Annotated in this window: 40 protein-coding genes; 24 read left to right on the plus strand and 16 right to left on the minus strand. The window is 71.3% G+C overall.

What is annotated here, in order from left to right; genetic code table 11:
* Positions 1 to 45 precede the first annotated feature (45 nt).
* From ACH4XV_RS19725 to ACH4XV_RS19735, 3 genes are all read left to right on the plus strand, one after another.
* Positions 46 to 624, plus strand: coding sequence for a DoxX family protein (locus tag ACH4XV_RS19725; RefSeq protein WP_395791424.1), 579 nt, complete (start codon positions 46 to 48; stop codon positions 622 to 624).
* 135 nt (positions 625 to 759) lie between these two features.
* Complete coding sequence (locus ACH4XV_RS19730) at positions 760 to 1437, plus strand: uracil-DNA glycosylase (RefSeq protein WP_395791426.1); 678 nt, start codon at positions 760 to 762, stop codon at positions 1435 to 1437.
* A gap of 185 nt (positions 1438 to 1622) precedes the next feature.
* Positions 1623 to 2285 (plus strand): hemerythrin domain-containing protein, encoded by a 663-nt coding sequence (locus ACH4XV_RS19735; RefSeq protein WP_395791428.1) that lies wholly within the window; start codon positions 1623 to 1625, stop codon positions 2283 to 2285.
* 27 nt (positions 2286 to 2312) lie between these two features.
* On the opposite strand, the gene ACH4XV_RS19740 is transcribed toward ACH4XV_RS19735, so the two are convergent.
* The 3 genes from ACH4XV_RS19740 to ACH4XV_RS19750 all read right to left on the minus strand — a co-directional run bounded on the left by ACH4XV_RS19740 (position 2313) and on the right by ACH4XV_RS19750 (position 5582).
* On the minus strand, positions 2313 to 3275 hold the full coding sequence (locus ACH4XV_RS19740; RefSeq protein ID WP_395791430.1) for a TIR domain-containing protein: 963 nt from the start codon (positions 3273 to 3275) through the stop codon (positions 2313 to 2315).
* A gap of 70 nt (positions 3276 to 3345) precedes the next feature.
* Positions 3346 to 4416, minus strand: coding sequence for a hypothetical protein (locus tag ACH4XV_RS19745; RefSeq protein WP_395791432.1), 1071 nt, complete (start codon positions 4414 to 4416; stop codon positions 3346 to 3348).
* A 110-nt stretch (positions 4417 to 4526) separates the two neighbouring features.
* Entirely contained in the window at positions 4527 to 5582 is a 1056-nt protein-coding gene (locus tag ACH4XV_RS19750) for a TIR domain-containing protein (RefSeq protein WP_395791434.1), read from the minus strand.
* A gap of 298 nt (positions 5583 to 5880) precedes the next feature.
* On the opposite strand from ACH4XV_RS19750, the gene fxsA reads away from it, so the two are divergent.
* The 9 genes from fxsA to ACH4XV_RS19795 all read left to right on the plus strand — a co-directional run bounded on the left by fxsA (position 5881) and on the right by ACH4XV_RS19795 (position 16874).
* Positions 5881 to 6147, plus strand: coding sequence for an FxSxx-COOH cyclophane-containing RiPP peptide (gene fxsA, locus ACH4XV_RS19755; protein ID WP_395791436.1), 267 nt, complete (start codon positions 5881 to 5883; stop codon positions 6145 to 6147).
* Between the two features lie 14 nt (positions 6148 to 6161).
* Positions 6162 to 7319, plus strand: a complete 1158-nt coding sequence (locus ACH4XV_RS19760) for an FxsB family cyclophane-forming radical SAM/SPASM peptide maturase (RefSeq protein WP_395791438.1) — start codon at positions 6162 to 6164, stop codon at positions 7317 to 7319.
* Complete coding sequence (locus ACH4XV_RS19765; protein ID WP_395791440.1) at positions 7316 to 8677, plus strand: HEXXH motif domain-containing protein; 1362 nt, start codon at positions 7316 to 7318, stop codon at positions 8675 to 8677. Before ACH4XV_RS19760 ends, ACH4XV_RS19765 begins: the two co-directional genes overlap by 4 nt.
* Positions 8678 to 8807: 130 nt before the next feature.
* Positions 8808 to 9566, plus strand: a complete 759-nt coding sequence (locus tag ACH4XV_RS19770) for a hypothetical protein (protein WP_395791442.1) — start codon at positions 8808 to 8810, stop codon at positions 9564 to 9566.
* Between the two features lie 4 nt (positions 9567 to 9570).
* Positions 9571 to 13461 (plus strand): FxSxx-COOH system tetratricopeptide repeat protein, encoded by a 3891-nt coding sequence (fxsT, locus tag ACH4XV_RS19775; RefSeq protein ID WP_395791444.1) that lies wholly within the window; start codon positions 9571 to 9573, stop codon positions 13459 to 13461.
* A gap of 332 nt (positions 13462 to 13793) precedes the next feature.
* A complete protein-coding gene (locus ACH4XV_RS19780; protein WP_379996634.1) occupies positions 13794 to 13988 on the plus strand; it encodes a DUF2304 domain-containing protein in 195 nt (64 codons plus the stop codon).
* Between the two features lie 117 nt (positions 13989 to 14105).
* Entirely contained in the window at positions 14106 to 14999 is an 894-nt protein-coding gene (locus ACH4XV_RS19785) for a universal stress protein (RefSeq protein WP_395791446.1), read from the plus strand.
* A gap of 91 nt (positions 15000 to 15090) precedes the next feature.
* Positions 15091 to 15705: a TetR/AcrR family transcriptional regulator gene (locus ACH4XV_RS19790; protein ID WP_395791448.1), complete on the plus strand. Its 615-nt coding sequence runs from the start codon at positions 15091 to 15093 to the stop codon at positions 15703 to 15705.
* Positions 15702 to 16874: an NADH:flavin oxidoreductase gene (locus tag ACH4XV_RS19795; RefSeq protein WP_395791450.1), complete on the plus strand. Its 1173-nt coding sequence runs from the start codon at positions 15702 to 15704 to the stop codon at positions 16872 to 16874. Before ACH4XV_RS19790 ends, ACH4XV_RS19795 begins: the two co-directional genes overlap by 4 nt.
* A 157-nt stretch (positions 16875 to 17031) precedes the next feature.
* Here the strand turns inward: ACH4XV_RS19795 and ACH4XV_RS19800 are convergent, their stop codons facing one another.
* The gene (locus ACH4XV_RS19800) at positions 17032 to 17490 is read right to left on the minus strand and encodes a MaoC family dehydratase (RefSeq protein WP_395791452.1); all 459 of its coding nucleotides are present in this window, start codon (positions 17488 to 17490) and stop codon (positions 17032 to 17034) included.
* 95 nt (positions 17491 to 17585) lie between these two features.
* Complete coding sequence (locus ACH4XV_RS19805) at positions 17586 to 19877, minus strand: beta-propeller domain-containing protein (RefSeq protein ID WP_395791454.1); 2292 nt, start codon at positions 19875 to 19877, stop codon at positions 17586 to 17588.
* A 269-nt stretch (positions 19878 to 20146) separates the two neighbouring features.
* Between ACH4XV_RS19805 and ACH4XV_RS19810 the strand changes: the two genes are divergently transcribed.
* The gene (locus ACH4XV_RS19810) at positions 20147 to 20731 is read left to right on the plus strand and encodes a DUF1707 and DUF4870 domain-containing protein (RefSeq protein WP_395791456.1); all 585 of its coding nucleotides are present in this window, start codon (positions 20147 to 20149) and stop codon (positions 20729 to 20731) included.
* Positions 20732 to 20776: 45 nt separating this feature from the next.
* Here ACH4XV_RS19810 and ACH4XV_RS19815 read toward each other — a convergent pair whose 3' ends face one another.
* Together ACH4XV_RS19815 and ACH4XV_RS19820 are read right to left on the minus strand one after the other, a co-directional pair.
* Positions 20777 to 21355, minus strand: a complete 579-nt coding sequence (locus ACH4XV_RS19815; RefSeq protein ID WP_395791458.1) for a hypothetical protein — start codon at positions 21353 to 21355, stop codon at positions 20777 to 20779.
* Between the two features lie 148 nt (positions 21356 to 21503).
* Entirely contained in the window at positions 21504 to 22349 is an 846-nt protein-coding gene (locus ACH4XV_RS19820) for a glycoside hydrolase family 3 C-terminal domain-containing protein (protein ID WP_395791460.1), read from the minus strand.
* Between the two features lie 233 nt (positions 22350 to 22582).
* On the opposite strand from ACH4XV_RS19820, the gene ACH4XV_RS19825 reads away from it, so the two are divergent.
* On the plus strand, positions 22583 to 23197 hold the full coding sequence (locus ACH4XV_RS19825) for a TVP38/TMEM64 family protein (protein ID WP_395791462.1): 615 nt from the start codon (positions 22583 to 22585) through the stop codon (positions 23195 to 23197).
* A gap of 84 nt (positions 23198 to 23281) precedes the next feature.
* A complete protein-coding gene (locus ACH4XV_RS19830) occupies positions 23282 to 24511 on the plus strand; it encodes a DUF418 domain-containing protein (RefSeq protein WP_395791464.1) in 1230 nt (409 codons plus the stop codon).
* On the opposite strand, the gene ACH4XV_RS19835 is transcribed toward ACH4XV_RS19830, so the two are convergent.
* Positions 24504 to 25868: a VWA domain-containing protein gene (locus tag ACH4XV_RS19835; RefSeq protein ID WP_395791466.1), complete on the minus strand. Its 1365-nt coding sequence runs from the start codon at positions 25866 to 25868 to the stop codon at positions 24504 to 24506. The genes ACH4XV_RS19830 and ACH4XV_RS19835 overlap by 8 nt on opposite strands.
* Before the next feature lie 1065 nt (positions 25869 to 26933).
* Between ACH4XV_RS19835 and ACH4XV_RS19840 the strand changes: the two genes are divergently transcribed.
* Complete coding sequence (locus ACH4XV_RS19840) at positions 26934 to 27137, plus strand: cold-shock protein (protein ID WP_078974744.1); 204 nt, start codon at positions 26934 to 26936, stop codon at positions 27135 to 27137.
* A gap of 90 nt (positions 27138 to 27227) precedes the next feature.
* On the opposite strand, the gene ACH4XV_RS19845 is transcribed toward ACH4XV_RS19840, so the two are convergent.
* Positions 27228 to 28982 carry an MFS transporter gene (locus ACH4XV_RS19845; RefSeq protein WP_395791468.1) on the minus strand — a complete coding sequence of 585 codons (1755 nt, stop codon included), beginning with the start codon at positions 28980 to 28982 and terminating at the stop codon, positions 27228 to 27230.
* 462 nt (positions 28983 to 29444) lie between these two features.
* Between ACH4XV_RS19845 and ACH4XV_RS19850 the strand changes: the two genes are divergently transcribed.
* Positions 29445 to 30179 carry a hypothetical protein gene (locus ACH4XV_RS19850; RefSeq protein ID WP_395791470.1) on the plus strand — a complete coding sequence of 245 codons (735 nt, stop codon included), beginning with the start codon at positions 29445 to 29447 and terminating at the stop codon, positions 30177 to 30179.
* Positions 30180 to 30246: 67 nt separating this feature from the next.
* Here the strand turns inward: ACH4XV_RS19850 and ACH4XV_RS19855 are convergent, their stop codons facing one another.
* On the minus strand, positions 30247 to 32520 hold the full coding sequence (locus tag ACH4XV_RS19855; RefSeq protein ID WP_395791472.1) for a hypothetical protein: 2274 nt from the start codon (positions 32518 to 32520) through the stop codon (positions 30247 to 30249).
* Positions 32521 to 32773: 253 nt separating this feature from the next.
* Between ACH4XV_RS19855 and ACH4XV_RS19860 the strand changes: the two genes are divergently transcribed.
* A complete protein-coding gene (locus ACH4XV_RS19860; protein WP_395791474.1) occupies positions 32774 to 33472 on the plus strand; it encodes a TetR/AcrR family transcriptional regulator in 699 nt (232 codons plus the stop codon).
* 3 nt (positions 33473 to 33475) lie between these two features.
* A complete protein-coding gene (locus ACH4XV_RS19865) occupies positions 33476 to 34069 on the plus strand; it encodes a TetR/AcrR family transcriptional regulator C-terminal domain-containing protein (RefSeq protein WP_395791476.1) in 594 nt (197 codons plus the stop codon).
* A gap of 49 nt (positions 34070 to 34118) precedes the next feature.
* Here the strand turns inward: ACH4XV_RS19865 and ACH4XV_RS19870 are convergent, their stop codons facing one another.
* Positions 34119 to 34481, minus strand: a complete 363-nt coding sequence (locus ACH4XV_RS19870) for a YbjQ family protein (RefSeq protein ID WP_395791478.1) — start codon at positions 34479 to 34481, stop codon at positions 34119 to 34121.
* Between the two features lie 230 nt (positions 34482 to 34711).
* Between ACH4XV_RS19870 and ACH4XV_RS19875 the strand changes: the two genes are divergently transcribed.
* Positions 34712 to 35035, plus strand: coding sequence for a hypothetical protein (locus ACH4XV_RS19875; protein ID WP_395791480.1), 324 nt, complete (start codon positions 34712 to 34714; stop codon positions 35033 to 35035).
* Positions 35036 to 35124: 89 nt separating this feature from the next.
* Positions 35125 to 35871, plus strand: coding sequence for a hypothetical protein (locus ACH4XV_RS19880; RefSeq protein ID WP_078974739.1), 747 nt, complete (start codon positions 35125 to 35127; stop codon positions 35869 to 35871).
* A gap of 403 nt (positions 35872 to 36274) precedes the next feature.
* On the opposite strand, the gene ACH4XV_RS19885 is transcribed toward ACH4XV_RS19880, so the two are convergent.
* Entirely contained in the window at positions 36275 to 37015 is a 741-nt protein-coding gene (locus tag ACH4XV_RS19885) for a maleylpyruvate isomerase family mycothiol-dependent enzyme (RefSeq protein ID WP_395791482.1), read from the minus strand.
* Positions 37016 to 37130: 115 nt separating this feature from the next.
* Here ACH4XV_RS19885 and ACH4XV_RS19890 point away from each other — a divergent pair, with 115 nt between their 5' ends.
* On the plus strand, positions 37131 to 37616 hold the full coding sequence (locus tag ACH4XV_RS19890; protein WP_395791484.1) for a hypothetical protein: 486 nt from the start codon (positions 37131 to 37133) through the stop codon (positions 37614 to 37616).
* A 43-nt stretch (positions 37617 to 37659) separates the two neighbouring features.
* On the opposite strand, the gene ACH4XV_RS19895 is transcribed toward ACH4XV_RS19890, so the two are convergent.
* Entirely contained in the window at positions 37660 to 38895 is a 1236-nt protein-coding gene (locus ACH4XV_RS19895; RefSeq protein WP_395791486.1) for an FAD-dependent oxidoreductase, read from the minus strand.
* 93 nt (positions 38896 to 38988) lie between these two features.
* On the opposite strand from ACH4XV_RS19895, the gene ACH4XV_RS19900 reads away from it, so the two are divergent.
* Positions 38989 to 39576, plus strand: a complete 588-nt coding sequence (locus ACH4XV_RS19900; RefSeq protein WP_395791488.1) for a TetR/AcrR family transcriptional regulator — start codon at positions 38989 to 38991, stop codon at positions 39574 to 39576.
* A gap of 56 nt (positions 39577 to 39632) precedes the next feature.
* Complete coding sequence (locus ACH4XV_RS19905) at positions 39633 to 40229, plus strand: pentapeptide repeat-containing protein (RefSeq protein ID WP_395791490.1); 597 nt, start codon at positions 39633 to 39635, stop codon at positions 40227 to 40229.
* A gap of 44 nt (positions 40230 to 40273) precedes the next feature.
* On the opposite strand, the gene ACH4XV_RS19910 is transcribed toward ACH4XV_RS19905, so the two are convergent.
* The 3 genes from ACH4XV_RS19910 to ACH4XV_RS19920 form a co-directional block, all read right to left on the minus strand.
* A complete protein-coding gene (locus ACH4XV_RS19910; RefSeq protein ID WP_395791492.1) occupies positions 40274 to 41065 on the minus strand; it encodes a hypothetical protein in 792 nt (263 codons plus the stop codon).
* Positions 41066 to 41111: 46 nt separating this feature from the next.
* Positions 41112 to 42200, minus strand: coding sequence for a hypothetical protein (locus ACH4XV_RS19915; protein WP_395791494.1), 1089 nt, complete (start codon positions 42198 to 42200; stop codon positions 41112 to 41114).
* Positions 42201 to 42417: 217 nt separating this feature from the next.
* Positions 42418 to 42978, minus strand: coding sequence for a restriction endonuclease (locus ACH4XV_RS19920; RefSeq protein ID WP_395791496.1), 561 nt, complete (start codon positions 42976 to 42978; stop codon positions 42418 to 42420).
* Between the last annotated feature and the right edge of the window lie 352 nt (positions 42979 to 43330).

Below are 43330 nucleotides of genomic sequence, written 5' to 3' on the forward strand. Positions count from 1 at the left end.
GTTGCCTGTTGAGATGTGACGATGTGTCAGCTGATGAGGTGGGCGATGTTCGGCAGGAAGAAGAAGGCCCCGGTGGCGGCCGAGGGCCGGGACGTGGCGGCGTTGGTGCTTCGGGCCACGCTCGGCCCGATGTTGTTCGCGCACGGCTACAACAAGGTCGCCGGCCCCGGCGGCCTCGCGGGCACCACCGGCTGGTTCGAGTCGCTCGGTCTCCAGCCCGCCGAGGTGCACGCGCGCCTCGCGGCCGGGACCGAGATGGCGGCCGGCGTCGGCATCGTGCTCGGCGTGGCCAACCCGCTGCCGTCGGCGGCCACGGTGGGGCTGATGAGTGTCGCCGCCGCGACCGACCACAAGGGCAAGGGCTTTTTCGTGTTCAAGGGCGGCTGGGAGTACACCGCCGTGGTCGGCGGCGCCGCGGTCGCGTTGGCCGCGCTCGGCAACGGCAAGTACTCGGTCGACGCCCTGGTCGGCCGCCGGCGATCCGGCCTGCGTCCGGCGCTGTTCGCCGCCGGCGTCGGGGTGGCGAACGCCGCGCTGTTGCTGAAGCTCTGCTACAAGCCGGCGCCGAAGGCGACCGAGGCACCGGAGCCGGAGGCCAAGCCGGACGAGACGGTCGACGCGTAACACTTCGGACCGCCTCGATCACCTCGGCCCGCCCCGAACCCCTCGAGGCGGGCCGAGGTGTCCGCGCGAGCGGCTACGTTGGGGTCCTCGTTGATCCATGGGCGTCTCGAACGCCTTCGTGTGGAGGTTCTTGCTGTGCAGACGTTGCCCGAGTCCTGGCAGCCCGTGCTCGCGGAGGAGCTGGCGAAGCCCTACTACGCCGAGCTGACCGCGTACGTGGACGCGGAACGCAAGGAACACCAGATCTTCCCGCCGGAGGACGAGGTGTTCGCGGCGCTGGAGGCGACGCCGTACCAGGACGTGCGGGTGCTGGTGGTCGGGCAGGACCCGTACCACGACGACAACCAGGCGCACGGCATGTCCTTCTCGGTCCGGCCCGAGGTGCGCATCCCGCCGTCGCTGCGCAACATCTACAAGGAGATGAACGCCGACATCGGCCTGCCGATCCCCGACAACGGCTACCTGATGCCGTGGGCGCGGCAGGGTGTGCTGCTGCTCAACACGGTGCTCACCGTGCGAGCGCACGAGGCCGCCTCGCACAAGGGCAAGGGCTGGGAGAAGTTCACCGACGCGGTGATCAAGGCCGTCAACGACCGGGACGAGCCGGTGGTGTTCGTGCTGTGGGGCGGGCACGCGAAGAAGAAGATCTCGCTGATCGACACCACCAAGCACGCGATAGTGCAGGGCGCGCACCCCTCGCCGCTGTCCGCGAAACTCTTCCACGGCAGCAAGCCGTTCTCGCAGATCGACGCCGCGCTCGCGGCCATGGGGCACAAGCCGATCGACTGGACGATCCCGAACGTGAAGAAGTAGCCGAAGCGGGGGCGCAAGAAAAGCGACATCCGACGTTCCGGTTCGGTATCGGCTCGGCCGCTATCGGACCGGAAACGGACGCCATTCGGGAATGGCCGGAAATCTCCTTGCATCGGTGCGGAATACGTGCCGCGTGCCCTTACGGTGTGGGGTTCCCCCATCCCGTGCCTCCCGAGGCGGCCCCCGTGTCCACATCCACAGTTCGGCCCGTCACTCCCACCTCCACTCCCGCCCCCACCCTCGACCTGACTCCCGGCTATGTCGCGCACCGCGGCCTGCGTGAGGAGTTGGCCGCCCTGACCGAGGTGACCCGACACCTCGATCCGGTCGACATCCTGCGCGTGCGCGCGGTCGAGGAACATCTCGCGCTGGTGCTGCGCTTCCTGCGCGCGCACCATCGCGAGGAACACATCGTCCTGTACCCGTCGGTGCGCGCCGGTTCGCCCCGGGCCGCCCGTACCGTGACCGCCTTCCAGGTCGACCACTCGACCCTGGAGGAGGCGATGCGCGTGGTCGCCGACCGAAGCGTGCCGCTGCGGGATCGTTCACCCGCGATCGGGCGGCTGTGCGAACTGGTCGCCCGGCACAGCCTGGCCGAGGAGCACGAACTGTTCCCGCTGATGCGGCGGCACGTGCGCGGCACGCCCGACGGGCGCATGCCGACCCGGACCGTGCGGGTCTGGGGCCGCGACCTCCCGGCCTTCGTGGCCTTCCACCTGCACCACGCCACCGGCGCCGAGCGGCGGCGGGTGCTGCGCTGGATCCCGCCGGGGACGGCGCTGCTGTGGCGGGCCGGCTGGCGGCGCTCCTACGAGCGGCGTCGGCGCGCCGCTTACGGCGGCTCCTGACGACCGGACGAGGCCGACGGCGCCCGGCTAGGTCCGGTCCCGAGCCGGGTCCGTCGTGTCGCTCGGCGCGGTCAGCTCGGCCAGGATTTCGCGGACCCGCTCGATCTCCGGGCCGGTCGGCTGTACGTCGCCGAGCGCGCGGACCAACGCGTCCAGCGCGCGGGCCGGTTCGGGCTCGGCGAGCGTGGACAGGTCGTGGATCAGCCGCAGCAGCATGATCCGCGGCGCGGCGATCTGCTCGCGGGGCAACGGGCGTTCGAAGTAGTCCTCGGCCAGATCCAGCCACAGGTTCCACAGGTCGGTCCGGGCGATCCGGGGCACCGCCATGATCGCGTCGGTCAGCGCGCGGGTGTGCCCGGCGGTGACGGTACGGCGGATCACCGGCGCGGCGGGCAGGCGCGGCGCGGGCACCGGGCGGACGACCGGCGCGGGCGCCGGGTCGGCCGGGTCGGCCGAGTCCGCCCGGTCCGCCGGCGCCGTCCCGCCCGACCCCGAGCCATCCGCCCCCGCCCCGTCCCCCCGCGGCCCCGGGAACGGCGGTGGCTCCGTCGGCCGGGTCGGCCCGGTGATCGCCGCCATCAGCTCCGTCTGCGCGTCCGCCTCGGACTTGCCGTACAACGTCCGGCGCAACAACGGCCGCAGCACGGACGGGATCTGCTCGCGCGGGACCTCGTGCACCACCAGCGGGATCAGCCGCCGGCCGCTGCCGCGCAGCGCGTCGGACATCGCGGTCCACTCGATCGTGGTCCAGCGCTCCGGGACGAAGTAGGCCGGGGAGAACAGCGCGATCATGTGCCCGGCGTTGTCCAGCGCGCGGCTGACCAGCGTGGTCAGGTTCTCGCCGGTGGCCCAGTCCCAGGCGTCGAGTTCGACGTCCAGACCGGCTCGGACCAGCTGCCCCGCGACCCACTTCGCCCAATCCGTGTCCGAGCCGGCGTGACTGATGAAGTAACGCACCGTCTCGCCCCCGTACTCCCCGTCATTCGCCATACGCATCAGCATGGCGCACCCGCCGGCCGGAATCGCCCCCGTCGCCGGATGTACCCCTCGTGTCGGCCGCTCACCCGGGCAGGTTGTCGATCGCCCGGCAGACCTCCTCCACGCCCTGGGTGTTGGGCAGCACGTCGTGCAGCGCTCGGCACAGGCACTGCAGCGAGTGGATCGGTTCCGGGCCGTTGACCAGGGTCCGCAACATGTGCAGCAGCATCGAGCGCGCGTCGGTCATGTGCCGGTGCAGCAACTGGTGTTCGAGGTAGTCCTCGGACAGATCCAGCCAGATCGACCAGGTGTCCGGCGCGCGCAGTCCGCGCACCGCGAGGAACAGGTCGGCGAGGTAGACGACCTGGTTCTGCGGGATGGTCCGGGACAGCTTGGCCATGTTGCCGAAGCGCAGCAGTTCGAGGGTGACCTCCGGAGACACCAGCCCCGTCGCGAACAGCTCCGCGATCCGGGCGATCGCGGCGGGTCGGTCGCCGACGAACGCGGCGATCGCCTCGGCGGTGACCAGCTCCAGCTCGAAGCCCCGGTGCGCGTCGAGGAGCATCAGGACGGACGACTGCCGGTCCAGCGGCGGCAGATCCACCGTGCTGCCCAGGTGCCGGGCCAGCGGATCGGTACTGGTGATCAGCACGTGGCCGGGCCCGGTTGGGATCATCTCGCCGATCAGACCGGGCCGATCCACCTCGTCGAAGATCAGCAACCAGCCCTCGCGCGAGCGCAGTTCGTGCTTGGGGCCGATGGTCTGGCCGACCCGCCCGCCGAGGTTGCCCAGTTGTTCGAGCACGCGGTGCAGGAAGGCGACGCCGCTCTCGGTGGGGCGGGCGGCGCAGTCGAACCACCACACCACGTCGTACAGGTGGCGGTGCCGGTAGGCGTATTCGCGGGCCAGGTGCGTGGTGCCCAGGCCGGGCAGGTCGTCCTGGGGACGCAGCACCACCCGATGTTCGACCTGCATCAGCGCGCGCAGGTCCGCGAGGGTGTTGTCGCGGCCGTAGAACCGCCCCCTGGTGCCCGGCACGTGCCACACCGGCGGATTGTCGGTGGGCGAGCGCGGCGGGGGCGGCGGCGCGGCCCTGGGCGGCGGCGGGGTGATCACCGGTGGCGGGGCGATCACGGGCGGAGGCGCGTTCACGGGCAGCGGTACGTTCGCGGACCCGGGCCCAGGCGAAGGCGCAGGCGCGTTCGTGGGCGGCCGGTCCGGCCTGGGCGGGCGCGGCGGCGGGGATATCGGGTCCGACACGGTCAGGAGAACCCCGTATTCCGCGCGGGCAGCGGCGCGAACCGGTGCACCGCGGCCACGAGCAGATCGCGTTGGCCGACCGCGTCCGCCTCGGTCAGGTCGACCGGCGGCACGCCGCGGAACATCGACGGCACCTGGGTGTGACCGATGACTATGGGCAGCAGCCGACCGCCCGCGTACCCGTCGCCCAGCGCCTCCTCCCATTCGTCCATCGCCAACCGGCGCGCCTCGAAGTAGTGCTCGGAGAACAGCGCGAGCACGTGCTCGCCCATCCCGCGCGCGCGGGCCATCGCCTTGCCGAAGCTCTCGCCCGCGCTCCAGTCCCAGCGGCTCAGCGAGACCCGGTAGTCCTCGAACGTGAGCACCTCGCTGACCCAGTCGGCCCAGGCCAGGTCGTTGCCGACGTAGCTGATCACCAGGTCGGTGCGGGCCGGCGGGACCGGCTCCAGGATCGGCAACCGCCGCGGCACCTCGGGCATCGTGCGCGAGGCGCCGTCGTGGCTGCCGAACATCGGTTCCACCTCGTCCGCCTCGGCCGCGTTCAGCGGCGCCAGGCGATGGCGCAGCGCCGCGGCCACCCGATCGGCCACGGTGCGCACCGCGCGAACGTAGCCGAGATCGCGGATACCGCCGAGCCGCAACATGTCGAACACGCTCGGCCCGCGACCGGGCGCGGGGATCCCGACCGGCCACTCGATCGGGCCGACCGCGGGCGGCACGGGTTGTTCGATCGTGGTCCACGGTACGGCGATCAGGTTCGGCGCCGAGACCCCCACGATCGACTCGTGTCGACGCAACCGGTCGGTGAACACCGCCCAGTCGCGCCCGCAGTCCAGGTCCTCGAAGTAGTCGTCGGAACACAGCGCGACCATCGCGCGCGCCTGGGCGGGCGGATCGCCGTCGGGCATCTGGATCGGACCGAAGGTCGGTTGCAGCCGGATCGCCGCCCGCACCCGGTCCATCCCGCGCCGCAGTTCCGCCTCGACGTCGTCGTGGAAGCGGGCAGCCCATTTGGGATCACGGTCGGCGACGTGACTCGTGAAGAAGTCGTAGTCCACCAAGCGACCCCCGGATCGTGCACCGGACAAAAGGACGGCCCAGCGACACCCGCGACCGCGCCGCGGGTCTGGCAAGTGCCGCCCCCATGCCGGTCGTTCGCGTGTACGACTCTGCCCACACAGAGCATCGCGCAGATCGACCCGGCCCGGCTAGTATAGGAAGGCTTGTGTAATCGTGGCGATACGTTCCGCACTCGAATGTACGGTTTCACTCGGACGGCACGCCCGAACGCTACCGGGCCGGACGGGCGAGACGAACCCGGCATCCGGCGACGCGGGAGGAACGGGGGTCCTGCGGATGCAACGAGAGCGCGGTGACGTGGAGTCGGCGCTGCCCGACCTCGACGGGCTCTGTCTCGACGACCTGGATCACCTGCCGGCCTCGGTGCTGGCCTCGGCGCTGCGCCGCCTGGTCCACGAGTCCGAGGAGCCCTCGGAGGCGGTGGTCGCGGGGTTCACGAGCGTGGTGGATCCGGTTCTCGTCGAGGCGGAGTTCGATCCCCGGGGCGGAAACGACCGTGCCGGGGGTCCCCGGGCGGACGGGAGCGGCACCGTTCGGGCCTGACCGTGGGAGGTCCGATGCACGAAGCGATTCCGTTTCGGCAATTCGTGGTCAAGATCGCGGCACGATGCGACCTCGCGTGCGATCACTGTTATGTGTACGAACTCCGGGACCAGAGCTGGCGCGAGCGCCCCCGAGTGCCGACCGACGCGACCGTCGGCGCGCTCGGCGCCTGGTTGCGCGCACACGCCGAGCGGGCCGGCCTGCGAGTGCTCGACATCGTGCTGCACGGCGGCGAACCGCTGCTCGCGGGACCGGACCGGATCGACCGGATCGCGCGCGAGCTGCGCGCCGCGCTCGCGGGTGTGGCCGAGTTGCGGATCACCATGCAGACCAACGGGGTTCGCCTGGACGAACGCTGCGCCGAGGTGTTGCTCGCGCACCGGATCCGGGTCGGCGTCTCACTGGACGGCGACGCGCTCGCGCACGACCGGCACCGTCGCCACGCGGACGGGCGCGGCAGCCACGCCGAGGCGGTCCGGGGCATCGCGCTGTTGCGCCGGCCGCGCTACCGGCCCTTGTACGGCGGCCTGTTGTGCACGATCGACCTGGGCAACGACCCGGTGGCCACCTACGAGGAACTGCTCTCGCACGCCCCGCCGATGCTCGACCTGCTGCTGCCGCACGCCACCTGGGAGTTCCCGCCGCCGGGCGCACGCGAGGGCGAAACCCCGTACGCGGACTGGCTGATCGCGGTCTTCGACCGCTGGTACGGGGCGTCGGTGCGGGAGACGCGGGTGCGGATCCTGGAGGACCTGGTGGATCTGACCCTGGGCCGGGACGTACAGAGCGAGGTCCTGGGCCTGGGCCCGCCGGGCTCGGTGGTGGTGGAGACCGACGGCACGTTCGAACGCGAGGACTCGCTCAAGTCCGCCTACGACGGTGCGGCGGCCACCGGGCTCGACGTGTTCCGGCACGACCCGGCGACCGTGCTGGCCGCCCCCGCGTACGCCCGCGCGGCGGTCGGCGTGGCCGGGTTGAGCGCGACGTGCCGGCGCTGTCCGGTGGTGCGCACCTGCGGGGGCGGCCTGCGGGCGCACCGCTACCGCCCGGACAACGGCTTCGACAATCCGTCCGTGTACTGCGCCGACCTGCGCGCGCTGATCGACCACGTCGGCGCCCGCGTGCGCGCCGATGTCCGTGCCCTGGTGGCCGATTCGAGGAGTCGCGGATGATCGGGACACATCGGCTCACCGGCCCGGCCTTCGATCGACTCGCCGCCGGACAGGGGGACTTCGCGGCCGTGTCCGCGCTCGCCCGGGCGCAGGAGAGCCGCCGGCTGCTCCAGGTGTACGCGGTGGTCGCCACCGCCCGCGAGCGGCTGCCGAGCGCGCGCACCGCGCACCTCATCGACGCCCACGACCTGCTCGCACACGTGCAGCGCACCGCGCCGGACGCGGCGCGCACCGTGCTGATGCACCCGTACACCGGCGCGTGGGCGATGCGCAGCCTGCTGCGCCTGGGCCGGACCGACCTCGACCCGGCCGCCCCCGATCTCGACGAACTCCTGCGCCACCTGGGCTCGATCGCGGCGGCGGCGGCACTGCGCGGGGACCCCGAACACGGTCCGCCCGGCCGGGTCGAGCTGGGCGCGGTCGGCGGCTGGGTGTACCTGCCCACGCTGGGGCGGGTGCGGGTGGCGGCGGACGCGGGTCGGATCGCGCTGACCGGGCGCCAGTGGTCGGTCGGCAGCCGGCTGGTCTCGCGCCGACAGGCCAACCGCAGGTGCTCCGCCACCGCCGCCGGGCTGAGCGCGACACTTGCGATCGAGGACGTCGACCCCTATCGCGACGTGCATCGCTGGCAGCCGAGCGCACGTCTGACGGCTCGCCAAGTATCCTTGCTGCAACGGAATTTCGCCTCCGCCTGGGATCAGCTGGCACACTCTCACCGGGCCTACGCGGCCGGGCTGCCGGCGGCGTTGTCCACGTTGGTCCCGGTGGTGGGCGAGCCCGGCGTCAGCCTCAGTTCGTCGTCGCGGTACGCGTTCGGGGGTCTCGCGCTCACCCCCGAGGTGGGCCCGACCACCCTGGCCGTCACGCTCGTCCACGAGTTCCAGCACAACAAGCTCGGCGCGATACAGGACATCACGAACCTCTCGACACGTTCGACCGCCCGCTACCGGGCGCCCTGGCGGTTGGACCCCCGACCGGTGGGCGCGCTCTTGCAGGGCGCCTACGCGCATCTGGGGATCGCGGATTTCTGGCGGGTTCGCCGGCACGCCGTCACGGGAGAGGAGCAGGATCGGGCACAGGCCGAGTTCGCCGTACACCGCGAGCACGTCACCGAGGCGATCGCGACGTTGCGCGAATGCGGTGAACTGACGCCGGACGGCGCACGTGTGGTGGATGCCATGGCGGGCACGGTGCAGTCGTGGTGGCGCGAGGACATACCGGCCGAGGCGGCGCGCCGTGCGGCCGAACGGGTGCGCTCGGGGTATCGGGCCTGGGTCGCGCGCAACGGCGACCGGGGCCGGCGCGGTACCCGCGAGCAGGTCGTGGACGCGGGCGGAACGACACGAAACGAAAGATGAACATGAGATTACCTGATGTAACGAGGAGTAACGTCGCGTGATGGACTCGGGTAGCCTGGGAACAACGAGTGACCGCGGGGGAGGGCAAGCCCACGCGCGTCGCGACGAAGTGCCGACAACAGGGGTCGAGATGACACCAGTCTTCTTCACGAGTCGGTCGTGCGGCGATGAGCGGGCCTATGTCGAGCGTTTCCACGCCGATCTCGAACAGGCGGTCGCCGCCCGGCTGTCCCAGGGGGGCGGCGCACGCGGTGTGCTGCCCTCGTGTAGCGGTTCCGGTGTGGGCGCCACGCCCGAGGCCCTGGCCTGCTCGGTTCCCGCCGCCGTCGTGCTGGCGTCGCCCGACTACCTCGCCGATCCGCGCGCCATGCGCGAATGGGCCGTACTGGCCGAACGGGTGCGCGGTCACCGGGCGCACACCGGTCGACAGGTATACGCGGTGGTCACCGTGCGTTGGCGGGCCACCGATTCCCCGCTCGACGGGCAGCCGAGGCCCGACTTCGGCGGCGAGAACGACTACGGCCCCATCTACGCCCGCCAGGGGTTGTTCGACCTGATGCGCCTGGAGGGGCACTCGGCCGACTATCGGCATCTGGTCGCCGAACTGGCGCGCGTGCTGGTCGCGGCCGAACGTGCCCCGCTGCGCCCGCTGCCGGCGGCCGAGGCGCGCGAGTTGTTCCCGACCGTGCGCGTCGAACCCAGCCCGAGCCCGCCTCCCGCGCGCATCGCGTTCGGGGCCTCCGCGCCGTTCGCCACCGCCTTCCGGGGGCTGCCCGCCCGCGCTCGCGCCGGCTTGGGCTCGGCCGCCCGACCCCGCTGGATCACGGCCCGACACAACCCTCGCCGCCCACTGTTGTGGGGACCCGGTGGCGACGTTGAGGAGTACTGAAGCGATGAGCGACAACCCAGCGGGCCCACCGGGAACCGTCGTCACGTTCTACTCGTACAAGGGCGGCACCGGCCGCACGATGGCGCTGGCCAACGTGGCCTGGATCCTGGCTTCGCGGGGCAAGCGTGTGCTCGTGGTGGACTGGGACCTGGAATCCCCCGGCCTGCACCGCTACTTCCACCCCTACCTGATCGACAAGCGGCTCGAGGACACGCGCGGCGTGCTCGACATGATCCGCGCCTTCGCCAAGGTGGTCGGCTCCGAGGCCAGCACCGACGCGATGATCGAGGCGAGCCGGATCGCGGAGAGCCGGGTGGACGGCTGCGCGGTCAAGGTCGACCGCGACTTCCCCGACGGCGGGCTGATCCGCTTCCTCGGCCCGGGCCGGCAGAACCACGAATACGCGGCGACCCTCGCCGGCTTCAACTGGGCCGACTTCTGCGAGAGTCCGCACGGCATCGGCTTCCTGGACGCGCTGCGCGAGGACATGCGCGCGTCCTACGACTACGCCCTGATCGACAGCCGTACCGGCCTCAACGACATCGCCGGCATCTGTACCACCCTGCTGCCCGACACCGTGGTGGACGGCTTCACCCTCAACGAGCAGGCCATCGACGGCGGCGTCAACGTGGCCCGCTCGATCGCCCGGCAGGCCGAGCGCCCGCTGCGCATCCTGCCCGTGCCGATGCGCGTCGAGGACGACGAGAAGGACAAGCTCGAAGCCGGCCGCGACCACGCGCGCGAGCGCTTCGCCGAATTCCTCGCGGAATACTCCGAGGCGGAGCGCACCAAGTACTGGGGCGAGGTGGAGATCCCGTACAAGGCGTTCTACGCCTACGAGGAGACCCTGGCCACCCTGGGCGACCGCCCGCTCCAGGAGGGCAGCCTGCTCGCCGCGTACGAGCGGCTGACCGGTGTGCTCACCGAAGGCGCGATCACCCGACTCGACCCCGTCGAGGAGGGCGAGCGCCGCCGCGAACTGCGCCGCTTCGAGCGCATCCGGTACACCGCCCCGGTCACCGTGCGCATCCTCTACAGCGCCCGCGACCGCATGTGGGTCGACTGGGTACGCGCCCAACTGATCGCCGCCGGTACCCAGGTGGTCGGCACGGGGGGCTGCGACACGCCGCTGGAGCGGTTGGAGGACGTGGACAGCGTCGTGGTGCTGTCCTCGCCCGACTCGCTGCCCAGCCGGGCATGGACCGCGATGCGCACCGCGCTGCGCCGGCTCGCCTCGGCGGATCGGGTGGCCGTGGTGACGCTGCAGGTGGACGACGGGCTCGACCTCGACCCGGGCGTGGGCGACACGGTCTCCCTCTCCGCGCTGTCCGAGGAGCACGCGCGCACCGCGCTGCTGGCCGCGTTCGGCCGCACCCCCTCGGAGGCGCCGCCAGCGGAGGGCCCCCGCTTCCCCGGCACCAAGCCCAGGGTGTCCCAACTGCTGCCCCGGCACTCGGCCTTCACCGGACGCGACGACATCCTCGAACGCCTGCGCGACCAGTTGGCCAAGGGCGCCACCGCGGTGCTGCCCCAAGCTCTGCACGGCCTGGGCGGCGTGGGCAAGACCCAGGTCGCGCTGGAGTACGCCCACCGCTTCGCCGCCGACTACGACATCATCTGGTGGGTGTCCGCCGAGCAGGCACAGGGCGTCGCCGCGCAACTCGCCCGACTGGGCGTCCGGCTCGACCTGTCCACCGGGGAGAACGTGGGCGACGCGGCGGCCACGGTGCTCCAGAGCCTGCAACAGGGCGAGCCCTACGACCGCTGGCTGGTGATCTACGACAACGCCGACGAGCCCGCCTCGCTGGCCAACCTGATGCCGCAGGGCAGCGTCAACGGCCACGTCCTGGTCACCTCGCGCAACGACCTGTGGGCGCGCACCGCCCGCCCGCTCGAAGTACCCGTGTTCCGCCGCGACGAGAGCGTCGCGCTGCTCCAGCGCCGGGTGCCGGCGCTGACCGAGGCCGACGCGCAGAAGGTCGCCACCGCGCTGGGCGACCTGCCGCTGGCGGTCGAACAGGCGGGCGCCTGGCTGGCCGAGTCGGCGATGCCGGTCGAGGACTACCTGGAGCGGGTGAACACGCGGGTCACCGCGATTCTGGAGGAGGGTCAGCCGCCGGACTACCCGACCACCGCCGCCGCGACGTGGACCGTCTCCCTGGACGAGCTGAAGGAGCGGCAGCCGGCCGCGGTGCGCCTGCTGGAGCTGTGCGCCTACCTGTCGCCCGACTCCATCTCGATGCGGCTGCTGCGCTCGCGCGAGGTGCTCCAGGAACTGATCCGGGTGGACAGCTCGCTCGGCGACACGCTGTTGTTGTCCCGGATCTTCCAGCAGCTCGGCCGATACGCGCTGGCCCGGGTGGACCGAGGCGCGGACACCATCCAGGTGCACCGCCTGGTCCAGGCCGTGCTGCGGGACCAGATGCCGGCCGAGGACAACATCGCCCGGCGCGCCCGAACCCTGGAGATCCTGGCCGCGAACGCCCCCGGCGACGTGGACGATCCGGCGAACCGGGAGGCGTACGAGGAGCTGTACAAGCACCTCGTGCCCTCGCGCGCCCTGGAGAGCGACTCCGAGGGCGTGCGCCGCTGGATCGTCGAGCAGGTCCGCTTCGCATGGCGCTCCGACGACTGGGAATTCGCCCAGTACATCGCCGAGGTCGCGCTGGACCGGTGGCGCGCGCGATTCAGTCGGCACGACCCGCTGACGCTGCGGATGTGCACCCAACTGGCGAACGTGTACCGGTCCCAGGGCAAGTACCGCAAGGCGTACGACCTGGACCGGGCCACCCTGGAGGCGCAGCGCGCGGCACTGGGACCGGACCACCCGCACACCCTGATCACCGGGCGCGGCTACGGCGGCGACCTGCGTTCGCTCGGCCGCTTCGAGACCGCCCTCGAATCGGACCGGGACAACTACCGGCGATTCAGCGAGGTGTTCGGCGAGGACACCAACGACGCCCTGCTCGCGGCCAACAACCTCGGCGTCTCGCTGCGCCTGACCGGTCGCCTGGAGGAGGCGCGCGAGGTGCACCAGACCGCCTACGACTGGCGGCGGCGAATCCAGGGCGAGGACCACCCGCACACGTGCTTCCTGGCCAACCAGGTCGGTCAGGACCTGCGTGAGCTGGGTGACTACGCGGGCTCGCGGGCGGTCTTGCAGCGCACGCTGGCCATCGAGGAGGCCAACGGTCGGGTCCGGGACGCGCTGCGCACCTCCAAGAACCTCGCGGTGACGATCCGGCAGACGGGGGACGCCCGCTACGCCCGGTCGCTGGACAGCGACACGCTGGAGAAGTACCGCGCCTTCCTGAGCCCGACCCACCCCGACATGCTGGCCTGCGCGCTCAACCTCGCGGCCGACCACAGTGCGATGGGCAACAACGAGCAGGCCCTCGAACTGGCCCAGGACACCTATCAGGGCTATCGCGAGCAGTTCGGCGGGCAACACCCGTTCACGTTCGGATGCGGCAGCAACCTGTCGAGCTACCTGCGGGCGGTCGACCGGCTCGAAGAGGCGCTGGCGCTGGGGCGCAGGTGCGTCGAGGGGCTGCGCGAAGCGTTGGGCGAGGAGCACCCGTTCACCCTCGCGGCCGCGGTGAACCACGCGAACAACCTCTATCGGGCGGGCGAGGTCGACGAGTGCGCCGAACTCGACCGGGTCACCTGCGAGCGATACGAGGAGCTGCTGGGCGCGGATCACCCGCACACCCTGGTCGCGGCCTGCAACCGGGTGCACAGTCTGGGTGAGATCGGCCGTCGGGAGGAGTCCCGCGAGTGGTTCACCCGCACCGAGCGTGCGTGTCGGCGCAAGCTCGGCGACGACCACCCGATCACCCGGGGGCTGCGCGAGCACCGCCGACTGGAGACCGACATCGAGGTGCCGCCGACCTGATCGGCGCAGCTCCCACGGTCACACTCCGGGCCGGTCCGACCTCGTGTCGGGCCGGCCCGGCCGTGTTCGGGGGCGGTTCGGGGGCGGTTCGCAGGGCCGCGACACGCCGGGACCGGCCGGGGACACGCCGTCGGGCTGCGCGACTCGCCGCGACTCGATGAGCAGAAGTGTGACACTTTGCACTTTTGTCGACACTTTCTGTTAGTTTTTGTCCCGGTGACACATGCACGCACGTTCCGCCGTTCCCACCGGCACTCTTCGCGCTGTCCCGAAATCGGCGCGGCCGTTCCGTCCCCTGCGCTCCCGAGCGCGCCTTCCGAGGAGTCACCCCCATGGCCTTGTCCATCTCCACCGTCCTCCTGCTGGGCGTCATCGTCTTCATCTTCATCCGCAAGGGCGGCATGCGAATCCCGCACGCGATCGTGTGCGCGCTGCTCGGGTTCTATCTGGCGAGCACCTCGATCGCGCCGAGCATCCACAGCAGCGGCAAGAGCGTCGCGAATCTGCTGAGCAATCTGAACTTCTGATCGCGGCGGTCACCCGAACCGGCCCGGCGGCAGCTCCGCCGGGCCGGTCTTCGCCGTTTCGGCGGCGGGATCCCGGGCGGCGGCGGAACCTCGGGTGATGGACGGAGGAGGGCGGGCATGGCGGACACGGGCGCGGTCGGGCCACCCCTGGTGGTCGTGGGCATCGACGGTTCGGAGCACGGTGATCGGGCGCTGGCCCGGGCCGCGGAGGAAGCCGCTCGCGCGGGCGCGCTGTTGCGGGTGGTGCACGCGATCCGGGTGCCGATGGCCACGCCCGGGTTCGAGCCGGTGGAGCCGAACGAGGAGACCCGGCGTGCCGCCGAGGAGTTGGTCCGCGATGCCGCGGCGGCGGCGCTGCGCCGTTGTCCGAACCTGGCCGTCGATGCCCGGGTGGGCTACGGCCTGCCGGGCGACGCGCTGCTCGCGGCGGCCGAGGGAGCGATGTTGCTGGTCGCCGGATCGCGGGGGCGCGGCGGGTTCGTCGGGCTCCTGCTCGGCTCGGTGTCGCGGCATCTGGCGGCGCGTACCGAGTGTCCGCTGCTGATCGTGCGCGGTGAGCACGGGGCGGCGGCCGACGGGGCCGGGGCGGGCGGCGCGGATGTACTGCTCGGGGTCCAGGGCGACGGCGACGGCCGGGCGGTGTCGGCCGCGTTCGAGGCGGCCCGGGATCGGGGGCTGCCGGTGCACGCGGTGCACGCGTGGAGTTGGCCCGGGTACGCGGGCCTGGCCGGGCCGAGCGAGGCGGACATGCGCGCGGTCGCCGAGGTGCACGCGACGGCGCTCGAGCAGGCGTTGGCGGCGGCGCGCGAGCGGTTCCCCGACGTCGAGGTGCGCGCGGACTCGGTCATGGCGGACGCCGCGGCCACGCTCGTCGAGGCGTCGGCCGGCAGCGCGCTGGCCGTGGTCGGCGTGCGGCGCCGGCGCGGCCCGCTGCGGCACTGGGTCGGCCACGTCGCGACGACCACGATCGAACACGCGCGGTGCCCGGTCCTGGTGGTGCCCCAGCGCTGACCACCGGTCTGCTTCGGCGCTCGGGCCGCCGTTCCATCATCGATTCAATCAGTGATTGAAAATGCCGGCGGTTCGTGGTTTGGTGCCTGCCGTGACCGCACAATCCCGGGCCCGGCTGCTCGACGAGGCCGAACGGCTCTTCCTCGCGCAGGGCTACGACAGGGTCTCCGTGCGGGCGGTCAACGCCGCCGCGGGGATGAATCCGGCCGCCGTGCACTACCACTTCGGCTCCAAGCGGGACCTGGTGGTCGCGCTGCTGCAACAGCGCCTGGGCCCGCTGTGGGCCGAACCGCTGGCCGAGCTGGACCGGGCCCGGGCGGCCGGGTGGACACCCACCGTCGCCGAGGTGGTCACGGTGATCGTCGAACCGTTCGACCGGCTGGCCCGCGAGCCGAGCGGGCCGATGTTGCTGCAACTGCTCGCCCGGACCGTGCTGTCCGGGCGGGAACTGCCCTGGGACGACCCGTGGTTCCGGCACCGGCCCTGGCGCGAGCTGCTGGCCGCCGCCCGTTCGGACCTGGGCGAGCGGGAGATCGCGGACCGCTGGCGGCTCGCCTTCGACCTGCTGCTCCAGCTCTACGGCCAACCCGTGGCCGACGCGTTCGTGCCCCCGCCCGCCGCCGCGACCGTCGCCGCCTTCGTCACCGCCGGCCTGGACGCGCCGCGCCCGGCCGATCCGTCCCCTCCCGAACGAGGTGCCCCGTGATACCCGACGTCCTCGCCCCCGCCAAGCTCGGCCCGCTCACGCTGCGCAACCGGATCGTCAAGGCCGCCACGTTCGAGGGCGCCACCCCGGACGCGCTGGTCACCGACGACCTGATCGAGTACCACCGCCGCCCCGCCGCCGGCGGCATCGGGATGACCACCGTCGCCTACTGCGCGGTCGCCCCCGAGGGCCGCACCGACCGGCACCAGATCTGGATGCGGCCCGAGGCGGTGCCGGGGCTGCGCCGGCTCACCGACGCGGTGCACGCCGAGGGCGCGGCGGTCTCCGCCCAGATCGGCCACGCCGGCCCGGTGGCCAACGCCGCCTCCAACGGCCGACCGGCCCTGTCCGCGGGGCGGATGTTCAACCCGCTGGGCATGCGCACCACGCTGGCCGCCGGCGAGCGGGACATCGCCCGGATCACCCGCGCGCACGCCGAGGCCGCGCTGTTCGCGATCGAGGCCGGGTTCGACGCGGTGGAGATCCACCTGGGCCACAACTACTTCGCCAGCGCCTTCCTCAGCCCCAAGCTCAACCACCGCAAGGACGCGTACGGCGGCTCGCTCGCCAACCGGGCCAAGGTCGCGCGCGGGGTGTGTCGCGCGGTGCGCGACGCGGTGGGCGACCGGATCGCGGTGACCGCCAAGCTCAACATGGAGGACGGCGTCCCGGGCGGGATCTGGCTGGACGAGAGCATCCAGACCGCGCGCTGGTTGGAGGAGGACGGCTCGCTGGACGCGCTGGAGCTGACCGCGGGCAGTTCGCTGCTCAACCCGATGTACCTCTTCCGCGGCGACGCCCCGGTGCCGGAGTTCGCCGCGACCTTCCCGCAGCCGCAGCGTACGGGGGTCAAGCTGATCGGCAGGCGCATCCTGCGGTCGTACCCCTACGAGGAGGCCTATCTGCTGGCCTCCGCCCGGCAGTTCCGGGCCGAGCTGAAGCTGCCGCTGATCCTGCTCGGCGGCATCACCAACCGGGACACGATGGACCTGGCGATGGCCGAGGGCTTCGAGTTCGTGGCGATGGGCCGCGCGGTGCTGCGCGAGCCGGACCTGGTCAACCGCATCGCGGCCGAGCCGAAGACCCGGTCGTTGTGCGTGCACTGCAACAAATGTATGCCGACGATCTACAGCCGCACCCGCTGCGTGCTGATCGAGCCGGAGGCGTAAGCGAAGGTGTGGCCGAGTCACGGCCGCGCCTCCACTTCCGTGCTCGGCGACGGGGCACACGTCGCCGAGCACGGCAGCGGAACGGCCGAACGGGTCGCGCACGCGCGCCCGTCCGGCGTTCGGGGACACCGACCGCGGTCGGTGTCGCGGCGGTCGGTCAGAGCAGGTAGCGGGTGACCGAGTCGATCACGCAGGCGGGCTTGGCCGATCCCTCGATCTCGACGGTGATCCGGTTGACCACCTGGACGCCCCCGGCGATGTCCGCGACCGCCACGATCTCCGCGCCGCCGCGGACCCGCGAGCCGACCGGGACCGGGGCCGGAAAGCGCACCTTCTCCATGCCGTAGTTCACCCCCATCGAGATGTTGCGCACCTCGAGGATCTGCGGCAGGAAGAGGTTGGACAGCGCCAGGGTCAGGTAGCCGTGTGCGATCGGCGCGCCGAACGGGCCCTCCTTCGCCTTCTCCACGTCGACGTGGATCCACTGGTGGTCCCCGGTCGCGTCGGCGAACAGGTTGATCCGCTCCTGGGTGATCTCCAGCCAGTCGCTGTGGCCCAGGTGTTTGCCCACCGCGTCCTTGATCTGCCGGAGGTCGGTGAAGACGGTGACCGCCATGGGTGCTCCGATCGTTTCTGATGGTCTGTCAGATCAGCTGCTCCGGGTATACCAGACCGCCTCCGACGAGGCGTTTCGGGGACGCCCGGCGGCGCTCAGCCGATCGGGATCCAGGCCACTTGGCGCACGTCGGCGAGCCGGTCGACGGAGATGCCCGCGGCCGAGACGGTCCACAACTCGTCGCCCACCACCAGCGAGCGCAGGATCCTGGAGTCGGGGTGGGTGACCCGGCCCACCTCGACGATCCGGGTGCCGTCGACACGCAACACCAGCGCGTAGGAGCTGCGCATGCCCGGATACTTCTCGCCGGGGGCGATCTGCGTGCGGTCGGGCATCGAGTAGGTGCCCGTCACCGGCACCACCACGGTGCCGTCCTTGGGCCAGTACAGGAACGCGTGCGCGTCCTGCTCCGCCTGCGAGCTGCCGCTGGGGATCGTGTACTGCGCGACCCGGGTCGGATCGGCCAGGGTGTGTACGTCGAACAGGGACACCTGGGTGCCCAGGCGCATGCCGCCGTCGGTGGCGTCCTGGCCGACGCCGATCAGCCGGCCATCGGCGATCGGGTGCAGGTAGGCCGAGTATCCGTTGATCTTCAGTTCGCCGACGGTGCGGGGATTGCGCGGGTCGCTCAGGTCGATCGTGTACAGCGGGTCGGTCTGTCGGAAGGTCACCACGTAGGCGATCGGTCCGGCGAAGCGCACGCCCATGATGCGCTCGGTGCGGCCGAGTCCGCCCACCCGGCCGATCTGGGTCAGCTTGTCGCCGTTGCGGGCCAGGACGGTGACCGCCGATTCGCTGCTGGAACGCGGGGCGATCGGGGGCTGTGCGGTCGGCGGCCGGGCGCTCGGCATGCTCGGCGGGGTCGGTCGGGTGTCGGTGCCGTCGCTCGGCGCGATGGCGGAACCGGACGAGCCGTTGGGGGCGCTGCCGGGCACCGAGTCGGCCGGCGCCGCGCTGCCCTGGGCGGCGCTCGGCGCGATGGTGCCGGGCTTGAAGGTGCCCGGCGCGCCCGGCACGGAACCGCCCGGTGCGGTGGTGCTTCGGGTGGTGCCGCCGGGCGGGATGTTGCCGGGGCCGCTCTGCGGGATCGTCGGGTCGCCCGGACTCAGGGTCGTCGCCACCCGCAGATTGCCGCCGAGTTCGGACATCGCGTACTGGTTGACCATCGTGCCGGAGACCACGCCGGTGGCGACCGGCTTCGGGGTGCCCTTGCCGGAGATGTCGAGCTGGTTGATCGCGGTGGTCGTGGTCGGCGGGCCGCCGCCGACCACCTTCGCGTCCTTCGAGACGTCGCGCCGGGAGGTGGTGGTCGCCAGGTAGAGGTTGGACTCCGAGGCGTACACGTTGTTCACGTCGGCGGCCACCGTCACCGGGTCGCCCTTGTCCAGGTCGCGGGTCAGGTCGAAGGACAACACGCTCAGCGTCGCGGCGCCGGTGTGTCCCGGCTCGCCCGCTCGGCTCGCCGGGCGGCTGACCCGGTCGCAGCCGACCAGGTTGCCGGATTCGGTGCGGCCGTTCGCGGCGAGGGTGAACTGCGGCAGCCAGTCCCCGACGGTCGAGCGGCGGATCCGGTCGACGGCCTTGTCCCTGTCCGAGATCCGGTACGTCGACGTGTTCAGGCGCGGGCGTGAGCGAACCACGATGCGCGCGGTGCTGCCCACCTGGCGAGCGTCTGCGTAGGCGCCGTCCACGGTCAGGTCGCCCAGGGTCCGCGGCGCGCCGGTGAGGTCGACCAGGACGAAGCGCGCCTGCATGTTCGTCCCCGGCAGCCCCGGATCGCCGGGGATCGGCGCCATCTTGCCGGAACCGCCCTTGCCCTTCGGCAGGCTCGGGCCGCCGTCCAGGATCAGCAGGGCCCGATCGCCGGACAACAACATCTCGGTCGCGCGCGCCCCCGGCACGGCCAGCGAGCCGGTGACCCTGTGGGTGGCGGTGTCGACCACGGTCAACCGCCCGTTTGCCACGGTCAGTACCCGGCGCCCGTCGCTCTTGACCAGGTCGGGCTCGTCGACGCCGACCTCCTGGGTGTTCGTGGTCGAGTGCTCCGGTGTGGTGGGCGCGGCGGGCGCGGCCAGATCCGCCGACTTGCCCTCCGCCGCGTTGGGCGCGGCGGCCGGTGCGCCGGCGACCGGCTCGCCGGCGATGGGCACCGACCGGGTCTCCTCGGGCATGTTCCGCAGCGCCGCCGCGCGGAAGTCGTCGACCAGCGCGCCACACGAGTCGAACGTGCTCAGCCGCGCCGACTCGGCGTTCGAGACGGTCGTGCGCTCCGGGTCCGGCTTGGAGCCGCCGCCGGAGGAGGTGCAGCCGCCGACGACGAGTCCCGCCGCCAGTACGAATATCGGCAGGGCCGCGGCCCCGCGCGTGGAACCGTCGTGGATTCGCATGGCCCTGTGACGGAGCGGCTCGCGGAACGGTTCCCTCGGCCCCGAAGGGAGTCGGAAACCGGCCCGGACGGGCACGCCGCCGGCCGCGGATCGGCCACCGCGAGGCGGATCCGGGTCATCCTTGCGGCTGTTGTCTCGGGGTCGGGCCAAGGGTTATCCCTGATGGACCACACTCCGTTCACGGCGCATGCTGTACGGAGCCGTGTGCACAGCGAGAGGAGCCGCGCATGCACCCGAATTCCGGTCCTCATCCACCCCATTGGTATGGCATGCCCCCACACATGCGGGTGGGCGACGCGGATCGTGAGCGCACGATCGAGCACTTGAAGTTCGCGTTCGGCGAAGGCCGGTTGACCGCCGACGAGTTCGAGGAACGGGTGGCCTCCGCGCTGGCCGGGAAGACCCGGGCGGACCTGGAGACGCTGCTCGAGGACCTGCTGATGCCGATGCCGGCTCCGCCGCCGCTCGTGCCGCGCCCGATGCCCGGGCCGCCGCCGTGGTGGCTCAACCGGCCGGCGTTCGCGCGCATGCAGCCGGGGCGTGAGCGGGGGTGGAGCGCGGCGGCGCACTGGAGCGGGTTCTGCGCTCCGGTACTGGGTCCGTTCCTGATCCGCCGGAGTGTGGGCAGGCAGTCGCCGTTCGTGCGGGACAACGCGAGCGCGGCGCTCAACTTCCAACTGACCTGTCTGCTCTCGTTCGTGCTCACCCCGCTCCTGTCCCTGCTCGGCGACGTGGGCGGTGTGCTGATCGGCGCCATGTACTCGGCCATCGCGGTCTGCGCGATCATCGGCGGGGCGCGGGCGGCGGGCGGCGATGTGATGCGCTACCCGATCAGCCTGCGGGTGGTGAAGTGACGCGGCCGGTCGGCGGTGGGCGGGGGGTCGGATAGAGGGGGTCGGTCAGGCCCCCGCCGGGTTCGCCCGGCGCGCGGGTCGGCTGCTGCGGCCGAGTCGGCCCGGCCTGGTCCACAGCAGGAGTTCGCCACCCGGCGGGGAGACCACACCCCCGTGCGCGGGGTCGCCCGCGAACCACACGTCACCGCCGTCGCACTTGTGCAGGTGCCACCAGCGGTGCGACATGGACACCACGGTCAGCGCGTACTGCGTGCCGTCGCCGGCGCGGTCGCCGATCACCAGCGGCGGCCCCCACGCGCCGTCCCCGTCGGCCGGATCGCGGAAGCGGCAGGAGCAGGCGACCCAGGGATGCCGGGCCAGCGTGCGCCGCATGCGCCGGGCCAGGACGAGCGCGCCGATTCCGATCACCAGGGCCGTCGCGCCGACCACGAGCGGGACCATGCCCCAGCCGCCCAGGGCCGCGCCGTCGCCCCCGTCGCTGCCGGCGGACAGAATCACGAACCACGCCCCGGTGCACGCCAGACCCACGACCGTCACCGCCACGGCGCGAAGCCGGTACCGCCGCAGTGCCCGGGCGGTCGCGTGCAGGGAGAGCGCCACACACTCCCGCCGCTCGCTACCCATGGCAGCACCCTAAGCAGGCGCGGGCGGCAATGGTGAACCGGTGCGTGTCGGGCGTTTCCGGTACGGGGCGATCGGGGCCGGCGGGGGCCGGCCGACGGGGTGGGTCGGCCGGCCCCCACGGGCGTCGGCCCGGCTCGGCGCGGACGGGTCAGTAGCGCAGCCCGTGCCCGAACACGAAGACCGGGTCCTTACCGTCCCGGGGTACGTCCGAGCGCTGCGCGCGTACGTCGGCCATCGAGCGCGGCAGCTCGAACGGCAGGTTGCCCTCGGGCCGTACCCGACCGAACAGCGCGTTGAGCAGCGGACCGTCGGCGCAGCCGTAGTTCGCCACCAGCGCGGCGGCGGACTCGGCGATGTCCGGGAGCACCGCCGGGCGCTCCAGATACACGTCCACGATCGTCGGTACCGTCGCGCACAGCTCCAGGATCGCGGCCGGCTCGACCGCGTCGAACTCCAGCGAACCCGCGTGGAAGAACTGTTCGAAACCGCCCTCGCGCGGTTCGAACGGGGTCTTGACCCGGAGGATCGCCACGTCGGCCTCCTCGGGCGTGGCCACGACCGTGCCGTAGCCGGCCGCCACCTCGGCGTCCAGGCCCCGGACGTACACGCGCGAACCCTCGGCCAACGGCAGGGTCGGCTCGCCGCGTCGGGAGTCGCGCTCGGGCGCGTCGTTCTTCAGTACGGTGACCGACCTGCTCTGCGCGCGCAGCCCGGCGGCGATGCCGGCGGGCGCGCCGACGGACGCGGCGGCGCCGGCCGGGTCGACGAAGGGGTGGTCGAACAGGCCGAGTACGAACTTCTCCCGCAGCAGGCGCCGCGCCGACACGTCGAGCCGCTCCTCGGTGAGCCGGCCCGCCTCGACCAACGCGACGATCTGCTCGGGGATGTGCTCGCCGCCGAACTGGTCGCAGCCCGCCTCCAGGACGCGCAGCACCCGGTCGGGGACGGACAGCTCCTCCACGCCCCAGGCCCGGGCGGGCATGGCCTGGCCCATGATGGGGAGGTCGTGGACTCCGGCGCCCGCCGCGGTTCACCCGGGGGTCACGAAGGCTCCGTACAATGGGCCGAATGCGCGCCGGGGGCATCGGCGTGCCTCGGCGCAGCCACCGGGGATGCGCGGTGGGTCGCCCGATCCGTCGGGTTCCGGCGCGGTCGGCGCGGTCGGCGCTTCGGCGAATTCACATCATGGGCACGAGGGGCGGACGCAGGTTGGACACCGTGCGGGGCTTGCTCGACGCGCTCCGGGATTTCCTCGACCACGGCGCGTGGACGCAGTGGCCGCTGCCGGCCTCGGTGGCGGTGTTCGTCCTGGTCTGCGCGGTGGGCGTCACCGCGCTGGTGCCGAAGTCGTTGTTCGCCCCGGTGGCGGGTGCCCTGTTCGGCGCGATCGGCGGCACGGTGGTCACCCTGATCGGGGCCACGCTCGGCGCGTTGATCAGCCTGTACCTCGGCCGCCGGCTCGGCCGGGAACGGATCGGCGGCTGGCTGCACAAGCGCGAGGCGCTGGCCGTCCTCGATCGCAAACTCTCCCGCAACGGGCTGGTGCCGATCACGGTCCTGCGGATGATCCCGGTCCTGCCCTCCTCCGTGGTCAGCTACGGCGCGGCGGCCACCCGGATCAGCACGAGTCACTTCACCATCGGGACGGCGCTCGGCATGTTGCCGATGACGCTGGTCCAGTGCGCCGCCGGGGCCTCGGTCCGACACGGCCTGTCCACGCCGGTGGTGGTCAGCGTGTTCGTCGGCTGCGTCCTGCTGGCGCTGGGCATGGTCGCGGTGCGGCGCCGGGGCGACGAGCCATCGGCGACGGTGGCGCCGCCGGCAGCGGACGGGGCCGAGTAGGCGGGTCGGTCCGCGGGGACGGGCGATGGCGTCGGGGCGCCGCGTACCCACGCGTGGGTCGGATCCGAAGCCTAGGGTGGGCGCATGTGGGCGAAGACGGGGGAGCGGCGGGCCGCGCGGAGAGCGGACCGGATAGTCGGTGTGGACGTCGCGCGCGCTCTCGCGGTCCTGGGCATGTTCGCCTCGCACGTCGGGCCCGACCCCTACGACGGGGGCGTGGACACGCTGATCCAGGGCGTCACCGGCCGCGCCTCCGCGCTGTTCGCGTTCCTGGCCGGCGTCTCGCTGGTGCTGATGAGCGGCCGGGCGCCGCTGCGCGGCTGGGATCGGGGCAACGCCGCCGTGGTCACCCGGGTGCTGATCCGGGCGGTGCTGCTGCTCCCGCTCGGGATGTGGCTGGCCGACCTGGACACCGGTGTACTGGTCATCCTGGCCTTCTACGGCCTCTACTTCATGCTTGCCTGGCCCGCGCTGTGGCTGAGCACGCGCACCCTCGTGTGGATCGCCGCGGGGTGGGCGCTGCTCGGGCCGATCGCCTCGTTCGTGCTGCGCCGGGCCGGCGACACCGGCGATGTTCGTTATGCCGCGCCCGGGTTCGCCGATTGGTGGCAGGGTCCGGGCCACATGTTCGAGACGTTGTTCCTGACCGGCAGCTATCCGGCGATCACCTGGATGCCGTTCGTGCTCGCCGGGATGGCGGTCGGGCGGCTGCGGCTGGGCGAAAGGCGGGTACAGCGCGCGCTGGTCGGGATCGGGACCGCACTGGCGGTGCTCGGCTACGGCGGATCCTGGGTCGTGGTCCGACTGTTCACGGGCGATCGGCTGGCGCGGATCGCCGAGCCGGACCGCGTGTCGGACGTGATCCACGGCCGGGTCGGCTCGGTGCCGGTGTCCGATCCCGCGTGGCTCACCGTCGCCGAGGGCCACACCGGTACGCCGTTCGAGATCGTCGGCGCGATCGGCGTCGCCCTCGGACTGCTCGGCCTCGCCCTGCTCGCCTGCCGCCCCTGGCTCGGCCGGATCGTGCTCGACCCGCTGATCTCGGTCGGCTCGATGGCGCTCACCGTGTACACCGCCCACCTGATCGTGATCGACCGCTGGTTCCCGCTCGCGTCCGGGGAGACCTGGCGGCGGCTGATCGGCTTCTTCGTGGTCACGATGCTGCTGTGCTGGGCCTGGCGGCACACGCTGCGCAAGGGGCCGATGGAGGCCGCGCTGCATCTGCTCTCCGCGCTCCCCGCACGGTGGGTGCGGGGAGCCGCGGGGGGTGGGTCGCCTCGCCCGGTCGCGGCCTCGGACGCGCCGGTCAGATGAGCAGGCCCTGCGCCCTGGCGCGGCTCAGCCAGGTCGGATACTCGTTGGTCATCAGCTCGTAGAGCTGCCCGTCGGGGACGTTGGCCGGGTCCTGGACCGAGAAGAAGTCGGCGTTGTCGACGTAGCGGCCGGTCAGGTCGTCCAGCTCCTCCAGGAACGAGAAGCCGCCCGGCCGACCCAGCCCCATGAACTGCCAGAAGATCGGCTCGAAGCTGGAGTAGGTGATCTGCTCGCGCGTCGCCTCGCGCGAGGTGGTCTGGCCGTCGGTGATGAACATGACGTATACGGGCAGGTCGTTGGCCAGCGGCTGGTACCGGGGCGCGCTGCTGCCGAAGTAGTGCTCGCGGACCAGGCGCATCGCGCCGGCGTAGTCGGTCGAGCCCTCCAGGCCGGGGCTGCGCCGGATCCGCTCGGCCCAGCCGTTGTACTGGCCGAGTCCGAGCTGCCCGGCCACGTGTCCCTTTGAGCCGAACAGGAACACGTCCACGGCCGCGTTGTCGTCGAAGCGCAGACCGAGCGAGAGCACGCGCTCGGCGAGCGCCTGGACCTTGCCCTTCTTGAACAGCGACTGCATCGAGTAGGAGATGTCCAGGCAGAGCGCGACGCGCGCGGTGTGCTCGCCGAGTCCGCGCTTCTCCAGGCTCACCGCGGCCTGCTTGGTCAGGTTGAGCAGTTGCGGGTGGCCCTCGTCGGCCAGCCGCTTCTCCATGTCGATCAGGGTCCGCTTCTTGAGGCTGATCGCGGGGGCGGCGGGCGGGGGAGCGGTGGGCCGCGGCGGGGGTACGGGGGCGCCGGGGGCGGGCGGGGCGCTTTGTGGGCCGGCCGCGTCGTCGGCGGCGACCTCGATGCCGAAGTCGGTGGCGAGACCGGACAACCCGGACGCGTACCCCTGGCCCACCGCGCGGAACTTCCAGGCGCCGTTGCGCAGGTAGAACTCGCCGAACAGGAAAGCCGTCTCGGTGGACGCCTCGTCGATGTCGAACTCGGCGATCGGCCCGCCCTGCGCCGTCACCACGTGCAACGCGAGCCCGGGCACCTGGCCGAAGCTGCCGCCGTCGGCGGACGCGCCGATCACCACGCGCTCGACGTCCGCCGGGATGGCCGCGAGGTCGACCCGGATGGTGTCCGTGACGACGCCCCCGGCGGTCGGCTGCTTCCCCTCGTGCCGTACCGCGCCGGTGGCGTCGGAGGGCTGGTTGTAGAAGACGAAATCGGCTTCCGTGCGCACCTTGCCGGCGGCGTTCAGGAGCAGCGCCGAGGCGTCCACGTCGGGGGCTCCCGCCGCGCGCCAGGTCAGGACCGCACGCAACTCGGCGGTTGGTACCGGAGTGTTCCCACCTTTGCTTATCTTCGCCATGCGCCCATCTTGCCCGCGCCACGGACCTCCCGTACGAGCCCGCCCACCAAAGCCCACGGGCCCACCCACCCCCACGCACCCCAACGAGTGCGACGAGAGCGGGAGCGCGCGGGGGGCGGGACGAGGGCGGGAGCGCGGGGCGGGACGAGGGCGGGAGCGCGGGCGGGGCGGGACGAGGGCGGGGTGGGACGAAGGTGGGCGGGGCGAGGACGGGGTGGGACGAAGGTGAGGCGGGACGAGGGCGGGAGCGCGGGCGGGGCGAAAGTGAGGCGGGACGAAGGCGCGAGCGCGGGGGCGGATCGGCACGGTCGAGCGGGATGGCGGAGGGCTGCCCCGCTCGGTCTGCGCGGTGTGGCGCCCCTGCCCACGCGGCCGCACCTGCGTGTGCCGCGCACCCGCCCGCCGGGTTGTGCCTGCGCGCGCCGTGCCCCCACCCGCTTGGCCGTGCCCGCCGTGCCCGCCGTGCCACAGATTGCCCACGCCGGCTTGCCTCTGCCGCATCGCGCCTGGCCGTGATCGGCCTGCTCTCCGTGCTTCGGCTCCGTGTCGCCCCCGCCACGCGCCCCACCCGGCCGCCGCCGTTGCGCGCCGCTGCTCGTTCGACCCCGTCCCGCCGGTCCCGCCCCCTGCGGGCCCTGGCGGGCAGCGGCGTCCGCTGGATCGGCATTGGCTTGCATCCCGGGCTTCGGCTCGCTGCGACCCGCCTTCCACGCCGCTCGCCGCGCCGGTCCCGGTCCGGCTCTGCGCTTCGCGCCTGGGGCCGAGCTTTGGGTGGGCTGGGCTGCTGGGGTGTGATCACAAGCTGGTGTGGGGGTGGGCAAGGTGTGGCTTGGAGTGGTCTTGGGTGGGCGGGTTGTGGTGGGACTCGATCTCGGTCTCGTTCTGTGTTAGTCTGAAGCCTGTTGCAGTTGTGGTTCGCATCATCTTCTGAGTGCGCCTGTAGAGCTGTTCACTACGGGCGCATTTTGCATTTCGGTAGCTTCCGAAATGAGGGCGAAAAACGCGGCGACGCCCGGATTCACGAAGTGTGGATTCGTTCATCGGCCCACATGTAGGGAGAAAAATATGGCTACCGGAACCGTGAAGTGGTTCAACTCGGAAAAGGGCTTCGGCTTCATCGCGCAGGACGGTGGCGGCGACGACGTCTTCGCTCACTTCTCCGCGATCCAGGGCAACGGCTACCGTGAGCTCATCGAGGGCGAAGCCGTCGAATTCGACGTCGTGCAGGGCCAGAAGGGCCTCCAGGCGGAGAACATCAACCGCCTCTGATCTTCACTGATCGGCACGACCGAGGGCCGGCCGCCGCACTTCGAGTGCGGCGTGCCGGCCCTCGGCATTTCGGGCGGGTCCAACGTGTGATCAGGTCCGCTGCCGCGCCACCCCCGCCACCCCCGCTGCGGCGAGCGCGGCCAATTCCTCCTCCACCCGCCGTGCGTGCGCCGCCTCGTCCTCCCGCGCCTTGCGCGGACTCCAGCGCCCGGCCATCACGAGCACGCTCGGGACGAACAGCGCCTGGCACGCAAGCGTCAGCCACCACCAGCGCATCCACTCGTCGCTCGTCCGGTCCTTGGCCTTTTGCACCTCCTCGCCGTGGTCGATCAGTACGGCGAGCGACCGCTGCTTCTGCTCGACCAGGTTCAGCTTGGCGAGGTCGCCCCCGGCCAGCTGCAACGCTTTGACCTGCAGCTCGATCGGGATCGCCGCGCGGTTGGGGTATTTGGACATCTGGATGAACAGCGCCGGGTCCTTCTGTACCAACTCCAGCGCCGCCCCCGCGTCCGCCTGCGCCGCGACCACCTCCTCGCCGTGGTTCACCAGCGGCGTCGCGGAGGTGACGATGACCGGCGTGAACACCGCGGACACAGACACCACGATCCGGATGATCCAGCCCCACACCGCCAGCCCCGTCGCGGTCGCCGCCGGGTTGTGCTTCTCGACCGTCTCCGTGTACCCGGCCATCCACGGCGCCCAGGCCATCCCGCTGCTCGCGCCGATGCCGACCAGGAGCCAGGCGAACGTGTAGTAGCCGGTGTCCGGGTGGTCGGTGGTCAGCGCGAACAGGTACGTGAACACCACCGTGCCCACGCCGCCCACGATCATGAACGGCTTGCGCACCCGGGTCAGGTCGGACGCGACGCCCACCACGACGAGCGCGATCGCGTTCGCCCCCCAGTACCAGTTGGCGAGGGCGTTGGTCCGCTGCTCGGAGTACCCGTAGACGGTCGAGTAGTAGACGACCAGGTTGCCGACGACCGTGTAGTAGAACATCAGGTGCAGGCTGATCCCGAGCGCCGGCGCGAGGATGTCCAGCCGCATCATCTGCCGCCAGTGGTTCTTCTGCGCCGCCTCGACGTCCAAGCCGCGCGCCCTGGCCTCGATCAGCGCCTTGTCCCGCAGCGAGACCATGAGTTGGTCGCGCAGGGCCGGGGACAACTCGCGCAGGCCGAAGAGCGCGACCACGAATACGACCAGGCCGGTGATGCCGGCGTACCGGAACTCGGTCTGCCAGCTGCTGGAGTCCAGCGTGTTGCTGCTGACCGTGGTGACCACCAGGCTGCCGATGATCGGCCCCAGCGTCCAGAAGCCCATCGCGCCGGCCCGGCCGACCTGTGGCGAGAAGTCGCGGATCAGCGCGGGCGTGGCGACCAGGGCCATGCCCTCGACCACGTTCACCAGGGCCATGAAGAACATGAACCAGCCCTTGCTCTGCGCGTTGGGCAGCGCGAACAGGACGAGCACGCCGGTGAGCAGCAGGCCGTACACGACCATGTTGGCCCGCCCCCACCGGTCGGCGAGTCCCGCGAGCAGTGAGGCGAACGCGCCGACCGCGTTGCCGACGACCGAGATCATCGTCGCGTACATGAAGGTCATGCCGTACTCGTGCATCAGCAGCGTGGAGACCGCGTACTGGATGTAGAGCTCGTAGTACAGGATCACCGACGCGACGACCACGATGGACAGGTAGAGGATCCGCGGTCCATTGGCCGGGTAGCGGTGCAACTGCCGGTACCACAGGCCGTGCACGATCGCGGGCAGCCGGGCGGGGGGTGCCGGGGGCGGGGGTTCGGGATCTCTGTCGGCGGGCGCATCCGACGGGGACGTGCTGGATGACATGCGGCCTCCTCGACGAGCGTGGGTCTATCGAGGTACTGGGGTGCGGGAACACGGCCGTGCGCGGACGTCGGGCCAGGGGGAAGGGACGCCCCCCTGGGCCAACGTGTGGAGTGACCTTAGTACCGGCCGGTAGCGCGCTACCAGAGCGATCGGCAAGAAATGGAACGGGTTTCGATTTCGGGGCGGGGAGGGGGCCGTACCTGGGCAGACGCGCCTGGCGGCGGGGCGGGGTGGGGTGAAGGTGACCCCAAGGTCGGTTTTGCGAGGGGTACCGGTGGCACGCGACTGGCGGCGCTCGCGGAGCGTGGAGCGCGTGCGGCGCCGTGTAGGGGACAAAGCTGGATGATATTGCCGAACTTGGGTGATCGATTGGGAAATACTTGCGCACACGGTTCGGGCCCGCGGCTCACGGTCGCGTTCTACGGTGGAGCCACCGTTATCGCCCAATGCAAGGGGTATCGCGTGGAATCGATCTCGGTGGACCTGCTCAGCGGGCTTGCCGCGGGGGTCGGCGGCGACGCCGGTCGACTGGCCTGGACACGCCTCGTCGAACTTGTCCGCATGCCGCTGCCGGACACGGACCGGCCCGGTACGGAGGACTCGCCGGCGGCCGGATCCGAGGGGATATCGCAGTCGCGGGCGTCGGATGCGGCGGCGTTGGGGGCCGGCGGGCCGGGTGGGCCGGGCGTGTCTGGGGAGTCGGCCGCGTCGGGGGCTCGGTGTGAGGGGGATGTGCCGCATCGGTCGGCGCCGGTGCCCACGGGCGAGCTGGAGCTGACGCTGCTCGGGCACGAGGCGCCGGGAGGGCTGCGGGCGTACACCCGCGCCCACGCGCTCGCCGGCGCGCTGGCGTTACGGGCCGAGCGTGATCCTGACTTCGCCCGCTCGATCGGGCAGTGGTACGCCGAGGCCCGGCGGATCGGCCTGGACGGCCCGGATGCGTCGGGCGAGGGCGAGGGCGGGGGCTCGGGCTCGGGTTCGGGTGGGCGCGGTGGGTGCTGCGGGCGGGGCGGGTACGGCGTGATCGTGCTGGGGGAAGGGGTGGACGGGCTCGATGGTCCCTTCCGGCTCGGGCCGGCGGAGTACTCGGGGGGATGGGTGATGGGGGGTGACCCCGAGGGGGCCGAGGGGTCGGGGTCGGTGTGGCCGGTGGATGGCGCGGATGAGGGCGGGGAGGCGGGCGGGCCGCCGGGCTGAGGGGGCGGTGGGCGGGGGTCGGGCTGTTGCGGCCTGCGGCGGTCGGGGCGGGTCGTCCCGGCCGCTTTCAGGTCTTCGCGTGTCTGCGGCGTACCGGTGCGCCCCGGACCGTGCTCGGCCGGCGATCCGGATTCGGCTCGGGGCGGTCCTCGGCGCGCGGGTCGGCCGGGGCCTCGGGGCGCGGTTCGGGGTGGGGGCGGGGCTCCGCCGAGGTCGGGTCGACGATGAGGCGCATCCGGTCCAGGTGCGCCCGCGCACTGTGCAGGCCGCGTTCGGCCGGGCCGGGGACGAGTTCGCGCATCGCCACCACGGCGGGCCCCAGGCGGACCGCCTCCCGGGCATCGGTCACCCGCAGCCACACCTTGAGCGCGTTGTCGGCGGCGGCGATCGTACTCGGGTGTTGCGGGCCGACCGCCTCGGCGCCGCGCTCGGCGACCTGGCAGTAGATCAGGATCGCGTCCGCGACCCGGCCCAGACCGGCGCTGACGAACGCCAACATCGCCTGCGCGTCCAGCGTGCCCGGGTGCGTGGGGCCGACCAACTTCTCCATGCGCATGCTGAGTTCGGCGGCCTTCTGCCACGCCTCCATACCGCGGCCGGTGTCCGCCGTGTGACGGATGGCGGCCAACTCGTTCCAGTACGTGGGCAGGACGTCCGCCGGGCGGATCAACGTCCCCGCCGCCGCGGCCCCCTGCGCCAGTGCGCGGCGGGCGGGGGTGGGACCGACGGCTCGGCCGCGTACCGGCATCGACACCGGTCGATGGGGCCCGATTCCGCGTTGCGGGGCCAGCGCCGGGGGCAGCTGAGTGGGACTCGTGGTCGGCGGGCGGCGCGCGGGAGTCGGCGTCAGGGCGCCCGAGTCGGTCTGGATCCGCACGGTTATCCGAGGCGGGAGCGGCGGGGGCGGCGCCTCGGACCGCGGGTGCGGCGCGGGGCCGGTCCGGCGCTGTTGCGGCTTGGCACCGGTCGGGGGACGGGACGACGTCGTGCCGGGCGAGCCGGTGGTGGTCGCACGGCGCATCAGGCCGCCCGACGGGCCGGTGCCGCCGGCCGTGTGCGGGATGGCGCCCTGCGGGCCGATGTCGGGCGTGCCGACGCCGGGCGCCGGGCCCGGGAACTCCGGCTCGCGGTCCAAGGGGGCGGCGTCGGCCGGTGGGCGGGGTTGGGGTCGGCCGGACGGGGCGCCGCCGGTGCGGGCGTTCGGCGTCGGCGTACCGTCCTTGCCGGCGGGGCGGCGCAGGGGTGGGCTGCCGGGTCGGGCGGCGCCGGCGCGGAGGGCGTCGCGCAGGCTGGTGCCCGGGACCTCGGGCTCGTCGTCCGGCCCGGAGGAGAGAGCCGAGCGGACCAGGCCCAACGCCCGGCGGCCGACGCCCGGTTCCTCGCGCTGCCGGGCGGCGGCGGCCGACGCCGTCCCGGATGGCTCGCGGTGGGTGGGCTCGACCACACCGTCGCCGACCAGGCCGCCGCCGACCACGCCCGAGCCGCGCAGGCCGGAACGTTGCGCCGGAGTCATCCCATTGGGCGGCACCGCGGACAACGCCGAGACTCCCGTCCCGGCCGCGCCACTGTTGCCGCCGCCGCGCGGGGAGACCGCCTTCAGCCGGCGAACGGCCGTACGCAGGGTGGGCGGGCGGGCCTCGGGTGAACAATTGGCCAGTGCGAGCGACCCGGCGGACGGCGCGAACTCGACGGTGTCCTCGGCCAGTCGGGCCCGCTCGGCCAGGAGCGGGTGGATCTCCTCGGCCGGTACGGGGTCGGGTAGTTCGGCGAAGCCCTGCCCGAGCGCGGCAACGAGGGTGCGGGTGAACGGATTCGGCGGACCCTTGACGTCGGGAGGGTTCACCACGCCCCACAGCGGAATACCCGTGCACAGTTCGTGGGCCCGTTCGCGGATCGCCTCCCAGGCTTCCCGACCGGCCGTCAGATCACAGATGACGAGCGTGTTCTCGGCCGGGCGCGGGCCGAGCAGCTCGACCACCCAGGACCACGGAAGGCCGTCGTAGCGCACCGAGTTGGGCGTGGAATCACGCAGCCCCAGGTGCAGTTCGCGCCGCCGCCGGTCGATCAGGAGACGACCGGTCAGGTACACGATCACCGGCCCGTCCACGGTGCCGGCTGCCTGGAGGTAGGCGCGTACCGCGTGCGGCTGCACGGCGTCGGGCAGTTGGATCACATCCGCGGCGGCGTCCGGGAAGAGCTGATGCGGCGTCAGCGCCGACATCGCGACCAGGTTCCCTCCGCTGTCCGACCGCCGCCCGCGCCCGGCTCTTCCACCCTCCACGAGCAGCAACTGGCCACGCTCGGACGGAACTCGGATGACCCGCCCCCCACGTTCGCTCATGTGTGCCTCCCCGGCCGAGCCTTCTTGGGTGGTCCACCACGCACCTGAAGATTAGGGCTATCGACCGACCATGGTCGACATATCGGACCGGTTGGCCGGTCAGTCGCGCCCCCGCACGCAGTCGCAACGAAGCAAAACCGGGGCGCACGAGGGGCGCACCCTCGGCCGGTCGGCGGCGGGAATCGTGCGGCTGCGTGGCGAGAGCGGTGCTCTTGTTTGGGTGCAGTGCTCTGGCGTCTGGCAGACTGGCCACATGACCGCAGCTCCCCGAACCGCGCGTGATCGCGCCCGGGCCGAACTCACTCACGAGATCAAGGATGTCGCGCGACGACATCTCGCCGCCGAGGGTGCCCAGCGGTTGTCGTTGCGTGCGGTGGCCCGTGAGCTGGGGATGGCTTCGTCCGCGCTGTATCGATACTTCCCGAGCCGGGACGAGTTGCTGACCGCGCTGATCGTGGACGCCTACGACGCCGTGGGCGAGCGGGTCGAGCGTGCCGTCGAGGCGGCGGGGCCGGCCGAGCATCCGCGTGCCGCCTGGCGTGGGCTGTGCGGCGCGGTGCGGGCGTGGGCTCGGGAGCATCCGCACGAGTACGCGCTCATCTATGGCTCGCCGGTCCCCGGCTATCAGGCGCCGGACGACACTCTGGCCCCTTTCTCGAGGGTGCCGTTCGCGCTGCTCGGGATCCTTCGCGACTCCGGGCCGGATCCTGCTCGGACCTTCGGGGAGGCGGATCTGCCCGGGCCGCTGGCGAAGCAGTTCGAGGCCGTGGTGGAGGCGGGTGGTCTGGAGGTCTCGCCGGCGACGTTGGCGCGGGCGGTGTTCGCCTGGGCCGGCGTGTTCGGGATCGTGAGCTTCGAGCTGTTCGGACAACTCGCCGGGAGCGCCGATCCCGCCGATCCGTTCTTCGCGTATGCCGTCGACCGGCATGCCGACCTGCTCGGGCTGGCCTGACCGATGGGCCGGCTCTCCCGCGCGCAGGTCCTGGACGCGGCGCTCGCGCTCGCCGATCGTGACGGCATCGCCAAGTTGTCGATGCGGCGGCTCGGCGCGGAGCTGGGGGTCGAGGCGATGACGCTGTACTACTACGTGCCGAACAAGGACGCCGTGCTGGACGGCCTGGTCGAGCGGATCGTGGCGAGTGTGGCGCCTCGGCCGAGCGGGCCGCGGGCGGTGTGGCTGGGCGAGTTCGCCCACGCGTTCCGCGCCGAACTGCTGCGCCACCCGGCGCTCGTTCCGCTCGTCGCCACGCGCCCGGTCGCGACTCCGGAGGCGTTGGCCGCCGTGGAGCGGGCCGCGTCGGCGCTGGTCGGGGAGGGGCTGGCGCCGCTGCGGGCGTTCCAACTCCTCAACGCGGTCACCACGTTTGTGATCGGGCATACGTTGGCCGAGTTGGATCCCGAGGACGGGGAATCCCGGGACGACCCGGCGGTGGACGCGGCGCAACTGCCTTGTCTGGCGGAGGCGTTGGCGGCGGGGTTGGGTACGCGGGCCGACCACGACGAGCGTTTCGAATCGGCGATCAGGGCTCTGTTGGCGGGGATCGAGTAGGCGTTTTTGGGGTACGGGCGTTTGGTGCGGGGTAGGTGGGGCGTTCGGGCTAGTCCTGGACCAGGACCACGGCTGTGCCGTATGCGCAGATTTCCGTGCCGTTGCCCGCGTCGGTGACGTCGTATCGCATGGCGAGGATCGCGTTGGCGCCGCGACCGCGGGCTTGTTCGACCAGGCGCTCGGCCGCCTCGGTTCGGCTCTGTACCAGGGTCTTGGTGAGGCCGCGCAGTTCGCCGCCGACCATCGATTTGAGGCCCGCGCCGAGCTGGCTGCCGATGTTGCGCGAGCGCACGGTGAGGCCGAAGACCTCACCGATCACCCGTTGCACGCGGTAGCCCGGTACGTCGTTGGTGGTGACCACGAGCACGCTCGGGTCGTTGGGCGCGCCGCCGTACGCGTCGAGATCGCTCATGTCGGCCTCCGGGGTCGGGGGATCGGGGAATCGGGACGGGTTCGCTCTTTGTGGCAGGTGGCCGCGTGGCGGCCGTCCCACACGTGATGCCACCGGTTCGGCGGATGGGCGTGCGTCCGGACCTTGACCATTTTTACGCTGTAAGACAAGCTGTGGTCGCACCGCTTCTTACATCGTAAGAGGCGGTTGGTCACGATGACGGAAACACGGAAACGAGGGGGAACGCGGCGATGCTCATCGGTGCGATGGTGCGGCGGCTCAACGACGGTGTGGACTACGCGACCTTCCGCGACGCATGGCTACCGGACGAGCGGTTCGAGGGGGACCCCCGACGGGTGCTCAGCGCGATCGACCTGGCCGATCCGCAGCAGTTGTTGACCGTCGCGATGATCGACGCGACGCCCGAGGAGGTCCCCGGGTGGGTGGCCCGGATCGGGGCGAGCGAGCAGCGCCGGGCGGAGCGGATCAAGGGGCTCGTCGGTCCGTGGCAACTCAACGCCACCTACCGGATCGTCGGCGACGACGACCTCGCCGCCGGAGCGGTCGCGCGCTGACGCCCCGCGCCCCGGTGGCTTTGCCCGCTCCGGCGCATCCACCCGAAAACCTTTGTCGCGCAGTCGTGTTCCCCTGCTAGCGTCGCGGCGTGGCGAAATTGAACCAGATCATCGCGGTGGAGAAGGGCGTCAAGACCAAGTCCTTCCAGGAATTGACGGATGCTCACCAGCGGGTCCAGAAGGGCGCGTTGTTGTCGGGTATCTCGCGCACCTACCAGCCCAAGGACGAGGAGGGCGAGCAGCTGCCGCCCGAGTCGACCCGGGTGCAGGTCAAGGGCGAGGAAGTGCTGCGTTCCGTCACCGGCACGCTGACCCGGCTCTTCGACGTGACCGCGACCAAGGACTGGGCCAACTGCGAGGCCCGCGCCGACGTGGTCGTGGACGGCACGCCGTTGCTGCGCGACGTCCCGGTGTCGTACCTGCTCTTCCTGGAGAAGCAACTGGTCGACGTGCACACCTTCGTGCGCAAGCTGCCGATCCTGGACGCCGCCGAGACGTGGACGCTCGACCCCTCCACGGACTCCTGGCGCACCGAGCCGGTGCGTACCGTGCGGACCAAGAAGGTCCCGCGCAACCACGTCAAGGCCGAGGCGACGGAACACCACCCGGCCCAGGTCGAGATGTACTTCGAGGACATCGCCGCCGGCTACTGGACCACCGTCAAGTTCTCCGGCGCGCTGCCCGCCCGGCGCGTGAACGAACTCGTCGAGCGGGTCGAAAAGCTGCAGCGGGCGGTCAAGTTCGCGCGCGAGGAAGCCAACGGCGCGGAAGTGACGGACCGTCGGATCGGCGACGCCGTCTTCGCCTACCTGCTCGGCAACGGCCAGGGCGAGTAGGCTTCGAGAATCCCCCGACCGGAGGGTCGGGGGTGCGCGAGGAGCGCAAGCTGAAACTGAAGCTTGTCGTGACGAACGCGGGTAACGGTGGAGGTTCGAATCCTTCCCCCGGCACCACGAGCCGGGGTGGCCCAAGTCGGCAGAGGCAGCCCGCGATCAATCTCAGACTCTTGCTCCAGACTCAGCATCGCCGCCCATCGCCGGATCGACCGGACGGGGCTCCAGTCGTCGGTTGCTGGTTCGACTCCAGCCCGGGCCGCTCGTGGCCTGGTAGTTCAAAGGTAGAACGCGACGACTTTCAAGACGACCCCGGTCCTTAAACGTGCCGGCGTGCCCGATAGGGCGGCACAGCGGGCCTCCGCGGGCAGGCTAGCCCCGCGGAGGCCCACCCTCTCGTTCGGACTCAGATCTTGGTCGCCTCGCGCCAGCGGGTGAGGACTTCGGGGTCGCCGTCGAGGCGGCAGCCGGTGGTGTCGGCCCGGTTCCACAGCAGCAGGTACAGCCTTTCGGCCGGGCCGGACACCGTGAGGTCGGCGGGTTCGGCGGCGCGTACGACACGTCGATCGGCGGTGCCGAGCCGCATGGTCCAGGCGGCCGAGGCGTCGTCCGGGGTGATCGCGATGCTCAGCGGCGGGTCGGTGACCGCCTTCTTCCGGGCGTTGGCGAGGAATCCGCACAGCAGTTCGTCGATTCCGTCGGCGGCGAAGTCCGTGGGCACGGTGGAGGGCAGACCGGCCGCGAGTTCCGCGTCGACACGATGAACCGCCGTCTCGTGTGCCTGGCGTCGGGTCCAGAAGCCGACCGTGGACGGCGCCTCGAAAAAGGTCCATCCCGGGGCGTCGGGGGCCGCCGTACCGAGTGTCTTCAGCAGGTCGGAGTGGGTGCTTCGGTACCACTCGAAGAGGTCCCGGTCGGTGGGGGCGCGGAACAGCTCGGCGGTGTCCTCCCTGCTCGGCCGTTCGACGCTGCCGGATTCCACGATGTAGGCGGCCCATCGGTGCACGCCGCCCAGGTGTTCGAGGAGATCACGTACCCGCCAGTCGGGGCAGGACGGCACCTCCGCGTCGAGGCCGGCCCGTTCGGCCGAACGAGCGAGCGCCTCGCCGTCGGCGCGCAGCATGTCGAGGTACGTGGCATTGTCCATGGGGCCACGTTCTCATGGGGGATCGACGGGGGTACAGGCTCGCCGGGCCGCGGGCAACCGGTCGCCTGGGAGGAATCGCGGCGATGGGTCGTCGGTGCGTCCTATGCTGGGGGTGATGGGTAACTTCGGTGTATATGTCGTCGCCCGATCGGCGTGGCCCCTCTTGGAATTGCCGGCCGTTCAGCAGGCCGGCGGCGAACCGCGGTGGTCGGCTCGCGACGGCGACTGGCAGGTTCTGCTGTTGGCGTCGGGGTTGGATCCGGGGCCGACGTTGATGGCGGACACGGACGCGCCGGTGTTGACGGCCGACGTGGTGTCCGGCCACTTCGCGATGATCGACGCGCAGAGTCCGGGTGGGGGCGAGGTATGGCACTGCGCGCTGGCGCCGCGTGCGGCCAGGTCGTACGCGTTGGATCCGGAGCTCGGGCCGCCGCCGGAGCGGGTGTTGCCACGTGCCGTGGGCTGGGCGCGCGAGGCCGGACTCACCCCGGACGAGGCGGCGTTGGAGACCACGTTGCGCGCGGAGGGGACGCCGGACGAGCTGCTGCGGGCGTTTCTGGATGCGCTGGGTTTTCGGTTCGTGGTGGTGGACGAGGGGTAGCGGGCGTGGGCGGGGCGTTCGTTGCCGCGGCGGTGTGCAGGCGCTACGCGGATACGGGTACGGAATCGGCGTCGATCGTGGTCGGGCCGTCCGACAGGTAGGTGCTGATCCGGCGTAGCCAGCGGGTGTGGTAGCGGCTGATCAGGGCGTCGGGGGTCAGGCGGGACAGGGTCGGCAGGTATGTGTTCGTCGTCTCCGAGGCGGCGCGGCGGGCGGTCAGGGAGGCGCGGCGGGCGCGGGAACTCCGGTAGTCGGCAAGGGCTTCGGGGATGTCGGCGGTGCGACGCAGGGCGCGGGCCAGGGCCCAGGCGTCCTCCAGGGCCTGGTTGCCGCCCTGCGCGACGGTCGGCGGCATCGTGTGCGCGGCGTCGCCGAGGAGGGTGGCCCGGCCGAGGCTCCAGGTGCGCGGGACCTTGTGCCGGCGGTGGGCGAAGTACTCGACGTCCGCGTCCGTGACCGCCGCCAGTACGTGGGGAACCGGTGCGGCCCAGCGCCCGAAACGTTTGCGCAGTGCGGCGATCGGCGATGTCGGTGGCGGTTCGGACGGGTCGCGGCGGACGTCGAACCACCACTGGAGCAGGCCGTTGCCGGCGGGCATCAGGCCGCACATGCCCTCGGGGCCGACGATCATCAGGCCGCGACGCTCGTGGACCACGTCGATGTCGACCGGGGTGAGCCCCTGCCAGGTGACCCAGCCGGTCGGGGTGGTGGGGTCGGAGCCCCATACGTGCCGGCGAACGACCGAGCGGGCGCCGTCGGCGCCGATGATCAGGTCGGCGGCTTCGGTGCTGCCGTCGGCGAAGGTGGCCTGGGCTTGGTCGGGGGTTTGGGTGATCGCGGTGCAGGGCTTGTCGAAGGTGATCGTGGGGGGCGTCGTGGTCGCGTTCGCGCTGTTGGTTGAGGTTGCGGTTGCGGGTCCGGGTTTGGTTCCGGTTTCGGGCGTGGGCAGGGCTTCGGCCAGGCGGCGGATCAGGTCGCGGCGGGGCATGGCGAGGTGGGGGTGGCCGTAGCGGGTGGCGGCGAGCGAGACGTCGATCCGCATCAGGACACGTCCGTCGTAGTCGCGTTGTTCGAGCAGATCGATGGGTGCGCCGAGACCTTCGGTGGGGACGCCGAGGTCGGCGAGTATGCCGGTGCCGTTGCTCCAGAGGGTGAGCGCCGAGCCGGAGGTGCGCAGTGCCGACGCACGTTCGTGGACCGTGACCTCGTGTCCGTCCGTATGCAGGGCGCGCGCCGCCGCGAGTCCGCCGATGCCCGCGCCGATGACCAGTATTCGCATGGTGCCCCCTCGTGTGTGGGTGCGGTGGGGTCGACCGGGCCCCGAAATACCACTACTTGGATAGTACTATCACAGCCTTGATAATCTCCCTGGATGGCACCACCCCCCAACAGCGCCCGGCGGCGCGCCATCGCGGACGGCGCGATCGAGGTCTTGGCCCGGGCCGGCGTACACGGCTTCAGCCACCGCGCGGTGGACGAGGCGGCGGGGCTGCCGGCGGGCACCACGTCGAACTACTTCCGCAGCCGCGACGTCCTGCTGGGCGCCGCGGCGGAGCGCGTCCTGGAACTGCACCGCGCCGACATGACCGCCGCGCACGAGACGGTGGCCGGCCCGATCGACCGGGGCGGCCTGGTCGACCTGATCGCGATGTCGCTGGAGTTCTCGGCCACGATGCACCGGGCGCGCTATCTGGCCGTGTACGAACTGACCCTCGAGGCCACCCGCCGCCCCGAACTCCAGCGCACGCTGGACCACATGCAGACGGAGGCCGTGGACTTCACCCTGGCCCAGCACCGCGCCCTCGGCCTGCACACGTCGCGCGCGGACGTCGCCACGCTGATCACGCTCTTCGCCGGCGCCCTCTACACCCTGGTCACCGGACAGGCCGGGCAGCCCACGGGCCCCGCGGCCCGAGCACTGGCGCAGGGAATGGTCGCGGGCATCGCCTCGCCGGACTGAGCGGGCCCGCGACGGCGGGGCGGGCGAATGTCGGGGGCGGCGTGTTCAATGGAGAGATGGCCATCCCCGACGAGGCGCTCGTGATCCGCGACGAGGACTGGTACGGGAGGGAGCTGACGGACACCGCGAAATACACGCGCTGTTCGTTCCTGGACACGGACTGGACCGAGGTCGTCAACGAGGGCGCGGTGTTCGACGAGTGCACGTTCGCGGGGGTGCGATTCAACGCGTCGCGGCACACGGGAGCGGCATTCACGAACTGCACATTCAAACGCTGCACGTTCTTCGACACCAGGTTCGTCGACTGCAAACTGGTCGGCAGCGCGTTCCGGCAATGCACCTACACCGTGTTCGAAGTAACGGGCGGAGACTGGTCGTTCGTCGGCCTACCGGGAGCCGACCTGACCCAGGCAACCTTCACCGGCGTCCGCATGCGCGAGGCCGACCTGACCACCGCCCGACTGCAAAAGGCCGTAATAACAGCCTGCGACCTATCCGGCGCAACCTGGCACGGCGCATCCCTCAAAAACGCCGACCTACGAGACAGCAACCTATCCACCCTCGACCCCCGAACAGTCGACTTCCAGGGCGCCAAAATCACCCCACCCCAAGCCACCACAATAGCCAAAACCACAGGCTGGACCGTCACCTGACCGCAGCACGGCGGGAGCGAGTCCGGCACCCGACAATTTCTGCGTCAGTTGATCACCTGTAGTTCTCCGATGCGGACCGTGGTTGTATTCGCGCCGGTCATGCCGGGGAGCGGATGAGTGCCGGCGGCATCGGTGTAGTTGGCCTCCCAGAATACCGTCGCGGTGATGGTGAACTTGTCGCCATCTTTATCCTTTGACGTCTTCAGGTACTTATGGCTGCAGGGGCCCATATCGTTGGCGTCGGAAGGCTGGTAAGGCCTGCCAGGCCCATCGCAGGGCACCTTGTTACCGTCGCCCATATCCCATTCGACCCTCGTCGAGCGTGCGTGGGCGGTGACAGTGACGGTACCTACCGTCAATTCCTTGGAAATCCAGGTCGGTGACCAAACGTTTGCTGCGGGAGCGCGGAGCCACATCCACACTGGCAGACCCACGAGGCCGAGCTTTCCACCAGGCGGCGTTACTTCGATCTCCGGCCTCTCGAGCTTGAGTTGCGCAAGCGCCATCAGGGCTACATCGGCAGGAGCGGGCGGCGGGGGTTGTTGGTTTCCCCCACCTCCGGCGGCCCCCGCAATCACGCCTCCGGTGGTGATGGCCGAGCCACCTGTGGTGAACCCCGGTGATCCGCCGTTACTGCCACCGGCCGCACTGCCACCAGTGGTACCCCCACCTGTGCTGCCCGAAGAAGACGCCCCGGGGACACGGATGTCGATGCAGATGATCAGGTTGCCGCACTGATTGACATCGGCGCTTGCAGACGGCAAGGCGAGGAAGGCTGCCGACAAACCCGCAGAGCATGCTAGAGCGGCAATTCGCACGATTCTCGAGTTTGCCATGACATCTCCCTCTGGAATGTCGAATTCTGGCTGCGGATATCAGGATCTACTCGACTGGGCTTCCATCCACGTTGAACGGGCGCGTTGAAGTTGCGACGAGGTCGATCGGCCCGTTGGGTGTGGAGGGAACCTTGAATGCGTACATTGCTATGTTAGTCAGTGTGAGGGATCGCCATTTGGTGATGCGACCGCTCAAATTTTCGTAGGTGGGGCTCTGGTCGATGGTGAACGTACCGGATGGCCCCGCTGTCATATTCGACGTTACTTTGATGGTGCACATCACCAATTTCCCGCCATCGGACGTGCTCCAGGCAGGGGTTCGATTCTGCGAGAGCGGCTCAGATTGCACGGAAACGGTGCCGCCTTTTGTAACCGTGACAGCTTTTTCTTTGTTCCCCTGCTCGGTCTGCAGAGTTGCCTTACTGGATTGACCCCAGTTGCTCGATGTGGATCCGCCGCTCAGCCCGGTCGAAAAATCACTGCAAAGGTTGTCGCCGTAGTCGATTTCGCCCGTCGCTTCCCCGTTGACCGTGGCGATCTTCGTGACTGTGGGCAAGGACTTCTTGGAGTCGGTGAAAGCCAGGAACGACATCTTCCAGGCGCCTTCCCCTTGCGCTTGCCGTAGCACGCCCAGGGATGACCTGGAGTCGGTTCCGAGCTTTTGGAGCCCTGTCGAGAGAACCCAACGGTCACTGCCCGCCGGAGCGCCTTGCGGTGCGGCCACTTGGATGTCGCCGGTGCTGGCCATTTCTTCGGAAACTTGAACGTTGTTGCCAAATTTGGCGATTCTTTGCTGGCGTGCCCTGGAGATGTCCAGAAGTATGCCTGTCTCGATCGCGTCGAGTCCCGCGATGTCATGGGCGGACTTCGCTTTTTTGCTCGCGTCGTAGTAGTTCTGCGCGATGGTTTTGGCTTCGCCCTCGCTGATGGGCGGTGCCGTTGGTGCCGGGCTCCGGGGTGACGCCGGTGGGGGCGGGAGGGGGGCGGCGGCGGTTTTGGGGGCGGCTTGGCTGATTTTGGGGGTTTTGGACTTGTTGTCCGAAGAGCAGGCCGTGGTCAGGAGGGTGAGTGTGGCCAGGGCTGCCAGCAGGGTTGCCGGGAGTTGGGTGTTGGTGGATCGGGCCAAAACTGCCACCCCCGCAGCAGGTGCGATCTTCGGAGTTCGGTGCGTTATTGATCTGCCGAAGCATCATTGCACTTGATCGGGTGGGTCGTAAGCGTCTTCGGGAGATCACTGCGGGTAGCAGGATTCGGCCACTTGGTGGGGGTGGGGCCGGGGTTGGTTGGTGGGGGCGGCTTCGGGGGGATTCGGGCTGGTGGTGGGGGTGTTCGTGGGGAGCAGGCGGGTGGGGCTATGGGGTTGTGGTGACCAGAGTGGTCAGGCCGTGGCCCTGTTGCCATTGGTATAGGCGGGACTGGTCGAGTAGGACGATGCCGTGGTGGTGGGCGAATCGGCGGGCCTCGGTGGTGAATCCGTGGCGGGTGATGAAGACCGGGATGTCGGCCTGGTGGTTGTGGTGGGCCGTGCCGATGAAGGCGTGGAGGTCCAGGGGGCGGGCCTCGTGGGTAAGGGGGGCGCAGCGGATGAGGACGAGGCTGCCGTTGGGGAGGTAGGCCTTGACGTTGGCGTCGGGGGCCACCTGGACGGCGAGGAGGCCGTCGCGGCGGCAGAGTTCGGCGATCTGGAGCTCGAAGTCGCGGTCGTCCGGGGGGTCGGGACGTTGGTTGAGGGTCGATGTGGCGAGGTGGACGGTCGCGCACAGGAGGGCCAAGGCGGCGGAGGTGGCCAGCCAGGCGTCGATGCCGTTGATGCAGAGGGAGTCGAAGAGGTCGTGCAGCGCGATGGCCGGGACGGCGGCCAACGGGGCTATGGCCCAGCCGCGGAACTTGGCGCGGGTGCGGGTTCGGGGCATGTGGGGTCCCTCCGTGGGCTGCCGACGGCGGAGCGGGCGGCAGCTTAGGCGGAGGGGTGGGTGGTCAACCACCCGACTGGATGGTGGATGTGGTGGGAGGGCGAGCCGGGGGTGGGGGGCAGTGCGATGGGATCGCCCTTGTGGGGGCGGGTGTTGGGGTTGTGGGGTGGCGTTTGGGTGCGGTGGCGACGGGGTGTGTGGGGGTGGGGCCGTGTGGGTGATGCGGCGGGGGCGCGGAGGGTGGGGTGCGGGATGCGAGGTCGAGGTGTCAGGTGCGGGGTGCGGGGGTCGGATGATTGAGAGGCATGGGGCTCTTGACAAGGGGACCCCGTGGCCCTGAGATCGGCCCGCT

Origin of the sequence: Embleya sp. NPDC020630 (assembly GCF_044334985.1) — a bacterium.
Classification (GTDB): Bacteria; Actinomycetota; Actinomycetes; order Streptomycetales; family Streptomycetaceae; genus Embleya.

Coding starts and splice junctions, on each gene's coding strand:
- ACH4XV_RS19725 (WP_395791424.1), top strand. CDS start 46: ATGTTCGGCAGGAAGAAGAAGGCCCCGGTGGCGGCCGAGGGCCGGGAC.
- ACH4XV_RS19740 (WP_395791430.1), bottom strand. CDS start 3,275: ATGGCGAATGACGGGGAGTACGGGGGCGAGACGGTGCGTTACTTCATC.
- fxsA (WP_395791436.1), top strand. CDS start 5,881: ATGCAACGAGAGCGCGGTGACGTGGAGTCGGCGCTGCCCGACCTCGAC.
- ACH4XV_RS19760 (WP_395791438.1), top strand. CDS start 6,162: ATGCACGAAGCGATTCCGTTTCGGCAATTCGTGGTCAAGATCGCGGCA.
- ACH4XV_RS19765 (WP_395791440.1), top strand. CDS start 7,316: ATGATCGGGACACATCGGCTCACCGGCCCGGCCTTCGATCGACTCGCC.
- ACH4XV_RS19770 (WP_395791442.1), top strand. CDS start 8,808: ATGACACCAGTCTTCTTCACGAGTCGGTCGTGCGGCGATGAGCGGGCC.
- fxsT (WP_395791444.1), top strand. CDS start 9,571: ATGAGCGACAACCCAGCGGGCCCACCGGGAACCGTCGTCACGTTCTAC.
- ACH4XV_RS19780 (WP_379996634.1), top strand. CDS start 13,794: ATGGCCTTGTCCATCTCCACCGTCCTCCTGCTGGGCGTCATCGTCTTC.
- ACH4XV_RS19785 (WP_395791446.1), top strand. CDS start 14,106: ATGGCGGACACGGGCGCGGTCGGGCCACCCCTGGTGGTCGTGGGCATC.
- ACH4XV_RS19800 (WP_395791452.1), bottom strand. CDS start 17,490: ATGGCGGTCACCGTCTTCACCGACCTCCGGCAGATCAAGGACGCGGTG.
- ACH4XV_RS19805 (WP_395791454.1), bottom strand. CDS start 19,877: ATGCGAATCCACGACGGTTCCACGCGCGGGGCCGCGGCCCTGCCGATA.
- ACH4XV_RS19810 (WP_395791456.1), top strand. CDS start 20,147: ATGCCCCCACACATGCGGGTGGGCGACGCGGATCGTGAGCGCACGATC.
- ACH4XV_RS19815 (WP_395791458.1), bottom strand. CDS start 21,355: ATGGGTAGCGAGCGGCGGGAGTGTGTGGCGCTCTCCCTGCACGCGACC.
- ACH4XV_RS19820 (WP_395791460.1), bottom strand. CDS start 22,349: ATGGGCCAGGCCATGCCCGCCCGGGCCTGGGGCGTGGAGGAGCTGTCC.
- ACH4XV_RS19830 (WP_395791464.1), top strand. CDS start 23,282: ATGTGGGCGAAGACGGGGGAGCGGCGGGCCGCGCGGAGAGCGGACCGG.
- ACH4XV_RS19835 (WP_395791466.1), bottom strand. CDS start 25,868: ATGGCGAAGATAAGCAAAGGTGGGAACACTCCGGTACCAACCGCCGAG.
- ACH4XV_RS19840 (WP_078974744.1), top strand. CDS start 26,934: ATGGCTACCGGAACCGTGAAGTGGTTCAACTCGGAAAAGGGCTTCGGC.
- ACH4XV_RS19845 (WP_395791468.1), bottom strand. CDS start 28,982: ATGTCATCCAGCACGTCCCCGTCGGATGCGCCCGCCGACAGAGATCCC.
- ACH4XV_RS19855 (WP_395791472.1), bottom strand. CDS start 32,520: ATGAGCGAACGTGGGGGGCGGGTCATCCGAGTTCCGTCCGAGCGTGGC.
- ACH4XV_RS19860 (WP_395791474.1), top strand. CDS start 32,774: ATGACCGCAGCTCCCCGAACCGCGCGTGATCGCGCCCGGGCCGAACTC.
- ACH4XV_RS19865 (WP_395791476.1), top strand. CDS start 33,476: ATGGGCCGGCTCTCCCGCGCGCAGGTCCTGGACGCGGCGCTCGCGCTC.
- ACH4XV_RS19870 (WP_395791478.1), bottom strand. CDS start 34,481: ATGAGCGATCTCGACGCGTACGGCGGCGCGCCCAACGACCCGAGCGTG.
- ACH4XV_RS19875 (WP_395791480.1), top strand. CDS start 34,712: ATGCTCATCGGTGCGATGGTGCGGCGGCTCAACGACGGTGTGGACTAC.
- ACH4XV_RS19885 (WP_395791482.1), bottom strand. CDS start 37,015: ATGGACAATGCCACGTACCTCGACATGCTGCGCGCCGACGGCGAGGCG.
- ACH4XV_RS19890 (WP_395791484.1), top strand. CDS start 37,131: ATGGGTAACTTCGGTGTATATGTCGTCGCCCGATCGGCGTGGCCCCTC.
- ACH4XV_RS19895 (WP_395791486.1), bottom strand. CDS start 38,895: ATGCGAATACTGGTCATCGGCGCGGGCATCGGCGGACTCGCGGCGGCG.
- ACH4XV_RS19900 (WP_395791488.1), top strand. CDS start 38,989: ATGGCACCACCCCCCAACAGCGCCCGGCGGCGCGCCATCGCGGACGGC.
- ACH4XV_RS19905 (WP_395791490.1), top strand. CDS start 39,633: ATGGCCATCCCCGACGAGGCGCTCGTGATCCGCGACGAGGACTGGTAC.
- ACH4XV_RS19910 (WP_395791492.1), bottom strand. CDS start 41,065: ATGGCAAACTCGAGAATCGTGCGAATTGCCGCTCTAGCATGCTCTGCG.
- ACH4XV_RS19920 (WP_395791496.1), bottom strand. CDS start 42,978: ATGCCCCGAACCCGCACCCGCGCCAAGTTCCGCGGCTGGGCCATAGCC.